The sequence below is a fragment of the Streptomyces mangrovi genome, assembly GCF_900114215.1.
GTDB classification, from domain to species: domain Bacteria; phylum Actinomycetota; class Actinomycetes; order Streptomycetales; family Streptomycetaceae; genus Streptomyces; species Streptomyces barkulensis.
On the sequence record NZ_FOSG01000025.1, the window covers coordinates 1 to 56,524 of the forward strand.

The 56,524-nt window shown below is 71.4% G+C and carries 55 protein-coding genes and 2 rRNA genes (1 of these 57 cut by a window edge); 38 read left to right on the plus strand and 19 right to left on the minus strand.

What is annotated here, in order from left to right; genetic code table 11:
- The 8 genes from BM237_RS25175 to BM237_RS25210 all read left to right on the plus strand — a co-directional run.
- Positions 1–103, plus strand: a 23S ribosomal RNA gene (locus tag BM237_RS25175); the annotation flags it as partial.
- A 70-nt stretch (positions 104–173) separates the two neighbouring features.
- Positions 174–290, plus strand: a 5S ribosomal RNA gene (rrf, locus tag BM237_RS25180).
- Positions 291–375: 85 nt separating this feature from the next.
- Positions 376–1,023, plus strand: coding sequence for an HAD family hydrolase (locus tag BM237_RS25185; RefSeq protein WP_093852032.1), 648 nt, complete (start codon positions 376–378; stop codon positions 1,021–1,023).
- Between the two features lie 61 nt (positions 1,024–1,084).
- Positions 1,085–2,260 (plus strand): acetoin utilization protein AcuC, encoded by a 1,176-nt coding sequence (locus tag BM237_RS25190; protein WP_093852033.1) that lies wholly within the window; start codon positions 1,085–1,087, stop codon positions 2,258–2,260.
- A gap of 688 nt (positions 2,261–2,948) precedes the next feature.
- Entirely contained in the window at positions 2,949–3,161 is a 213-nt protein-coding gene (locus tag BM237_RS25195) for a helix-turn-helix domain-containing protein (RefSeq protein ID WP_175541128.1), read from the plus strand.
- Between the two features lie 128 nt (positions 3,162–3,289).
- Positions 3,290–3,388 carry a 30S ribosomal protein bS22 gene (locus BM237_RS25200; protein WP_003948845.1) on the plus strand — a complete coding sequence of 33 codons (99 nt, stop codon included), beginning with the start codon at positions 3,290–3,292 and terminating at the stop codon, positions 3,386–3,388.
- A 233-nt stretch (positions 3,389–3,621) separates the two neighbouring features.
- Positions 3,622–4,653: an NAD-dependent epimerase/dehydratase family protein gene (locus BM237_RS25205; RefSeq protein WP_093852035.1), complete on the plus strand. Its 1,032-nt coding sequence runs from the start codon at positions 3,622–3,624 to the stop codon at positions 4,651–4,653.
- On the plus strand, positions 4,646–5,749 hold the full coding sequence (locus BM237_RS25210; RefSeq protein ID WP_093852036.1) for a lysophospholipid acyltransferase family protein: 1,104 nt from the start codon (positions 4,646–4,648) through the stop codon (positions 5,747–5,749). The genes BM237_RS25205 and BM237_RS25210 overlap by 8 nt, the downstream gene beginning before the upstream one ends.
- Before the next feature lie 237 nt (positions 5,750–5,986).
- Here the strand turns inward: BM237_RS25210 and BM237_RS25215 are convergent, their stop codons facing one another.
- The 3 genes from BM237_RS25215 to BM237_RS25225 all read right to left on the minus strand — a co-directional run bounded on the left by BM237_RS25215 (position 5,987) and on the right by BM237_RS25225 (position 9,566).
- Complete coding sequence (locus BM237_RS25215) at positions 5,987–7,273, minus strand: DUF5667 domain-containing protein (protein WP_093852037.1); 1,287 nt, start codon at positions 7,271–7,273, stop codon at positions 5,987–5,989.
- Between the two features lie 222 nt (positions 7,274–7,495).
- Complete coding sequence (locus tag BM237_RS25220; protein ID WP_093852038.1) at positions 7,496–8,275, minus strand: ECF subfamily RNA polymerase sigma factor, BldN family; 780 nt, start codon at positions 8,273–8,275, stop codon at positions 7,496–7,498.
- Between the two features lie 346 nt (positions 8,276–8,621).
- Complete coding sequence (locus BM237_RS25225; RefSeq protein ID WP_093852039.1) at positions 8,622–9,566, minus strand: HAD family hydrolase; 945 nt, start codon at positions 9,564–9,566, stop codon at positions 8,622–8,624.
- A gap of 163 nt (positions 9,567–9,729) precedes the next feature.
- On the opposite strand from BM237_RS25225, the gene BM237_RS25230 reads away from it, so the two are divergent.
- The 6 genes from BM237_RS25230 (at position 9,730) to hemB (ending at position 16,106) form a co-directional block, all read left to right on the plus strand.
- Positions 9,730–9,966: a glutaredoxin family protein gene (locus BM237_RS25230; protein WP_245794041.1), complete on the plus strand. Its 237-nt coding sequence runs from the start codon at positions 9,730–9,732 to the stop codon at positions 9,964–9,966.
- Between the two features lie 271 nt (positions 9,967–10,237).
- Positions 10,238–11,029 carry a redox-sensing transcriptional repressor Rex gene (locus BM237_RS25235; protein WP_093852041.1) on the plus strand — a complete coding sequence of 264 codons (792 nt, stop codon included), beginning with the start codon at positions 10,238–10,240 and terminating at the stop codon, positions 11,027–11,029.
- A gap of 73 nt (positions 11,030–11,102) precedes the next feature.
- Entirely contained in the window at positions 11,103–12,473 is a 1,371-nt protein-coding gene (locus tag BM237_RS25240; protein ID WP_093852042.1) for a glutamyl-tRNA reductase, read from the plus strand.
- Positions 12,470–13,450: a hydroxymethylbilane synthase gene (gene hemC / locus BM237_RS25245; RefSeq protein ID WP_093852043.1), complete on the plus strand. Its 981-nt coding sequence runs from the start codon at positions 12,470–12,472 to the stop codon at positions 13,448–13,450. Before BM237_RS25240 ends, hemC begins: the two co-directional genes overlap by 4 nt.
- Positions 13,447–15,093 (plus strand): bifunctional uroporphyrinogen-III C-methyltransferase/uroporphyrinogen-III synthase, encoded by a 1,647-nt coding sequence (locus tag BM237_RS25250; RefSeq protein WP_093852044.1) that lies wholly within the window; start codon positions 13,447–13,449, stop codon positions 15,091–15,093. The genes hemC and BM237_RS25250 overlap by 4 nt, the downstream gene beginning before the upstream one ends.
- Complete coding sequence (hemB, locus tag BM237_RS25255; RefSeq protein ID WP_412721444.1) at positions 15,090–16,106, plus strand: porphobilinogen synthase; 1,017 nt, start codon at positions 15,090–15,092, stop codon at positions 16,104–16,106. Before BM237_RS25250 ends, hemB begins: the two co-directional genes overlap by 4 nt.
- A gap of 42 nt (positions 16,107–16,148) precedes the next feature.
- Here the strand turns inward: hemB and BM237_RS25260 are convergent, their stop codons facing one another.
- Together BM237_RS25260 and BM237_RS25265 are read right to left on the minus strand one after the other, a co-directional pair.
- Positions 16,149–16,739, minus strand: coding sequence for a Uma2 family endonuclease (locus BM237_RS25260; RefSeq protein WP_093852045.1), 591 nt, complete (start codon positions 16,737–16,739; stop codon positions 16,149–16,151).
- Between the two features lie 128 nt (positions 16,740–16,867).
- A complete protein-coding gene (locus BM237_RS25265; RefSeq protein WP_093852046.1) occupies positions 16,868–18,061 on the minus strand; it encodes an RtcB family protein in 1,194 nt (397 codons plus the stop codon).
- A gap of 272 nt (positions 18,062–18,333) precedes the next feature.
- Between BM237_RS25265 and BM237_RS25270 the strand changes: the two genes are divergently transcribed.
- From BM237_RS25270 to BM237_RS25280, 3 genes are all read left to right on the plus strand, one after another.
- Positions 18,334–19,248 (plus strand): hypothetical protein, encoded by a 915-nt coding sequence (locus tag BM237_RS25270; RefSeq protein WP_245794042.1) that lies wholly within the window; start codon positions 18,334–18,336, stop codon positions 19,246–19,248.
- Positions 19,249–19,447: 199 nt separating this feature from the next.
- On the plus strand, positions 19,448–20,137 hold the full coding sequence (locus BM237_RS25275) for a DUF3558 family protein (RefSeq protein WP_093852048.1): 690 nt from the start codon (positions 19,448–19,450) through the stop codon (positions 20,135–20,137).
- 181 nt (positions 20,138–20,318) lie between these two features.
- Entirely contained in the window at positions 20,319–21,776 is a 1,458-nt protein-coding gene (locus BM237_RS25280; RefSeq protein ID WP_093852093.1) for a DUF2637 domain-containing protein, read from the plus strand.
- A gap of 84 nt (positions 21,777–21,860) precedes the next feature.
- On the opposite strand, the gene BM237_RS25285 is transcribed toward BM237_RS25280, so the two are convergent.
- Entirely contained in the window at positions 21,861–22,478 is a 618-nt protein-coding gene (locus BM237_RS25285) for a TetR/AcrR family transcriptional regulator (RefSeq protein WP_093852049.1), read from the minus strand.
- A 74-nt stretch (positions 22,479–22,552) separates the two neighbouring features.
- Between BM237_RS25285 and BM237_RS25290 the strand changes: the two genes are divergently transcribed.
- The gene (locus BM237_RS25290; RefSeq protein ID WP_093852050.1) at positions 22,553–23,320 is read left to right on the plus strand and encodes an SDR family oxidoreductase; all 768 of its coding nucleotides are present in this window, start codon (positions 22,553–22,555) and stop codon (positions 23,318–23,320) included.
- Positions 23,321–23,430: 110 nt separating this feature from the next.
- Here BM237_RS25290 and lysS read toward each other — a convergent pair whose 3' ends face one another.
- The gene (gene lysS, locus BM237_RS25295; RefSeq protein WP_093852094.1) at positions 23,431–25,179 is read right to left on the minus strand and encodes a lysine--tRNA ligase; all 1,749 of its coding nucleotides are present in this window, start codon (positions 25,177–25,179) and stop codon (positions 23,431–23,433) included.
- A gap of 178 nt (positions 25,180–25,357) precedes the next feature.
- Here lysS and argS point away from each other — a divergent pair, with 178 nt between their 5' ends.
- Positions 25,358–27,142, plus strand: a complete 1,785-nt coding sequence (gene argS, locus BM237_RS25300) for an arginine--tRNA ligase (protein WP_093852051.1) — start codon at positions 25,358–25,360, stop codon at positions 27,140–27,142.
- Between the two features lie 54 nt (positions 27,143–27,196).
- Here the strand turns inward: argS and BM237_RS25305 are convergent, their stop codons facing one another.
- The 3 genes from BM237_RS25305 to BM237_RS25315 all read right to left on the minus strand — a co-directional run bounded on the left by BM237_RS25305 (position 27,197) and on the right by BM237_RS25315 (position 29,144).
- Positions 27,197–27,976, minus strand: coding sequence for an SDR family NAD(P)-dependent oxidoreductase (locus tag BM237_RS25305; protein ID WP_093852052.1), 780 nt, complete (start codon positions 27,974–27,976; stop codon positions 27,197–27,199).
- Positions 27,977–28,107: 131 nt separating this feature from the next.
- On the minus strand, positions 28,108–28,443 hold the full coding sequence (locus tag BM237_RS25310; protein ID WP_093852053.1) for a YnfA family protein: 336 nt from the start codon (positions 28,441–28,443) through the stop codon (positions 28,108–28,110).
- An 80-nt stretch (positions 28,444–28,523) separates the two neighbouring features.
- The gene (locus BM237_RS25315) at positions 28,524–29,144 is read right to left on the minus strand and encodes a hypothetical protein (protein WP_093852054.1); all 621 of its coding nucleotides are present in this window, start codon (positions 29,142–29,144) and stop codon (positions 28,524–28,526) included.
- Between the two features lie 126 nt (positions 29,145–29,270).
- On the opposite strand from BM237_RS25315, the gene hemL reads away from it, so the two are divergent.
- The 6 genes from hemL (at position 29,271) to ccsB (ending at position 35,946) form a co-directional block, all read left to right on the plus strand.
- Positions 29,271–30,605: a glutamate-1-semialdehyde 2,1-aminomutase gene (gene hemL, locus BM237_RS25320; protein ID WP_093852055.1), complete on the plus strand. Its 1,335-nt coding sequence runs from the start codon at positions 29,271–29,273 to the stop codon at positions 30,603–30,605.
- A 146-nt stretch (positions 30,606–30,751) separates the two neighbouring features.
- Positions 30,752–31,411, plus strand: a complete 660-nt coding sequence (locus tag BM237_RS25325; protein WP_245794045.1) for a histidine phosphatase family protein — start codon at positions 30,752–30,754, stop codon at positions 31,409–31,411.
- Between the two features lie 168 nt (positions 31,412–31,579).
- Positions 31,580–32,197, plus strand: coding sequence for a TlpA family protein disulfide reductase (locus tag BM237_RS25330; RefSeq protein WP_093852056.1), 618 nt, complete (start codon positions 31,580–31,582; stop codon positions 32,195–32,197).
- A 5-nt stretch (positions 32,198–32,202) separates the two neighbouring features.
- The gene (locus BM237_RS25335) at positions 32,203–32,967 is read left to right on the plus strand and encodes a cytochrome c biogenesis CcdA family protein (protein ID WP_093852057.1); all 765 of its coding nucleotides are present in this window, start codon (positions 32,203–32,205) and stop codon (positions 32,965–32,967) included.
- A 1-nt stretch (position 32,968) separates the two neighbouring features.
- Positions 32,969–34,816: a cytochrome c biogenesis protein ResB gene (gene resB, locus BM237_RS25340; protein WP_093852058.1), complete on the plus strand. Its 1,848-nt coding sequence runs from the start codon at positions 32,969–32,971 to the stop codon at positions 34,814–34,816.
- Between the two features lie 5 nt (positions 34,817–34,821).
- Positions 34,822–35,946 carry a c-type cytochrome biogenesis protein CcsB gene (gene ccsB, locus BM237_RS25345; protein ID WP_093852059.1) on the plus strand — a complete coding sequence of 375 codons (1,125 nt, stop codon included), beginning with the start codon at positions 34,822–34,824 and terminating at the stop codon, positions 35,944–35,946.
- A 32-nt stretch (positions 35,947–35,978) separates the two neighbouring features.
- On the opposite strand, the gene BM237_RS25350 is transcribed toward ccsB, so the two are convergent.
- Complete coding sequence (locus BM237_RS25350) at positions 35,979–36,434, minus strand: PLD nuclease N-terminal domain-containing protein (protein WP_093852060.1); 456 nt, start codon at positions 36,432–36,434, stop codon at positions 35,979–35,981.
- Between the two features lie 135 nt (positions 36,435–36,569).
- Between BM237_RS25350 and BM237_RS25355 the strand changes: the two genes are divergently transcribed.
- A complete protein-coding gene (locus tag BM237_RS25355; protein ID WP_093852061.1) occupies positions 36,570–38,021 on the plus strand; it encodes a menaquinone biosynthesis decarboxylase in 1,452 nt (483 codons plus the stop codon).
- Complete coding sequence (gene mqnP, locus BM237_RS25360; RefSeq protein WP_093852062.1) at positions 38,018–38,938, plus strand: menaquinone biosynthesis prenyltransferase MqnP; 921 nt, start codon at positions 38,018–38,020, stop codon at positions 38,936–38,938. Before BM237_RS25355 ends, mqnP begins: the two co-directional genes overlap by 4 nt.
- 57 nt (positions 38,939–38,995) lie before the next feature.
- Here mqnP and BM237_RS25365 read toward each other — a convergent pair whose 3' ends face one another.
- The gene (locus BM237_RS25365; protein WP_093852063.1) at positions 38,996–39,616 is read right to left on the minus strand and encodes a rhomboid family intramembrane serine protease; all 621 of its coding nucleotides are present in this window, start codon (positions 39,614–39,616) and stop codon (positions 38,996–38,998) included.
- 184 nt (positions 39,617–39,800) lie between these two features.
- The gene (locus tag BM237_RS25370) at positions 39,801–40,991 is read right to left on the minus strand and encodes a hypothetical protein (protein WP_139238177.1); all 1,191 of its coding nucleotides are present in this window, start codon (positions 40,989–40,991) and stop codon (positions 39,801–39,803) included.
- A 169-nt stretch (positions 40,992–41,160) separates the two neighbouring features.
- On the opposite strand from BM237_RS25370, the gene BM237_RS25375 reads away from it, so the two are divergent.
- The 6 genes from BM237_RS25375 to BM237_RS25400 all read left to right on the plus strand — a co-directional run bounded on the left by BM237_RS25375 (position 41,161) and on the right by BM237_RS25400 (position 46,693).
- Positions 41,161–41,898, plus strand: coding sequence for a UbiX family flavin prenyltransferase (locus BM237_RS25375; RefSeq protein ID WP_093852065.1), 738 nt, complete (start codon positions 41,161–41,163; stop codon positions 41,896–41,898).
- Between the two features lie 104 nt (positions 41,899–42,002).
- Positions 42,003–42,461, plus strand: coding sequence for an Lrp/AsnC family transcriptional regulator (locus tag BM237_RS25380; protein WP_093852066.1), 459 nt, complete (start codon positions 42,003–42,005; stop codon positions 42,459–42,461).
- A 171-nt stretch (positions 42,462–42,632) separates the two neighbouring features.
- Positions 42,633–43,796, plus strand: a complete 1,164-nt coding sequence (mqnE, locus tag BM237_RS25385) for an aminofutalosine synthase MqnE (RefSeq protein WP_093852067.1) — start codon at positions 42,633–42,635, stop codon at positions 43,794–43,796.
- 63 nt (positions 43,797–43,859) lie between these two features.
- On the plus strand, positions 43,860–44,384 hold the full coding sequence (locus BM237_RS25390) for a GNAT family N-acetyltransferase (RefSeq protein ID WP_093852068.1): 525 nt from the start codon (positions 43,860–43,862) through the stop codon (positions 44,382–44,384).
- Positions 44,385–44,412: 28 nt separating this feature from the next.
- Positions 44,413–44,781 (plus strand): DUF4229 domain-containing protein, encoded by a 369-nt coding sequence (locus BM237_RS25395; protein WP_342746257.1) that lies wholly within the window; start codon positions 44,413–44,415, stop codon positions 44,779–44,781.
- Between the two features lie 460 nt (positions 44,782–45,241).
- Positions 45,242–46,693, plus strand: coding sequence for a dicarboxylate/amino acid:cation symporter (locus BM237_RS25400; protein WP_425443739.1), 1,452 nt, complete (start codon positions 45,242–45,244; stop codon positions 46,691–46,693).
- Between the two features lie 197 nt (positions 46,694–46,890).
- Here BM237_RS25400 and BM237_RS25405 read toward each other — a convergent pair whose 3' ends face one another.
- A complete protein-coding gene (locus BM237_RS25405) occupies positions 46,891–47,094 on the minus strand; it encodes a cold-shock protein (protein ID WP_093660436.1) in 204 nt (67 codons plus the stop codon).
- 241 nt (positions 47,095–47,335) lie between these two features.
- On the opposite strand from BM237_RS25405, the gene BM237_RS25410 reads away from it, so the two are divergent.
- The 4 genes from BM237_RS25410 to BM237_RS25425 all read left to right on the plus strand — a co-directional run bounded on the left by BM237_RS25410 (position 47,336) and on the right by BM237_RS25425 (position 51,192).
- A complete protein-coding gene (locus tag BM237_RS25410; protein ID WP_093852070.1) occupies positions 47,336–48,226 on the plus strand; it encodes a menaquinone biosynthetic enzyme MqnA/MqnD family protein in 891 nt (296 codons plus the stop codon).
- 196 nt (positions 48,227–48,422) lie between these two features.
- Complete coding sequence (mqnC, locus tag BM237_RS25415) at positions 48,423–49,622, plus strand: cyclic dehypoxanthinyl futalosine synthase (protein ID WP_093852071.1); 1,200 nt, start codon at positions 48,423–48,425, stop codon at positions 49,620–49,622.
- A gap of 21 nt (positions 49,623–49,643) precedes the next feature.
- The gene (locus BM237_RS25420) at positions 49,644–50,201 is read left to right on the plus strand and encodes an imidazolonepropionase-like domain-containing protein (protein ID WP_093852072.1); all 558 of its coding nucleotides are present in this window, start codon (positions 49,644–49,646) and stop codon (positions 50,199–50,201) included.
- A 184-nt stretch (positions 50,202–50,385) separates the two neighbouring features.
- Positions 50,386–51,192: a transposase family protein gene (locus BM237_RS25425; RefSeq protein ID WP_093852097.1), complete on the plus strand. Its 807-nt coding sequence runs from the start codon at positions 50,386–50,388 to the stop codon at positions 51,190–51,192.
- A gap of 170 nt (positions 51,193–51,362) precedes the next feature.
- Here the strand turns inward: BM237_RS25425 and BM237_RS29035 are convergent, their stop codons facing one another.
- From BM237_RS29035 to BM237_RS25440, 4 genes are all read right to left on the minus strand, one after another.
- Entirely contained in the window at positions 51,363–51,974 is a 612-nt protein-coding gene (locus BM237_RS29035; protein ID WP_139238178.1) for a hypothetical protein, read from the minus strand.
- Positions 51,975–52,137: 163 nt separating this feature from the next.
- Positions 52,138–54,408: a WXG100 family type VII secretion target gene (locus BM237_RS25430; protein ID WP_093852073.1), complete on the minus strand. Its 2,271-nt coding sequence runs from the start codon at positions 54,406–54,408 to the stop codon at positions 52,138–52,140.
- Positions 54,405–54,842, minus strand: a complete 438-nt coding sequence (locus BM237_RS25435; protein ID WP_093852074.1) for a WXG100 family type VII secretion target — start codon at positions 54,840–54,842, stop codon at positions 54,405–54,407. The genes BM237_RS25430 and BM237_RS25435 overlap by 4 nt, the downstream gene beginning before the upstream one ends.
- Before the next feature lie 588 nt (positions 54,843–55,430).
- Positions 55,431–55,850 carry a hypothetical protein gene (locus BM237_RS25440; RefSeq protein WP_093852075.1) on the minus strand — a complete coding sequence of 140 codons (420 nt, stop codon included), beginning with the start codon at positions 55,848–55,850 and terminating at the stop codon, positions 55,431–55,433.
- A gap of 105 nt (positions 55,851–55,955) precedes the next feature.
- Between BM237_RS25440 and BM237_RS25445 the strand changes: the two genes are divergently transcribed.
- Positions 55,956–56,288 carry a PadR family transcriptional regulator gene (locus BM237_RS25445; protein ID WP_093852076.1) on the plus strand — a complete coding sequence of 111 codons (333 nt, stop codon included), beginning with the start codon at positions 55,956–55,958 and terminating at the stop codon, positions 56,286–56,288.
- Positions 56,289–56,301: 13 nt separating this feature from the next.
- Here the strand turns inward: BM237_RS25445 and BM237_RS25450 are convergent, their stop codons facing one another.
- A protein-coding gene (locus BM237_RS25450) for a permease prefix domain 1-containing protein (RefSeq protein WP_093852077.1) crosses the window boundary here: on the minus strand, positions 56,302–56,524 show its 3' end. 419 nt of this gene lie beyond the right edge of the window; 223 of the gene's 642 nt are visible here — the last part of the coding sequence; the start codon falls outside the window, past its right edge; it ends in the stop codon at positions 56,302–56,304.

Below are 56,524 nucleotides of genomic sequence, written 5' to 3' on the forward strand. Positions count from 1 at the left end.
GAGGGGGTAAGGCTCCCGGGAGACGACCGGGTTGATAGGCCGGAGATGGAAGCTCCGTGAGGGGTGGAGTTGACCGGTACTAATAGGCCGAGGGCTTGACCGTAGATGTTCGCGTCCACTGTGTGGGTTCTGAGACCACGACCCGCCGGCCGGCGGTTGTTGTTTCATCGTGTTTCGGTGGTCACAGCGAGAGGGAAACGCCCGGTTACATTCCGAACCCGGAAGCTAAGCCTTTCAGCGCCGATGGTACTGCATGGGGGACCGTGTGGGAGAGTAGGACACCGCCGAACAATTGTTGAGAGAATGCCCTGCCGGGTTCCCGGCGGGGCATTCTCTCGTTTACGGGACCTTTCGTGTGCTCGGGGTGGATGGCCTATGCGTTATGACCTGGTGATCTTCGACAACGACGGTGTCCTGGTGGACAGCGAGCCGATATCCAACCGGATTCTCGCGGCCTGTCTGACGGAACTGGGGCATCCGACCACCTACGAGGAATCCATCCGGGACTACATGGGCTCCGCCATGCACCGGGTCCACGATCTGATCCTGGAGCGTTCGGGACAGCGGCTGCCCCACGACTTCGACGCCGTCTTCCACGCCCGGGTCTTCGACGCCTTCCGGCGTGATCTGCGGCCCGTGGCCGGTGCCGGCGAGGTGCTGCGGACCCTCGACGCCGAAGGCATGCCGTACTGCGTGGCCTCGTCCGGCAGCCATGAACGAATAAGAGTGGCGTTGGGAAGGACGGGGCTGTACGAGCGATTCGGGGAGAGGCGGGTCTTCAGCGCGCAGGACGTGGGACGGGGGAAGCCCGCACCGGATCTCTTCCTCCACGCGGCAGAGGCGTTGGGGGTGCCGCCCGAGCGCTGTGCCGTGGTCGAGGACAGTCCTCTGGGGGTACGGGCGGCCGTCGCGGCGGGGATGGACGTGTACGGGTTCACCGCCATGACGCCGGGAGAGAGGCTGTCGGGGGCGAAGGCACTGTTCTCCACGATGGACGAACTGCCCGCACTCCTGCTGGCCTGAGCCGGCCGGGGCGGTACGGGTGGCCGTGTGGTCTCCCGGGCCGCCCGATACGGTGACGGGTATGAGCGGCGGCGCACAGTTGATGTGGGACGAGGCGGTCACCGGATACGACTTCGGGCCCGGGCACCCGATGGATCCGGTGCGCCTGAAGCTGACCATGGAACTCGTCGAGGCGTTCGGGCTGCCCGGCGCCTCCGGGCTGAAGGTGGTCGCCGCGGCGTCCGCGGGCGACTCCACGCTCAGGCTCGTGCACCGCTCCGACTACATCGACACCGTGCGCCGGATCTCCGCGGACCCCCGGGCGGCGGACGGATCGTACGGGATCGGGACCGAGGACGACCCGGCCTTCGAGAGGATGCACGAGGTCTCGGCGCTGATCGCCGGGCAGTCGGTCGGGGCCGCCGAGGCGGTGTGGCGCGGGGACGTCCTCCACGGGGTGAACTTCGCCGGCGGACTGCACCACGCGATGCCGGGTGGGGCGGCGGGTTTCTGCGTCTACAACGACGCCTCCCTGGCCATCGCCCGGCTGCTGGAGCTGGGTGCCGAACGGGTCGCCTACGTGGACATCGACGTCCACCACGGGGACGGTGTCCAGGCGGCCTTCTGGGACGATCCGCGGGTGATGACGGTGTCGTTGCACGAGCATCCCCGCATGCTCTTCCCCGGCACCGGCTGGCCGGAGGAGACCGGCGGGGAGAAGGCGGAGGGAAGCGCGGTCAACATCGCCGTCCCGCCCGGCACGTCCGACGGCGGATGGCTGAGGGCGCTGCACGCGGTGGTGCCGGAGCTGCTGCGCTCCTTCCGGCCGCAGGTGCTGGTGACCCAGCACGGCGCCGACACGCACATCGAGGACCCCCTGGCACACCTGGCGGTGACCGTCGACGCGCAGCGGGTGGCCGCCGAGGCCTGCCATGACTGGGCGCACGAGTACGCGGAGGGGCGCTGGGTCGCGCTCGGCGGGGGCGGCTACGCGGTGGTCGACGTCGTACCGCGCACCTGGACGCATCTGGTGGCGATCGCGGCGGGCGAGCCGATCGCGCCGAAGACCGTGATCCCGGAGGACTGGCGGCGGCAGGTGTACGCGCGCACCCGGCAGGACGCGCCGCGGCGGATGACGGACGGGCGCGAGCCGGTGTGGTCGGACTGGGAGGCGGGTTACGACCCGGCGAGCGCCCTGGACCAGGCGGTGCTGGCCGCGCGGCGCTCGGTGTATCCGGCGCACGGGCTGCTGCCCTGAGCCACCGCGGGACGCGGTCGCGGGCCGGGCTCCGAGCCGTGTTCGGGCACCGCCGGACCGAGCAGCCGGACCGGCCGGGCGCACCTGGCCTGCTCCCGGGGTCCTACGCTCCCCGTCCGGTGCCCTGTCGGCGGATGGACCTCCCCTGCTCGCACCGGCGCAGGGGGGATGTGTCGACAAGACGACCCGGTTCGGGGTACGCCTCCCGCCTCCTCGGTGCTTACGGGGAGTCGCGCCGATCCGGATGAAGGGAGTGCACCTGCCGACCGGTGCGCCGGGCGTACGCTCCCACTCGCCCCTTCCCGGGCATGCGGTTCCCGCCGCCGCGGCGGCGGCCGGGACCGCCGTGGGGGCGGCGGCCGGGGGCCGCGAACGGGCGGCGGGGCAGGTCAGCCGGGTGCCGGGGAGCGGACCCGGCCGCCGGGGACGGGCCCGCGGCGGCCGTCGTCCCGCTGGGCGGGCGGATGCGGCCGACCGTCCGTCCGGATGACTCCGTGACGTCACACGGTCACCGTCCGTCTGCGCGCTATGTGTCCAATCGTTCCGGTCTGTCACATTAGGAGACCGATGGCTACTCCTCTTCCCCACTTGCATCACCCGCCCCTAATCTGGGGAGGAGCGCGCATGCGAGCAGGAGACACCGGAGGGGAAGCCGGTGCCCGACATGTGCGGAAGGTTCAGGTGTGACATGGCTGCTGTCGAGAGGCCTCTGAACGAGGTCGTGTTCCTGACCGTGGCGGAAGTCGCCTCGGTGATGCGAGTGTCCAAGATGACCGTGTACCGCCTGGTGCACAGCGGCCATCTGCCGGCGATCCGGGTGGGCAGGTCCTTCCGGGTGCCGGAGCAGGCCGTCCACGAGTACCTCCGCGAGTCGTACGTGGAGGCGGAGAAGAGCGCGTAACCGCGGAACGACGGGCTTGTGGCCCCCTCGTGTCACGAGCACTACCCGGCGCCGGGTAGGCTGGGCCGACGTAGGTCGTGTGGGCTCGGACGCCCCGCACCGAGTGACGAAGTGAGCGAGGGTAAGTCGTGGGCTCTGTTATCAAGAAGCGGCGCAAGCGGATGGCCAAGAAGAAGCACCGCAAGCTGCTCAAGCGCACGCGCGTTCAGCGCCGCAACAAGAAGTGAGCGGGCGCGCCGCACACTGACCACCGCCCTCCCACCGCCGTGTCGGTGGGAGGGCGGTGGCGTTCCGCCGTGGAACGGCGGCCGACCGATACGGTGGCCGCGGACCCGTCCGTAACCGGTTCGGGGACCAGGCCGTGAGGAACGGTGGGGGACGGCGAGGAACAAGGAGGGCCGCCGGGGCCCGTGGCAGGGTTTCCCGGAGGCGGCCCACCGCACGCTGAGAGGGAGCAACGTTGGGCAAGGTCGTGCTCGTCACTGGCGTCGCCCGCCGGCTCGGCGGGCGCTTCGTACGGCGGATCCTGCGGGAGCCCGACGTCGACCGGGTCGTCGGGGTGGACGCCGTGCCGCCCGGACACCACCTCGGCGGGGCGGAGTTCGTCCGCGCCGACATCCGGCAGCCCTCGGTCGCCGGGGTGCTGGCCGAGCACGGCGTGGACACCGTCGTGCACCTGGACGTCAGCGGGGTGCAGCTCCTGCCCGGCACCCGCGCGTCGGTCAAGGAGACCAACGTCATCGGCACCATGCAGCTCCTGGGCGCCTGCCAGAAGGCGCCGTCCGTGCGGCGGGTGGTGGTGAAGTCCAGCACGAACGTCTACGGCTCCTCGTCCCGCGATCCGGCGGTGTTCACCGAGACCACGCCGGCCAAGGCGCTGCCCGGCGGCGGCTTCACCAAGGACATCGTGGAGGTCGAGGAGTACGTGCGCGGGTTCGCCCGCCGCCGTCCCGACGTGGCGGTGACGATGCTGCGCTTCGCCAACATCCTCGGCCCCGGCGCGGACACGCCGCTGGCGGAGTACTTCCGGCTGCCGGTGCTGCCGACCGTCCTCGGATACGACCCGCGGCTGCAGTTCGTCCACGAGGACGACGTCGTCGAGGTGCTGCGGCTGGCGGCCGGGGAACCACGGCGCGGAACGCTCAACGCGGGGACGTTCAACATCGCGGGCGACGGGGTACTGCTGCTGTCCCAGGCCGCGCGGCGGCTGGGACGGCCCACGCTGCCCCTGCTGCTGCCGGCGATCCGGTGGACGGGGACGGCGCTGCGCACGGTCGGTGTCACGGACTTCTCGGCCGAGCAGATCCGGCTGCTGACACACGGCAGGGTCGTGGAGACCACGCAGATGCGCGAGGTGCTGGGCTTCGAGCCGCGGTACACCACGGCCGGCGCCTTCGCCGACTTCGCGCGCGCAGGGGGGCCGGGGCTGCTGCCGCCGGAGAGACTCGCACACGCGGTGGACCGCATCGAGGAGGTCGTCCGCCATGGCTGACGCCAAGGTCATTCCATTCGACGACGACCGGTCGCGCGGCGCCCCGGGGCGGTCCGGCCCGGGCCGGACCGCCCCGGACCGGCCCGCCCGGGGACGGGCGGCGGGCGGCGGGCGCCGTACGGGGGGCGACGACGGCCGTACCGGCCAGGAGGAGCGGGGCGGTACGCGGAAGCCGCTCACGGCCGTATCCGGGGCCGGTTCGCGCGCCGGCTCGGGGAGCGGTCCGGGGACTCGGCGGGAGGACCGGGGCGACCGGGGCGACTGGGACCGCAGGATCGCCGAGGGGCTGGCCTTCCTGCGGCGGCGGGTCACCGGGGAGTACGAGGTCGACGAGTTCGGCTACGACGCCGACCTCACCGACCATGTGCTGATGTCGATGCTTCGGCCGGTGTACGAGAAGTACTTCCGGGTCGAGGTGCTCGGCATCGAGAACATCCCCTCCGAGGGTGGCGCGCTGGTGGTCGCCAACCACTCCGGGACCCTGCCGCTGGACGCGCTGATGCTCCAGGTCGCCGTGCACGACCACCATCCGGCGGGGCGGGCCCTGCGGCTGCTGGCGGCCGATCTGGTCTTCATGCTGCCGGTCGTCAACGAGCTGGCCCGGAAGGCCGGGCACACCCTGGCGTGCGCGGAGGACGCCCAGCGGCTGCTGGAGCGGGGCGAGGTCGTCGGCGTGATGCCGGAGGGCTTCAAGGGGCTGGGGAAACCGTTCTCCGAGCGCTACAAGCTCCAGCGGTTCGGGCGCGGCGGTTTCGTCTCCACGGCGCTGCGGGCCGGGGTGCCGATCGTGCCGTGCTCGATCGTCGGGGCGGAGGAGATCTACCCGATGGTGGGCGACTTCAGGACGCTGGCACGGCTGCTGGGCATCCCGTACTTCCCCGTCACGCCCACCTTCCCCTGGCTGGGGCCGCTGGGGATGGTGCCGCTGCCGACGAAGTGGACGGTCCAGTTCGGCGAGCCGGTCCCGATGGACGACTATCCGCCGGAGGCGGTCGACGATCCGATGCTGATGTTCAACCTCACCGACCAGGTGCGCGAGACGATCCAGCACACCCTCTACCGGCTGCTGGTGAGGCGGCGTTCGGTGTTCTTCTGAGCGGTGCCCCGTAGGCACGCGCTCCGGGCGGCCGGTGTCCTCACGGACACCGGCCGCCCGTCCGCTAGGCCCTGTCTGACAAATCCCGCCTGCTCCGCGGCGTCCGGCACGCCCGCTCGCTGCGTTGTCGATCGTCGGCGCAGCACGCTGCGCTCTCCTCCTCCGCCTTGCGATCGCACGCACCGGACGCCGCGGAGCCCGCCCTTCGGGCGGACAGCGCTATTTGTCAGACAGGGCCTAGTCGGAGTCGTCGCCCGTCTCGATCCCCAGCCCCGGCAGGAGGTTCGGGAGGAGCGGCGGGATGGTGATGTCCGGCTCGGGGAGCCGGGGGGCGCCGTCCGGCGACTTTGAGGCGCCGCCCTCGCCGGGGGAGGGCTCCAGCAGGTCGCCGGGGTCGGGCAGGAGCCTCTCCCCGTCCGGGCCGGTGGAGCCTGACGAGCCGGAGGGGCTGGGCTGCCGCTCGCCGTCCCGGTCGTCTTCCTCCGCGCCGTCCGCACCGCTCCCGCCGGGCACGGGCGACGGCGGCCGGTCCGTACGGCCGGTGCCCGGCCGGTCGTCGCGGTCGGTGCCGGCGGCGGAGTCCGTGTCCTCCTGCCCGGAGTCCAGCAGGGGCCTGAGCGGGCCGACCTCGTCCTCTATGGCGTCGAAGAGCGAACTGACCTCGTCGCCCACGTCGGTGAGCTGGACGGGAAGGCCCGCGCGCACCTCGTCCCACTTGGTGCGGTGGGACCGGGAGAAGGAGGACAGCGAGCGGATCGGCGCGATCTCGCCCTCGCGCTCGTACGCCTGGCTGAGCAGCCGGTGGCCCTCAAAGACGTCGTCGCGCATGTGGGAGAGCGTCCTGCGGATGTCGCCGAGCGACTCGTGGTCCAGCGGGCCCGACCGGCCGCGCTCCAGCAGGCGCCGGGCCTCGTTCAGCCGTGTGGACGCGTGGTCCAGATGGACCACGCCGCGGTCGGCCTCGTCGCCCGCCAGGCCGAGTTTGAGGTCCTCCATGCCCAGCTTGAGGCCGTAGAGGGTGTCACCGGGCAGGGCGTCGGTGCTGGCCACGGCGGCTCCGCTGAGGGCGCCCGCCGCGACGCCGAAGCTCAGGCCGCCCGCCGCCAGCCCCCTGGTGAGCCTCGTCCTGGGGCGCAGCCTGCTCAACGGACGCAGCGGGGAGGCCCGGTGGGCTCCGCCGCGCTCCGTGCGGGCGGAGCGCGGGCCGGGGACCGAGGCGCCCTCGCCGCTCCCGGCGAAGGCGTTCTCCACGGCGGCGAGGAGCTGTGCCCGCTGGGCCGCCTTGACGTCGGGGTCCATCGCCGGTTTCGGCAGGGCGTCGAGCCTGTCGGCCAGTGACAGCAGCGCCGTGCGCTCGTCGGACGGCCCGTCCGTCAGCCCGGCCCTCGTCTTCTCCGCCGCCCCGGCCGGGACTTCGGGGGCCGCGCCCCCGGACCGGTCGGCCGCCGCACCCTCGGACTCGCGTTCGTCGAGGGCCTGGGCGAAGGCGTTTGCCCGTCGGCTCGGCGATACGGCTCCCATCACGGGCGGCACCTCCTCTCGTCAGCACAGTCGACTCCCTGCCCCACAGGAGGGTTGCACGGCCGTACGGGAGCGGCGGCTCGGGCGCCGCAGTCCGGACGCGACGGGCCGCGGGGAGTCTGCAAACCGCACAACGACCACCGGCCGACGGGGTTACGCCCCGAAGGGGGCGCGATCGCCCTGCCGCCCGCCGCGAAACGGAACGTCACCGCACGTCACCACATGTCATCGGCTGTCCTCCGGCAGCAGCCGGGCCAGGGTCCGCACCGCCCGGTACTGGAGGGTTTTGATCGCGCCCTCGTTCTTCCCCATGACCCGCGCGGTCTCGGCGACCGACAGGCCCTGCAGGAAGCGGAGCGTCACGCACTCCTGCTGCTGCGGGTTGAGCCGGCGGACGGCGTCCAGCAGGGCGGCGTTGGAGAGGGACTCCAGGACCGAGTCCTCCGGGCTGCGCTCCACCTCGTTGGCGTCGAGCATCTCGCCGGTGGTCACCTCCAGGCGGAAGCGGCTCGACTTGAAGTGGTCCGCCACCAGGTTGCGCGCGATGGTGACCAGCCAGGCGCCGAAGTCCCGGCCCTGCCAGGTGAAGGTGCCGATCCGGCGCAGGGCGCGCAGGAACGTCTCGCTGGTGAGGTCCTCGGCCGTGGCCCGGCCGCCGACGCGGTAGTAGATGTAGCGGTAGACGGTGTCGGAGTACTGGTCGTAGAGGCGCCCGAAGGCCTCGGCCTCGCCGCCCTGGGCGCGCTCGACGAGATCCATCATGCGGCGGCTGTCGCCGTCGACCGGGCGCCGGGCGGCGCCCGGGGCGGCCGCGGCGCGGGTGCGCCGGCCCACCGCGGCGGTGCCGGCGGCTCCCTCGGCCAGGGCGTAGACGGGGCCTGCGGGGACAGGTGCGGCGAGGGCGGGGACGGCGTGCGCGGGGGGGACGAGGACGCGCAGCTGGTCGATGACCAGCGTGCGCAGCGCAGCCAGGCCCGAGGCGTCAACCCCGACGTGTGGGTACACGGGACTCCCAGAGGCAGAGCTTCCATCACGTGCAGTGCGGGACCGTCCGCCCGTCACAAGGGCGTGTGGACACCGGATTGCGTCTGAGGAGAATAACGCTTCGTACAGGCCGTGCTACACCTAGTTGCCGAAATCGCCGGTTAGGTTTGCTCTGTTATGTGTTTGCGGCCGCTCGGGCGGCGAACCGGGGTGCCGATCCGATCGGTTCGTGTCGCTTTCCGATCGGTCGGCGGTCCGCTTGTGGCCGGAGAGTGGCCTCCGTCCGAACTGGCGGTCGGTGCGGCGGTTCCGGCGCGGCTCGGGCGCGGTTTCGGCGGTGGGCTCGGTGGCTGCTTCGGCGGTTGCCTCAGCGGCGGCGGCGCTGGATCGCCATGGCCGCGGCGGCGCCTCCGGCCACCGCGCCCACCCCGGCCGCGGCCGGGATGCCCACCTTCGCCGCCTTCCGGCCGGTCCGGTAGTCGCGCAGCCGCCAGCCCCGCTCGCGTGCGTGGGCCCGCAGCCTGCTGTCGGGGTTGATGGCGTACGGGTGCCCGACCAGCGAGAGCATCGGGATGTCGTTGGCCGAGTCGCTGTAGGCGGCGCAGCGGGAGAGGTCCAGGTCCTCGGCGGCGGCCAGTGCGCGCACCGCCTCCGCCTTCGCCGGGCCGTGCAGCGGCTCGCCGACCAGGCGCCCGGTGTAGACGCCGTCGACGGACTCGGCGACCGTGCCCAGGGCGCCGGTCAGCCCCAGCCGGCGGGCGATGATCGTGGCGGTCTCCACGGGGGCCGCGGTGACCAGCCACACCTTCTGGCCCGCGTCCAGGTGCGCCTGGGCCAGCGCGCGGGTGCCCGGCCAGATCCGGCCGGCCATGTACTCGTCGTAGATCTCCTCGCCGATCTCCGTCAGCTCCGAGACGCGGTGACCCTTGACGATGGACAGCGCACTGTCGCGGGCGTCCTGCATGTGCTCGGCGTTCTCCGAGCCCGCGAGCCGGAACCAGGCCTGCTGCCAGGCGAAGCGGAACAGTTCGCGCTTGTGGAAGAACTTCCGCTTGTACAGGCCGCGGCCGAAGTGGAACAGGGCCGCGCCCTGCATGATCGTGTTGTCGAGGTCGAAGAAGGCCGCGGCCCCGACGTCCCCGTGGACCGGGAACTCCGGCTCCGCCGGTTTCCCCGTCTCGGTCTCGCCGGGGGCGAGTGCGCCGACCTCCCGCGAGGTCCTGCGCGCCGCCTCGGCGGCGGCCTCGCCTGCGAGAACGCTGCGAGCCGTCGCCGAACGCCTGCGGGGAACGAGCCATCCAAGTGCGGCCATGCCGCGAGCATAGCCAGTGTCCGATGGGGTTCCGGTGACGGAGGGGTGTCGGCAGGGCGGGGACTGCGCCAACCGGGGAAAGCGCGTTCCGGAACGGGCCGGGGCGGGCCGGGGGAGGGGAGCGGCCGCGGCGGGCACCGGGCGCGGCGGCACAATGGCGGTCATGAAGACCGTCACTCTCATCGGCAGGCCCGGGTGCCATCTGTGCGACGACGCCCGCGCGGTGGTCAGCGAGGTGTGCGCGCAACTGGGCGCGCGCTGGGAGGAGAAGGACATCACCGAGGACGAGGAGCTGTACCGCCGTTACTGGGAGCAGATCCCGGTGGTGCTCGTGGACGGCGCGCAGCACGACTTCTGGCGGGTGGACCCGCGGCGGCTGCGCGCGGCCCTGGAGAGGTGACCGCGGGGGCCGCCACCTGCGGACCGGCCGCGTCTCGACCGCCCCTCGAGGCGTTCCACGGCCGACGGGCGTATATGTGGGAGGTGTTCCGGGCGGGATCCGGTTCCGTCCGGCGCGTGTGGCACCGGTCACTTTGGCCGGACAAAGCGGACACCGTCTTTGTGCACACGTTCACAAAGACATAGCCTGGTCGGGACGGAGCGGTCCGGACGCATGTCCAGCGGGTGTCCAGCGGGGCCGCTCACCGTTTCGTTCAGACGGCAGGAGCACCGTGGCAACTGGCCGAACACACCGACCGGCGACCCGTAGCCGAGGAATCCCCGAGGCCACCGTCGCCCGGCTTCCGCTGTACCTGCGGGCGCTCACCGCGCTCTCCGAGCGCTCGGTGCCCACGGTCTCCTCGGAGGAGCTGGCGGCCGCCGCCGGCGTCAACTCCGCCAAGCTGCGCAAGGACTTCTCCTACCTCGGCTCGTACGGCACGCGCGGTGTGGGCTACGACGTCGAGTACCTCGTCTACCAGATCTCCCGCGAGCTGGGCCTGACACAGGACTGGCCCGTCGTGATCGTCGGCATCGGAAACCTGGGCGCCGCGCTCGCCAACTACGGCGGCTTCGCCTCCAGGGGCTTCAGAGTCGCCGCGCTGATCGACGCGGACCCCTCGATGGCCGGGAAGCCGGTCGCGGGCATACCGGTGCAGCACACCGACGACCTCGAGGCGATCATCGAGGAGAACGGCGTCTCCATCGGCGTCATCGCCACCCCCGCCGGAGCCGCGCAGCAGGTCTGCGACCGGCTCGTGGCCGCCGGGGTGACCTCCATCCTGAACTTCGCGCCGACCGTGCTGTCCGTGCCCGAGGGTGTGGACGTGCGCAAGGTCGACCTCTCCATAGAACTGCAGATCCTCGCCTTCCACGAGCAGCGCAAGGCCGGTGAGGAGGCGCCCGGTGAGGGCGGCGCCGACACCACCCCGCCCGCGGCGCCGCCCGCCGCGGCCGTGCGCCGCCGCGGCGAGGGAAGCGAACAGGGACCTGACGGGGACGTGCCCGCCGTGATGCCCGCATGAACGAACGAGCGACCGTGAGACGCGTCACGCGCGCACCGCACGCCGTACGGTCCGAGCGGAGCGGGGGAGGCGCATGAGTCTGCTGGTAGTGGGGCTGAGTCACCGCAGCGCACCGGTGAGCGTCCTGGAGCGGGCCTCGCTGGCGCCCGAGGTGCGCGGCAAGCTCCTGCAGGACGCGGTCGGCGCCGAGCCCGCCTCCGAGGCCGCGGTGCTCTCCACCTGCAACCGCACCGAGCTCTACGCCGACGTCGACAAGTTCCACGCCGGTGTCGCCGAGCTGTCCTCCCTGCTGGCCCGCTACAGCGACGTCGGTCTGGAGGAGCTGACCCCTTACCTGTACGTCCACTACGAGGACCGGGCCGTCCACCATCTGTTCTCGGTGGCCTGCGGGCTGGACTCGATGGTCGTCGGCGAGGGGCAGATCCTCGGCCAGATCAAGGACGCGCTGGCCGTGGCGCAGGACCAGCACACCGCCGGGCGGCTGATGAACGACCTGTTCCAGCAGGCGCTGCGGGTCGGCAAGCGGGCGCACAGCGAGACCGGCATCGACCGGGCCGGGCAGTCCCTGGTCACCTTCGGCCTGGAGCAGCTCGCCGGCGGGCGCCCGGTCGCCGAGTGGGTGCGCGGCCGGCGGGCCCTGGTGATCGGCGCCGGCTCGATGTCCTCCCTGGCCGCCACGGTGCTCGCGCGCGCCGGCGTCACCGAACTGGTGATCGCCAACAGGACGCTGGAGCGCGCCCGGCGCCTGGCCGCCGGACTCCACGGCGGCGGGCTCACCGCGCGCGCCGTGCCCGCCCACGAGATGCCCGCCGAGCTCCCGCACGCGGACGTCGCCGTCTCCTGCACCGGCGCCACCGGGCTGGTGCTGACGGCCGGCGACCTGTCGGCCGCGCTCGCCGCGCGTGCCGGATCCGACGGCTCCCGCGGCTCCCGCGACCCCAGCGGCTCCCGCGAGGAGCCGATGGCGCTGCTCGACCTGGCCATGCCCCGTGACATCGACGCCGCCGCGCACCGCCTGGAAGGCGTACGGTTGGTGGACATCGAGTCGCTGGCCGAGGCCTCCGCCGACGCGCCCATGGCCGCGGACGTCGACAAGGTGCGCGGCATCGTCGCCGACGAGGTCGCGGCCTTCGGCGCGGCCCAGCGGGCCGCGACGATCACGCCCACCGTGGTCGCGCTGCGCGCCATGGCCGCCGACGTCGTCTCGGCCGAGATGGCGCGCCTGGACGGGCGCCTCCCCGGACTCGACGCCAAACAGCGCGCCGAGATCACCCAGACCGTGCGCCGGGTCGTCGACAAGCTGCTGCACGCGCCGACCGTGCGCGTCAAGCAGCTCGCCGGCGAACCGGGCGGCGCCGGATACGCCGACGCGCTGCGAGAGCTCTTCGACCTCGACCCGCAGACCGTGGCGGCCGTCAGTAACCCCGAACAGGAGCGGCAATGAGCACCAACGCACCCCAGCCGCTGAAGCTGGGCACCCGCCGCAGCCGACTCGCCATGGCCCAGTCCGGGCAGGTGGCCGAGCGCGTCCGGCGGCTCACCGGCAGGCCCGTCGAGCTGGTGGAGATCACCACCTTCGGCGACGTCTCCCGTGAGCACCTCGCCCGGATCGGCGGCACAGGGGTCTTCGTCTCCGCGCTGCGCGACGCGCTGCTCGGCGGCGAGATCGACTTCGCCGTTCACTCGCTGAAGGACCTCCCCACCGACCAGCCGGAGCAGCTCGCGCTGGCGGCCGTGCCCGTCCGGGAGGACCCCCGTGACGCGCTGGTCGCCCGCGACGGCCTCACCTTCGAGGAGCTGCCCGACGGGGCGCGGGTCGGCACCGGCTCGCCGCGCCGCATGGCGCAGCTGGCCGCCTGGGCCCGGTCGCTGGGCCGGGACGTGGAGATCGTGCCGATCCGGGGCAACGTCGACACCCGCATCGGGTACGTGCGCTCCGGCGAACTGGACGCGGTCGTCCTCGCGACCGCCGGTCTCAGGCGCGTCGGCCTGATCGGCGAGGCCACCGAACTGCTCGACCCCGGCGCGGTGCTGCCCGCACCCGGCCAGGGAGCGCTGGCCGTCGAGTGCGCGGCCGCGCGCCCCGACCTCGCAGCCCTGCTCGCCGGGCTCGACGACCCGCGCACGCGGGTCGCCGTGACCGCCGAGCGAACCCTGCTCTCCGCTCTGGAAGCCGGTTGCAGCGCGCCCGTCGGCGCACTGGCCGATTTCCCGGCGGAAGGGCAGGATGTCACCGAACTGCGCCTGCGCGGTGTCGTCGGCACGACCGACGGCACCACACTGGTGCAGTTGTCCACCACCGGTCGCGTACCGGCGTCCGACGGCGAGCTGCTCTCCCTGGCCCAGGCCATGGGGCGCGAACTCGCCGACGAGATGCTCGCCAAGGGCGCGGCCGGTCTGATGGGGGAGCGAGCACATTGAACCCCACCACCGATCACTCGTACGGCGCCCATGGGCACGTCACCTTCCTCGGTGCCGGGCCCGGGGACCCGGGACTGCTGACGCTTCGCGCCGTCGAGGCGCTGGCGCAGGCCGATGTACTGGTCGCCGACCCGCAGGTGTACGACGTCGTGCGGGCGCACGTGCGGGCAGGTGTCGACACCCCGCTCCAGACAGCAGGTGACGACACGTCAACAGCATCCGCGGGTGCCGACGATGCCGTAAATCTTGTCATGCGGGCCGTGCGCGGCGGCAAGCGGGTCGTCCGTGCGGTCGCCGGCGACCCCGGCCTCGACGCGGACGCGGCGAGCGAGATGCTGGCCTGCGCCTCCGAGGGCGTCACCTTCGAGGTCGTGCCGGGCATCGCCAACGCCGTCGGGGTTCCCGCCTACGCGGGTGTGCCGCTGCGCAACGGCCACGGCGCGGACGTACGGTTCCTGGACGCGCGGACCGCCGACGCCCAGGCGTGGAACGAGGTCGGCGCCAGCGACGCCACCCTCGTGGTCTCCACCACCCTGGAGACGGTCGCCGCCACCGCCGCCGAACTGGTCACCGCGGGCCGCAAGCCCGACACCCCGCTGACCGTCACCGTCGACGGCACCACCACCCGGCAGCGCACCTGGACGGCGACGCTGGGCTCCATCGCCCAGACCCTCAAGGCCGCCAAGGTGCTGCCCGCGGCGAACGGCTCCCGGCCGGCGATAGCCGTGGTCGGCGAGCTCAGCGCCGCCGCGCAGCGCGACCGGCTCGCGTGGTTCGAGTCCAAGCCGCTGTTCGGCTGGCAGGTGCTGGTGCCCCGCACCAAGGAGCAGGCGGCCTCGCTCTCCGACCAGCTGCGCTCCTACGGCGCGGTGCCCAGCGAGGTGCCCACCATCGCGGTGGAGCCCCCGCGCACCCCGCAGCAGATGGAGCGCGCGGTCAAGGGCCTGGTCACCGGCCGCTACGAGTGGATCGCCTTCACCTCGGTGAACGCGGTCAGGGCGGTGCGCGAGAAGTTCGAGGAGTACGGCCTGGACGCCCGCGCCTTCGCCGGGATCAAGGTCGCGGCCGTCGGCGACCAGACCGCGAAGGCCCTGGTCGACTTCGGCGTCAAGCCCGACCTGGTGCCCAGCGGCGAGCAGTCCGCGGCCGGGCTGCTGGAGGACTGGCCGCCCTACGATCCGGTCTTCGACCCGATCGACCGGGTCTTCCTGCCGCGCGCCGACATCGCCACCGAGACGCTGGTGGCGGGGCTGATCGAGCTGGGCTGGGAGGTCGACGACGTCACCGCCTACCGGACGGTGCGCGCCTCGCCGCCACCGGCCGAGACCCGGGAGGCGATCAAGGGCGGCGGGTTCGACGCCGTGCTGTTCACCTCCTCCTCCACCGTCCGCAACCTCGTCGGGATCGCGGGCAAGCCGCACAACGTGACGGTCATCGCGTGCATCGGCCCGGCGACGGCGAAGACCGCCGAGGAGCACGGGCTGCGCGTGGACGTCATGGCGCCGGAGCCGTCGGTGCACAGGCTGGCCGAGGCGCTGGCGGAGTTCGGCGCCAGGCGCCGGGACGCGATGACCGAGGCCGGCGAGGCGGTGCAGCGGCCCAGCGAGAAGCGCCCGGCCAGGAGGAGGGCACGGACATCGTGACGATCGGCGAGAGCACCTACGGCAGCGGCTACGGGGACTTCCCCGTGGTGCGCCCCCGGCGGCTGCGCACCACCCCGGCGATGCGCCGGATGGTGGCCGAGCACCGGCTCCACCCGGCCGATCTGATCCTGCCCGTCTTCCTGCGGGAGGGCATCGCCGAGCCGGTGGAGATCTCCTCGATGCCGGGCGTGTACCAGCACACCCGCGAGACCCTGCGCAAGGCGGCGGCCGAGGCCGTGGCCGCGGGCGTGGGCGGAATCATGATCTTCGGCGTGCCCGAGGAGGGGAGGAAGGACGCCACCGGGTCCTGCGGCACGGACCCGGACGGCATCCTCCAGGTGGCGCTGCGCGATGTGCGCGCGGAGGTCGGGGACGACCTGGTCGTCATGTCCGACCTGTGCCTGGACGAGTTCACCGACCACGGCCACTGCGGCGTGCTGGACGAGCGCGGCCGGGTGGACAACGACGCCACGCTGGAGCGGTACGCCGAGATGGCGTGCGTCCAGGCCGAGGCGGGTGCGCATGTGCTGGGGCCCAGCGGGATGATGGACGGCCAGGTCGCCTTCGTCCGCCGCGCCCTGGACGAGGCCGGCCACCAGGACGTGGCGATGCTGGCGTACACGGCCAAGTACGCCTCCGCGTTCTACGGCCCGTTCCGCGAGGCGGTGGACTCCTCGCTGACGGGCGACCGCAAGGCCTACCAGCAGGACCCGGCCAACGCGCGGGAGTCGATGCGCGAGCTGGCGCTCGACCTCGCCGAGGGCGCGGACATGGTGATGGTCAAGCCCGCGCTGCCCTATCTGGACGTGCTGCGCCGGGTGGCGGACGCGGTGGACGTGCCCGTGGCCGCCTACCAGGTCTCCGGCGAGTACGCGATGGTCGAGGCCGCCGCGCAGCGCGGCTGGATCGAGCGGGACCGGGCGATCATGGAGACGCTCACCGGCGCCAGGCGGGCCGGCGCGGACATGATCCTGACCTACTGGGCCACGGAGGCGGCCCGGCGGCTGCGCTGAGCCGCCGGCCCGCCCGCCCGGGCCGGGCCCGTGGGGCCGGGCTCAGTCGCGGGGGAAGCCGTCCGTGGTGATGGTGAGCTCCACGGACGTCTCGGTGATCTTCACGGGCTCGCCGAAGTCGACGGTCAGCTCGCTGCCGTAGCCGCCGTCCTTGGGGTGGGTGTGGAGGTGGCAGCGGGCGCCGTACGGGTCGATGATCAAGTAGGCGGGGACGCCGGCGGCGGCGTACGCCTTCAGCTTGGGGCCGTGGTCGTTGGCCGCCGTGGAGCGGGAGAGGACCTCCACGACCAGCTCGACGTCGTCCGGGGAGTAGCGGTCCTGCGCGTCGGGGACCGCGCCCTCGGTGATCTTCACCAGATCGGGGGCGAAGCCGTTGAGATGGCCGGGGAAGTCGATCCGGACGTCGGAGCCGATCTCCGCGTCCAGACCGAACTGGTCCTCCAACTGCCGCAGGACCCTCCGGATGATCTTCCAGTGCGTCCAGCGCTGCGGTGTCATGTAGACCGACCCCTCGACGATCTCGACCTTGTATCCCTCGGGGACGGGCATCCGCTCCAGACGCTCGAAGAGTTCGTCCAAGGTGGTCTCGTCGGACTCGGCCATCTCGATCCTGTCGGTCAGCTCGACGGTCACGGTGACGCTCCTCCCCGCCGCGCCGGGATGCGCGGCCGCGCGGTACAACGATACGTCCGGGCCACCGGTTACGCCCGGGACCGGACGAGGACCGGCGCCGTACCGCACGGCCGCACCGCGCGGCCGCGTCAGCCCTTGACGCAGACGACCTGCCGCAGCTTCGCGACCACCTCGACCAGATCGCGCTGACGGTCGATGACCTGCTCGATCGGCTTGTACGCGGCCGGGATCTCGTCGACGACGCCGGAGTCCTTGCGGCACTCCACGCCGCGCGTCTGCTCCTCCAGGTCCCGCGCGGTGAACCGCTTCTTCGCCGCGTTGCGGCTCATCCGCCGCCCCGCGCCGTGGGAGGCGGAGTTGAAGGAGGCGGCGTTGCCCAGGCCGCGCACGATGTAGGAGCCGGTGCCCATCGAGCCGGGGATGATGCCGTACTCGCCGCCGCCCGCGCGGATGGCGCCCTTCCGGGTGACCAGCAGGTCCATGCCGTCGTAGTGCTCCTCGGCCACGTAGTTGTGGTGGCAGGAGATGACCTGCTCGAAAGAGGGGGACGCCTTCCGGAACTCCTTGCGGATCACGCCCTTGAGCAGGCTCATCATGACCGCGCGGTTGCGCTTGGCGTACTCCTGCGCCCAGAACAGGTCGTTGCGGTACGCCTCCATCTGGGGGGTGTCCGCGACGAACACGGCCAGGTCGCGGTCGATCAGGTCCTGGTTGTGGGGGAGCCTGCGGGCCACGCCGATGTGGTACTCGGCCAGTTCGTTGCCGATGTTGCGGGAGCCGGAGTGGAGCATCAGCCAGACGGCGCCGTCCTCGTCCAGGCAGACCTCGACGAAGTGGTTGCCGCCGCCGAGCGTCCCCATCTGGCGGGTGGCCCGCTCCCGGCGGAAGTGGACGGCCTCGGTGACACCGTCGAAGCGGGACCAGAAGCCGTCCCAGCCGGAGGCGGGGGAGTCGGGCAGGCGGCCCGGGTCGACGGGGTCGTCGTGCATGCCGAAGCCGACCGGGATGGCCTGCTCGATGCGCGAGCGCAGCCGGGAGAGGTCGCCGGGCAGGTCGTTCGCGGTCAGGGAGGTCCGGACCGCCGACATGCCGCAGCCGATGTCCACACCGACCGCCGCCGGGCAGACCGCGCCCTCCATGGCGATGACCGAGCCGACGGTGGCGCCCTTGCCGTAGTGGACGTCGGGCATGACCGCCAGACCCCTGATCCACGGAAGCGTCGCGGTGTTGCGCAGCTGCCGCATCGCGCCGTCCTCGACGCCGGACGGGTCGGCCCACATCCGGATCGGCACCCGGGCCCCGGGAACCTCGGTGTACGACATGTTCGTTCATCCCCCTGGCTGAGAAGTGCCTGAGAAGTGCGAGCACGCTCTGCCACATGCGTGCGAATCGCGCACGGATCGCGTGCGAACCGCGTACGTCCCTACACACAGGACGGACGTATTACTGCATATGCACCGATGAGCGGAGGTCCCGCGGCGCGCGTGACGGACGTCGTGCGATAGACATTGTGTTCTGTTGTGGTCGTACGGCGGCAACGTGTTTTCGAGTTCTCGGGTTTTCGGGCGTTCACGCGGACATGAGGAGTTGGGCAGTGCAGCGGAAGGCATACGCCACCGGCGCGGCGCTCGCAGCCGTGCTGGCCGTCGGGACCGTCGGCTGCACCGGCGGCTCCGGCGCGGGCGGCGCCGCGTCCGACAGCAAGCCCGGCACGGTCGGCACCGCCGCCGTCACGGCTCCGCCCGGCACCTACCGCGATCTGCCCGAGCCCTGCGACGCGGTCGACACCGGTCTTCTGAAGGCGATGCTGCCGGGGGCCGCGAGCGCCTCCCCGGCGGACGGCGCGGAGGGCGGCGACGGGACCCCGGCGGCGTACGAGGGCGAGCAGACCGTCACCTACGACGACGACCGCCGGGTCGGCTGCCGCTGGAAGAGTTCCACCGGCATGGGCAGCCGCCATCTCCTGGTGGACTTCGAGCGGGTCGTGTCGTACGACCCCGCCGTCAGCGACGACGAGCGGGCGGTGCGCCTGTACGAGGACATGGTGCTGGAGGCGGGCATCCCCAGCTCGTCGCCCGCGGACGGGGAGTCCCCCGGCTCCGGGGAGAAGAAGGACGAGGCCGGCGCGGATAAGGCCGGGGACGGCGGGGACGCCGACGAGACCCCGGAGGGGAGCGGAGAGCCCGCCGAAAGCGGCGGCGATGACGGGGACGGCGGCAGCGGCGAGCCGGAGACGGCCGTCCCGCAGCCCGCTCCCGGCGCGGCAGCGGCACTGGCCCCGCGCCCCCTGGAGGACCTCGGGGACGCCGCGTACATCGACGACGAGCTGGTCACCGCGGACTCGGGCGTCCACCGCGACATCACCCTGGTCTTCCGCACCGGGAACGTCATCGTCACCGTCGAGTACGAGCAGTGGGTGACGGACAAGCGCAGGCTGCCCGACAGCGCCGAACTGCAGGAGAAGGCACTGGAACTGGCCGGCCGGCTCGCCCGGGGGTTCCGGGACTGACGCCCCCTCGCGGGCCCGCTCCCGTGCCCGCCCCGCGCCCTCACCGGGACTGAGACGACGGACACACCCGGTCCCGGCGCCGCCCGGCAGGGCCTGAGGCCGTTCTAGGCTGCTGCGGTGTCATCGCCCGAGTTGGCGTACCGTCGTGCCGTCCGACAGGGCGTGCCCGGCGCCCAGCACATCCGGAAGCGAAGGAACCATGCACCGTAACGCCACGCGCACCGCCGTCCGCACCCTCGCCTGCGCCGCCGTGCCCATGCTGCTGGTCGCGGGCTGCTCCTCCGACTCCGGTGGCGACGACTCCGCCGGGCCCTCGCCCAGCGCCTCCGCCTCCAGCGCGTCCCCGACCCCGGCGCCGGTGAAGTTCACCACCCTGCCCGACCCCTGCAAGACCCTCTCGGGGGACACGGTCGGCGATGTGGTGCCCGAGGCGAAGAAGAAGGGCAAGAACCTCGGCTCCAAGGACGCCGACGGCTACGGCACCTGCCTGTGGAGCGGCCTGGACGACTACCAGTACCGGGCGCTCACCGTCTCCCTCAAGCGGTTCGACTCCGACGTGACGCTCGGCAGCGGCAGCGAGCGGGCCGCCGAGTACGCCGGCCAGCAGGTGGCCGCCGTCTCGCAGGACGAGGAGAACAAGAAGGTCAAGGACACCCCGCTCGACGGGGTCGGCGACCAGGCGACGTCCATAGCCTTCGAGACCGAGCGCAAGGACGGCAAGAAGACCGAGGAGTACCGCGAGCAGCGGGTCGTCGCCATCACCGGCAACGTCGTGGTGACCGTGGACTACGAGGGCGCCGGCTTCGAGACCGGAAAGACGCCGAAGGCCGAGGACATCCGCGAGAACGCGGAGAAGGCGGCGAAGGAGGCCGTCAAGGCCGTCAAGTAGGTGACCGGGCCGGACCCCTCGGCCCCGTCACCCGCCGCGCGTACCCTGTCTTCCCCTCGGGGACCTTCCGTTCCCCGTCCCCCCGCCGTTTCTCCCGCCGCCCCTCCCGCCGACCCGGCCGGGCGGCGGGCGGGGCGGCGCCGACGACCGACGACGATCTCGCGAGGACGCAGCAGTGGACCTGACACGCACTCACCGAATACTCATCGGCGTGGTCGTCGCCGGGGCGGTGGTGATCGCGGCGATCGGCTTCGCCGGATCGTACGCCGCCGTCCGCGACCTCGCCGAACAGAAGGGGTTCGGCGGCTTCGCGCCGTTCTTCCCCATCGGCATCGACGCCGGGATCGTGGTGCTGCTCGCCCTGGACCTGCTGCTGACCTGGATCCGCATCCCCTTCCCGATGCTGCGGCAGACCGCCTGGCTGCTGACGGCCGCCACCATCGCCTTCAACGGCGCCGCCGCCTGGCCCGACCCGCTGGGAGTCGGGATGCACGCGGTGATCCCGGTGCTGTTCGTCGTCGCGGTCGAGGCCGCGCGGCACGCGGTCGGCCGGATCGCCGACATCACCGCCGACAAGCACATGGAGGGCGTGCGGATCTCGCGCTGGCTGCTGGCCTTCCCCTCCACCTTCCGGCTGTGGCGCCGGATGAAGCTGTGGGAGCTGCGCTCCTACGACCAGGTGATCCGCATGGAGCAGGACCGCCTCATCTACGAGGCGCGGCTGCGGGCGCGCTACGGGCGCACCTGGAAGCGGCGGGCGCCGGTGGAGGCGCTGATGCCGCTGCGGCTGGCCCGGTACGGGGTGCCGCTGGCGGAGACCGGCCCGGCCGGCCTGGCCGCCGCCGGCATCGACCCGCAGGCACTGCCCGCCGTGGGCGGGAAGGCCGCGCCGGCCGAGGCGCTCCCCGCGGGGACGTCCGCGGAGCGGACGCCCGCGCCCGGCGGGGCGCCCGGGAGCGATGAGGTGACCGGTGGGGTGACCGGTGAGGGGACCGTGCCGGGTACGGCGGCCCCGGCGGAGGCGGCCGTGCGGGACGGGCACGAGATCCTGCCCCCGTCCTGGAGGTCGGTCGAGGAGGAGGCGGAGGCCGTGCGGGAGGCGGCCGCGGTGCCGTTCTCCGAGCCCGCGCCGTGGGAGACCGCGCGGCGGGAGGCCGTACAGGACGTGCGGTCCGCACCGGCGGAGGTGCCGGTGGAGGCGCCGGTAGAGGTATCGGCGGAAATGCCGGTGGAGGCGGCCGCACCCGTGTACGCGGCCGGGGCCGCGGCGGCCCGCACCGAGGTGACGGTGCCGGTCAACGAGGGGGGCCGCCGACGCCCGATGGGCCGTCCCGGCTCCGGCGCCGGGGCGCCTGCCGCCGTCCCCGGGCCGCGCCGGGAGGCGGTGCCGGAGCCGGACGCCACCAGGCCGACCGGCATGCCCAGCGGCACCCAGTACACGGAGGTGTACTACCTCGCGTTCCGGGAGTTCATGGCCGAGCACGGCCGGCGCCCCAACGCCCGGGAGCTGGCCCGCGCCCTCCACGAGCGCCACAACGTCACCGACGCCGACGGCAGTCTGCTCAGCGAGGGCCACCTCCGCCCGTATCTGCGGGAGTTCCGGGAGCGGTACAACGACGAGATGGGCACGGGGGGCTGACCGCCCGCCGGATCTCCACCTCCGCCCGGCGGGCGGTCCCCGGGGCGTGAGGCCGGGGGTGAGGCCGGGGCGGAGGAAGGCGGCTCAGGCCCTCTCGCGGGCCGGGGCGGGCCACACCGACATGGCCAGTTCGGCCACCCGCTCCAGCTCCCCGGCGGTCGCTCCGTCCCGGGCCTGCTGGGACAGTCCCTGGACGACCGCGGCGAAGTAGTGGGCGAGCGTGTGCGCGTCGACCCCGGCGGGCAGCTCGCCCCGTCTTCCGGCGTCGGCCAGCCGTTCCTCGAAGACGCGGACGTTCGTCACCCGCCGGTCGCGCAGGTCCCGTTCGACGTCTGCGGTCTGCGACGAGTAGTTGACGGCCGCCGAGATGATCAGGCAGCCGGCCGGGTGCGCGGGGTCGGTGTAGGACACCGCCGCCTCGAGGAGCATCCGCGCGAACGCGGCGCGAGTGTCGTCCTCCTCGTCCAGGGCCCTGCCCATGAAGGCCCCGAAGGTCTCCCCGTACCGCTCGACGACCTCGGTGAAGAGCGTGCGCTTGTCGCCGAAGGCCGCGTACAGACTCGGCGGCGAGATGCCCAGCTCCCTGGTCAGGTCGGAGATGGAGGTCCCCTCGTAGCCGTGCTCCCAGAAGAGCAGGGTGGCCCGGACGAGTGCGGCGTCCCGGTCGAAGCTCCTGGGGCGTCCTCTCCCTCGTGGTGTCATGGCGTTAATTCTACAGCGATCGCTATGTAATCACTGTACTATTCACTAGCCATCGCTACGGAATAGGAGTGGTCATGGGCTCGCTGAACGGAAAGACGGCTCTGGTGACCGGTGGCAGCCGCGGGATCGGCCGGGCGACGGCCGAGCGGCTCGCCCGGGAGGGCGCCCTGGTGGCCGTGCACTACGGACGGAACGGGACCGCGGCACAGGAGACCGTGGCTGCCGTCCGCGCGGCGGGGGGCGCGGCGTTCGCGGTGCGCGCCGAACTGGGTGTGCGCGGAGACGTGGAGACCCTGTGGTCGGAGTTCGACCGCCTGGTCCTCGACCACGACGACCGCAGTGGTCTGGACATCCTCGTGAACAACGCGGGCATCACCCCGCGGGGACAGATCGAGGAGACCACGCCCGAGTCGTTCGAGGAGGCCTTCGCCGTCAACGTCCGTGCCCCGTTCTTCCTGGTCCAGCAGGGGCTCAAGCGGCTGCGGGACGGCGGCCGGATCATCAACGTCTCGTCCGGGGCGACGCGCATCGCGCTGACCGACATCATCGCCTACAGCATGACCAAGGGGGCGGTCGACACCTTCACCCTCACCCTCGCCAAGGCCCTCGGCAGCCGGGGCATCACCGTCAACTCCGTGGCGCCGGGCATCGTCGACACCGACATGAACGCCGCCTGGCTGCGGGGCAACGAGGAAGCCGAGCGTTCCGCGGCGGAGCTCTCGGCGCTCGGCAGGGTGGGCCGCCCCGAGGACGTGGCGGACGTGGTGGCCTTCCTGGCGTCGGACGACGCCCGCTGGGTCACCGGCCAGGTCGTCGACGCGACCGGAGGATCCCAGCTCTGATCGACCCCGCCGGACCGGGGCCGGGGGTTCCGTGAACCGTCCGTGCCCCGTGCCGCGGCTCCGGCACTCCTTCAGGAGCGCCGGAGCCGCGGCACGGGCGGGCGTCGGTGTTACGCGCCCAGCAGCTTGCGGACCCGGTCCGCGCCGACGGCCAGCAGCAGCGTGGGCAGCCGCGGGCCGGTGTCGCGGCCCACCAGCAGCCTGTACAGCAGGGCGAAGAAGGCGCGCTGGGCCACCTTCAGCTCCGGGGTCGGCCTGGCGTCCGGCGACAGGCCCGCCCGCACCTTGGGCACGCCGTAGACCAGGGTGGTCAGACCGTCCAGCGACCAGTGGTCGTCCAGACCGTCCAGCAGCAGTCGCAGCGACTCGCGCGCGTCGTCGTCGAGCGAGGCCAGCAGTTCGGTGTCCGCTTCCTCGCGCACCCGGGTGCGCTGCTCGGCCGGCACGTGGGTGCTGATCCACCGCTGCGCGCAGTCCAGGCGCGGACGCGTCTCGTCCAGGGAGCCCACCGGGTTGTCCGGGTCCAGCTCGCTCAGGATGCGCAGCGTCTGCGCCTCGTCCCCGGTGGTGATGTCCGCCACCGACGCCAGTGTGCGGTACGGCAGCGGGCGCGGGGTGCGGGGCAGTTCGCCGCCGGCGGTGGTGGTGGCACGGCGGTACGCGGCGGCGTCCGCGGGCTGCGCGGCGCCGTCGGCGACCTTGCGTTCCAGGGCGTCCCACTCGTCGTAGAGCCGCTGGATCTCCTGGTCGAAGGCGATCTTGAAGGACTGGTTCGGGCGGCGGCGGGCGTACAGCCAGCGCAGCAGCGGAGCCTCCATGATCTCCAGCGCGTCGAGCGGGGTGGGAACCCCGCCCTTGGAACTGGACATCTTCGCCATGCCGCTGATGCCGACGAAGGCGTACATCGGACCGATCGGCTGCTCGCCGCCGAAGATCTCCCGCACCAGCTGCCCGCCGACGACGTAGGAGGAGCCGGGGGACTGGTGGTCCACGCCGGAGGGCTCGAAGACCACGCCCTCGTACGCCCAGCGCATCGGCCAGTCGACCTTCCAGACCAGCTTGCCGCGGCGGTGCTCCGACAGCAGCACCGTCTCCTCGTGGCCGCACCGGCACACGTACGTCAGCCGCGTGCTCTCGTCGTCGTACGCGGTGATCGTCGTCAGGTCGCGGTCGCAGACGGAGCAGTACGGCTTGTACGGGAAGTACCCGGCGTCGCCCGCGCTGCCGTCGTCCTCGCCCGCGGCGCCCGAGCCCTCGGCGGCCTCGATCTCCGCCGCGGACATCTCGGCGTCCTTCGGCCCGCCCTGCTTCTTCGAGGCATTGCCGGCGCTCTCGGGCGTGACCTTGGTGCGGTAGCGGTCCAGGACGGCGTCGATGCGGGCGCGCTCGCGCATGGCGAAGAGGATCTGCTCGCTGTACGCGCCGGAGGTGTACATCTCCGTCTGGCTGATGCCGCGCACCTCGACGCCCAGCTCGTCCAGCGCCCGCACCATGGCGGCCCTGAAGTGCTCGGCCCAGCTGGAGTGCTCACTGCCGGGAGGCGCGGGCACCGCGGTGAGCGGCTTGCCGATGTGCTCCGACCACGAGGCGTCGACGCCCTCGATGCCCGCCGGGACCTTGCGGAAGCGGTCGTAGTCGTCCCAGGACAGGATGTGCTCGCAGGGCACGCCGCGCCGCTTGATCTCGTCGGCGACGAGGTGCGGCACCATGACCTCGCGGAGGTTGCCCAGGTGGATGGGGCCGGAGGGGCTCAGACCCGAGGCGCAGACGACCGGTTTGCCGGGGGCGCGGCGCTCCGCCTCGGCGATGACCTCGTCCGCGATGCGGGAGACCCAGTCGGCCTCTGTGCTCTGAGCCACGGTCGGCACGTCCCTTTCCTGGCTGTGGTGTCCAAGCTGCGGTGTCCAAGATGACGGCTCCATTGTTTCAGACGCGGTACGGGCCGCGCGCCCGCGATGAACGCGCGCGCCCCGGCGGTGGGCCGCGTGGGATACTGGACCGATCCGAAAACCCCACTCAGAGGAACGGCACTCCTTCATGGCCTCGGTCCCCTCCCTTGCCGCAACCGTCCACCAGCGCGTCGCGGACGCCCTCTCGGCAGCCCTGCCGGAGGTCGCGTCGGCAGACCCGCTGCTGCGACGCAGCGACCGGGCGGACTTCCAGGCCAACGGGATGCTGGCGCTGGCCAAGAAGCTGGGGGGCAACCCGCGCGAGCTGGCCGGCAGGGTGGTCGCCGCGCTGCCGGAGACGGACGAGATCGCCGGCATCGAGGTCTCCGGGCCCGGCTTCCTCAACATCACCGTCTCCGACGCCGCGATCGTGCGGACGCTGGCGGCGCGGGCGGCCGACGAGCGGCTGGGCGTGCCGTACGCCGAGCGGCCGGGCACCACCGTCATCGACTACTCGCAGCCCAACGTGGCCAAGGAGATGCACGTCGGGCACCTGCGCTCGACGGTGATCGGCGACGCGATCGTGCAGATCCTGGAGCACCGGGGCGAGAAGGTCGTCCGGCGGCACCACATCGGGGACTGGGGCACGCAGTTCGGCATGCTCATCCAGTACCTGGTCGAGCACCCGCACGAGCTGGACCATGCCTCCGGCGAGGAGGCCGGCGGCTCCGGCGCGTCCGGCGAGGCCGCGATGTCCCGGCTGAACCGGCTCTACAAGGCGGCCCGGGCGCTGTTCGACTCCGACGAGGAGTTCAAGGCGCGCGCCCGCGACCGGGTGGTGCTCCTGCAGAGCGGCGACCGGGCCACGCTGGAGATGTGGCGGAGGATCGTCGGCGAGTCGATGATCTACTTCCACGCGGTCTACGACCAGCTCGACGTGGAGATCCGCGACGCGGACGTGGTCGGCGAGAGCGCCTACAACGACGACCTCCAGCAGGTCGTGAAGGAACTGGAGGACAGCGGCGTCGCGGTGCGCTCCGAGGGCGCGCTGTGCGTGTTCTTCGACGACGTCAAGGGCCCCGACGGCAAGCCCGTCCCGCTGATCGTGCAGAAGTCCAACGGCGGTTTCGGCTACGCCGCCACCGACCTGGCCGCCATCCGCGACCGGGTCGGGAAGCTGGGCGCCGACACCCTGCTGTACGTGGTGGACGCCCGGCAGGCGCTGCACTTCAAGATGGTCTTCGAGACCGCGCGCCGGGCCGGCTGGCTGCCCGGGGACGCCGCGCGGCAGCTCGCCTTCGGCACGGTGCTGGGCAAGGACGGCAAGCCGTTCAAGACCCGTGAGGGCGAGACGGTCCGGCTGGTGGACCTGCTGGACGAGGCCGTCGAGCGGGCCACGGCCGTGGTGCGGGAGAAGGCGGAGCAGGGCGGTCTGGAGCTGACGGAGGAGGAGATCGCCGAGCGCGGCGCCCAGGTGGGCATCGGCGCGGTGAAGTACGCCGACCTGTCGACGTCCATGTCGCGCGACTACGTCTTCGACCTGGACCGGATGGTCTCGCTCAACGGCGACACCAGCGTCTACCTCCAGTACGCCTACGCCCGGATCCAGTCGATCCTGCGCAAGGCCGGCGACGCGCGGCCCGCCGCGCACCCGGAGGTCGAACTGGCCCCGGCCGAGCGGGCGCTGGGCCTGCACCTGGACGAGTTCGCCGAGACGCTGGCGGGCGTGGCCGAGACGTACGAGCCGCACAAGCTGGCCGCGTACCTCTACCAGCTCGCCTCGCTCTACACGACGTTCTACGACCAGTGCCCGGTGATCCGGGCGGAGTCGGAGGCGGTCAGGGAGAACAGGCTCTTCCTGTGCGACCTGACGGCCCGCACCCTGCGGCAGGGCATGGCGCTGCTGGGCATCCGCACCCCCGAGCGGCTCTGAGGTCCGCGGGCCCGTGCCGCACCGGGCGTTCCCGGTGCGGCACGGGCCCGCCGTTCAGCGTTCGCGGTGCACCTTGGTGTTGGACGCCTGGGCGCGGGGGCGGACGACCAGCAGGTCGACGTTGACGTGCGGGGGCCGGGTGACGGCCCAGACGACGGTGTCGGCCACGTCCTCGGCGGTCAGCGGCTCGGCGACGCCCTCGTAGACCTTCGCCGCCTTCTCGGCGTCGCCGCGGAAGCGGGTGAGGGAGAACTCCTCGGTGCGCACCATGCCGGGCGCGATCTCGATGACGCGCACCGGCTGCCCGCACAGCTCCAGGCGGAGGGTTTCGGCCAGGACGTGGGCGCCGTGCTTGGAGGCGACATAGCCGGCGCCGCCCTCGTAGGTGCCGTGGCCCGCGGTGGAGGAGAGCACGAGCACGGTGCCGTCGCCCGAGGCGGTCAGGGCCGGGAGCAGGGCCTGCGTCATGTGGAGCGTACCCAGCACGTTGACCTCGTACATCGACTGCCAGTCGGCGGGGTCGGCGGTGGCCACGGGCTCCAGGCCCAGGGCGCCGCCGGCGTTGTTGACCAGCACGCTGCCGGGGGCGAGGGGGCCGAGCCGGGAGGCGAAGGCGTCCACGGCGGCGCGGTCGGTGACGTCCAGGGGGTGCGCCTCGGCCCGGTGCCCGTCGGCGTTCAGCCCGGCGGCGAGCTCCTCCACACGGTCGGCGCGGCGGGCGGTGAGCACGGTGCGGTACCCGGCGGCGGCCAGCCGGCGCGCGGCGGCGGCGCCGATACCGCTGCTCGCGCCGGTGATGACGGCGGTGGGCTGTTGCTCGGCGGGCGGGGTCATGGAGGGCTCCTCGCGGGGTGGTGGACGTTTCCGGGGCGGACCGCCTCGAAGGATAGGCGGCCGGTTTCACCCGCCCCGCGGCGCGTACATGCTGTGCTGCCCGGGGGCGTCCCCCGGACCCCCGGCCGGTTTCACCCGCCCCGCGGCGCATACATGATCAGCGCGACCCCGGCCAGGCAGACCAGCGCTCCCGCGACGTCCCAGCGGTCCGGCCGGAAACCGTCCACGACCATGCCCCAGGTCAGGGAGCCCGCGACGAAGACCCCGCCGTACGCCGCCAGCACACGGCCGAAGTTCGCGTCCGGCTGGAAGGTGGCGACGAAGCCGTATGCGCCCAGTGCGATCACCCCGGCGCCGATCCACGTCCAGCCGCGGTGCTCGCGCACTCCCTGCCACACCAGCCAGGCGCCGCCGATCTCCAGGAGGGCGGCCAGGGCGAACAGCAGGACGGAGCGCGCGACGGACATACCGGGAGCGTAGAGGGCAGGCGCCGGCGCCTGCCCCCGGGGATCGTCCAGGGATCGTCCGGGGACCGTTCAGGGTGTGCTCAGGGCCAGACCAGGCAGTACGGCTGGTGGCCGGCCTCGTGGAGCCGGTGGCTGAAGTCCTGCCACTCGTGCAGGAGCCGGTAGACGTCGAAGGCGTCGCGCGGGCCGCCCCGGTCGGGGACGGTGGACCAGATGAAGGCGGCGGCGCCCACCGACTCCTCCCCGATGCCGCGCAGCGGGTCGACGACCGTCATGGGGAGCCTGACCACCGCGTAGTCGGAGTGGAGGACGACCAGTTCCAGCGGAGGCACCCTGTGCAGCGGGACGCCCTCGATGCCGGTGAGGACCATGGCGGCCATCGTCTCCGGCTTGATGCTGGTGAACATGCCGTGGCCCAGTTCGTCCCCGCCGAGCTCGTCCGGGCGCATCGCGATGGGCACTCGGGCGGCTGTGGCGCCGTCCGGCGCGCCGAAGTACTTGTAGGTCACCCCCACCCGGCCACCCTTGCTGCTCCTCGTCTCCGTGCCCTCGGCCCCGGCCGCCCCGGTCTCGCCGGCCCCGACCTCGGCGGTCTCGCTGACCGCTCTCGCGTCGCGGTCCCGCCGGTGGCGCCCCCGCGCCCGTCTGGGGCCCCGGCCCAGGTCCCCCGTGCCCTCGCCCAGTCCGCCACCGCGCTGCATGTCACCACCCGACCACTTGCGGCCCCCGCCGCGCAACCAGATCATCGTCTCAGAGACTTCCAGAGACCTCCCCTTCTGGCGGGCTGTGAAACGCCCGGCCGCACATGCGCGCGAGGCTCTGAGACCATGGCTTGCGTGAGCTATCCGTACGATGCCCCAGTATCGCAGTCGCTGTACGACCGTGCCGCCGTCGTGACGCCCGGAGGCGTGAATTCTCCGGTGCGCGCTTTCCGCGCCGTGGGCGGTACGCCCCGCTTCATGGTGTCCGGTACCGGTCCGTACCTCACCGACGCCGACGGCCGTGAGTACGTGGACCTCGTGTGTTCCTGGGGCCCGATGGTCCTCGGGCACGCCCACCCCGCCGTGGTCGAGGCGGTGCGGCGGGCGGTCGCGCACGGCACGTCCTTCGGCACGCCCGGTGAGGGCGAGGTCGAGCTGGCCGAGGAGATCGTCGCCCGCGTCGCCCCCGTCGACCAGGTGCGGCTGGTCTCCTCCGGCACCGAGGCCACGATGTCCGCGATCCGCCTGGCGCGCGGTTTCACCGGGCGGGCCAAGGTGGTCAAGTTCGCCGGCTGCTACCACGGACACGTCGACGCGCTGCTGGCCGCGGCCGGCTCGGGCGTGGCCACCTTCGCCCTGCCCGACACCCCCGGTGTGACGGGCGCGCAGGCCGGGGACACCCTGGTGCTGCCGTACAACGATCTGGACTCGGTCGCCGCCGCCTTCGCCGCGCACCCCGGCGAGATCGCGTGCGTGATCACCGAGGCGTCGCCGGGCAACATGGGCGTCGTGCCGCCGCGCGACGGCTTCAACGCCGGGCTCAAGCGCCTGTGCGAGGAGAACGGGGCGCTGTACGTCTCGGACGAGGTGATGACCGGATTCCGCGTCTCGAAGGCCGGCTGGTACGGCCTGGACGGCGTCGTGCCGGACCTGATGACCTTCGGCAAGGTGATGGGCGGCGGCTTCCCGGCCGCGGCCTTCGGCGGCCGGGCCGACGTGATGGCCCACCTCGCCCCCGCCGGACCCGTCTACCAGGCCGGCACCCTCTCCGGGAACCCGGTCGCCACCGCCGCCGGCCTCGCCCAGCTCCGCCTGCTGGACGACGCGGCGTACGAGCGGCTGGACGCCGTCTCCGCCGAGATCCGCGCGCTGGTCACCGAGGCGCTGGCCGAGGAGGGCGTGGCGCACCGGCTGCAGAGTGCGGGCAACATGTTCTCGGTCTTCTTCACCGACGAGGACGTGGCGGACTACGACGCGGCCAGGCGCCAGGAGTCGTTCCGCTTCACCGCCTTCTTCCACGAGATGCTGGCCCGGGGCGTCTATCTGCCGCCCTCGGCCTTCGAGTCCTGGTTCGTCTCCACCGCCCACGACGACCGGGCCGTCGAGCGGATCGCCGCCGCCCTGCCGCCGGCCGCGCGCGCCGCCGCGCGGGCCGGCGCCGCCGGGGAGGAGGGGGCATGACGGGCGTGCCGAACGGGGGCGCCCCGAACCCGGCGGAGTCGGCGGACCCCGCGGGAATGACGGACCCGGCGGATGTGGCGCTCTCCTCCGGAACGGCGGGGGAGCGCGAGCAGCACGGCGGCGGGAAGCGCACCGTCGTCCATCTGATGCGGCACGGCGAGGTGGAGAACCCCAAGGGGATCCTCTACGGGCGCCTGCCCGGCTACCACCTCTCCGACCTGGGGCGCCGTATGGCCGAGCGGGTCGCCGAGCATCTGGCCGGACGTGACATCGCCCATGTCGTCGCCTCCCCGCTGGAGCGCGCCCAGGAGACCGCCTCGCCGATCGCCAAGGCGCACGGCCTGGACGTGGTCGGCGACGAGCGGCTGATCGAGGCGGAGAACATCTTCCAGGGCAAGACCTTCGGCGTCGGGGACGGGGCGCTGCGGCGGGTCGCGAACTGGCCGCACCTGCGCAACCCCTTCCGCCCGTCGTGGGGCGAGCCGTACATCGACCAGGTGGTGCGGATGATGGCGGCGCTGGAGGCCGCCCGGGACGCCGCCCGCGGTCACGAGGCGCTGTGCGTCAGCCACCAGCTGCCGATCTGGACGGTGCGCAGCTTCGTCGAACGCCGCCGGCTGTGGCACGACCCGCGCAGGCGGCAGTGCACCCTGGCGTCGCTGACCACCTTCACCTTCGTCGGCGACCGGATCGTCTCGGTCGGCTACAGCGAGCCGGCCCGCGATCTGGTGCCGCCGCACCTGAGGGCCGGGGCGAAGCCGGTCAAGGGGCAGGCGGGGGGCAGGGGCCCCGGGTTCGGAGCCTGAACGGCCCGACCGGCCGCGGCGCCGCGGCCGGTCGGCGACTACCCGGCGACCGCCATCCGGAGTGACCCAAGTCACAATCGGGTGGGGGAGTTGTCGGGGTATCGCCCGGTGGGGCCTTTTGGTGGGGGCGGGGGAACGCCTGCGCGAGGCGCATGGGAAACTTTTCACATGTTTCTTCGCGCTACCGGCTCCCCGGGCCGCTCCCGGCTGTCCGCGGCCGTCACCGCCGCGGCGGCCTGCGCACTGATCCTGTCGGGCTGCGGCGCCGGCGGCGGCCAGGAGCAGAGCGGCGGATCCGGCAAGAACTACGTGGACGGAACGGGCGCGGTCACCGAGGTGAAGCCGGCCGATCGCAAGCCCGCCCCCGAGCTCTCCGGCGAGACGGTGGACGGGAAGCGGCTGGACGTCGCCGACTACCGGGGCGATGTCGTGGTCCTCAACGTCTGGGGCTCGTGGTGCCCGCCCTGCCGCGCCGAGATGCCGCACCTGGTGAAGGTGGCGGGCGACACCGAGGACCGGGGAGTGCGGTTCGTCGGGATCAACACCCGGGACCTCGACCGGGTCCCGGCCCAGCGCTTCGAGGAGGAGTACGAGGTGCCCTACCCCAGCCTCTACGACCCCTCCGGCAAGCTCCTGCTGCGCTTCCCCAAGGGCAGCCTCAACCCGCAGGCCATCCCCTCCACCCTCGTCCTCGACCGGGAGGGGAGGATCGCCGCCCGGGCCCTGAAGCCGCTCGGCGAGGAGGAACTCCGCTCCATGATCGAGCCCCTGATCAAGGAGAAGTGAGGCGGATGCTCCACCTCGCCTCCGGGACGGGGATCTACGAGACCGTCCTGACCGGCGGTCTGCTCCTGGCGATCCCCATCGCCCTGCTGGGTGGGCTGGTGTCGTTCTTCTCCCCCTGCGTTCTGCCGCTCGTCCCCGGCTACCTCTCCTACGTCACGGGCATCGGCGGCGCCGACCTGGCCGAGGCGCGCAGAGGGCGGATGGTGCTCGGCGCCTCCCTGTTCGTCGCGGGCTTCACGGCGGTCTTCGTCTCGGGCGGCGCCCTCTTCGGCTACTTCGGCCAGACGCTCCTGGAGCACCAGGAGACGATCACCCGGATCCTGGGCGTGTTCCTGATCGCGATGGGCCTGCTCTTCGCCGGACTGCTCAAGGGGGTCGGGCAGCGCGAGTTCCGCTTCCACCGCAGACCGGCCGTGGGCCTGGCCGGCGCCCCCGTGCTGGGTGTGCTCTTCGGCGTCGGCTGGACGCCGTGCCTGGGGCCCACGCTGGCCGCGGTCAACACACTGGCGCTCAGCGAGGCGAGCGCGGGGCGGGGAGCGCTGCTGACGGTCGCCTACTGCCTGGGCCTGGGCCTGCCGCTGATACTGACGGCGGTGGCCTTCCGGCGGGCGATCGGCGCCTTCGCCGTGGTCAAGCGGCACTACGTGTGGGTCATGCGGATCGGCGGGGGGATGCTGGTCGCGCTGGGGGTCTTGATGCTCACCGGGGCGTGGGACCTGCTGCTGACCGAAATGCGCACCTGGACCAACAGCTTCACCGTAGGGATCTGAGATGCCCACAGCCGATGTCGGGAAAGCTCCCGAGAACACCCGGGCCGACGCCGAGGAGCAGGAGGCCGGCGGCCGGATCTCCACGGCCCCCCGCGAGGACCCGTCGGTCGACGTCCCCGCCCTGGGGCCGGTGGGCTGGGCCCGCTGGTTCTGGCGGCAGCTCACCTCGATGCGGGTCGCGCTGATCCTGCTCTTCCTGCTCTCGCTCGCCGCCGTCCCCGGCTCGCTGATCCCGCAGAACGGCGCGGACGCCTTCGCCGTGCGCGACTTCAAGGAGCGCAACGGGACGCTGGCGGAGGTCTACGACAGACTCCAGCTCTTCGACGTCTACAGCTCGGTGTGGTTCTCCGCGATCTACATCCTGCTGTTCGTCTCGCTCATCGGCTGCATCCTTCCGCGCAGCTGGCAGTTCGTCGGCCAGCTGCGCTCCCGTCCGCCGCGCGCGCCGCGCCGGCTGACCGGGATGCCCGCCCACACCACCTGGCGCACCGACACCGAGCCGGAGCAGGTGCTCCGGGCGGCGCGGACGCTGCTGCGGGGGCGCCGCTTCCGCACCTGTCCGACCGAGGAGACCGGCGGCCCGGACGGCTCCGGCGGATCCGTCTCCGGAGGCTCGGTCGCCGCCGAGAAGGGCTATCTGCGAGAGGCCGGCAACCTCGTCTTCCACGTCTCGCTGATCGTGATGCTGCTCGCCTTCGCGGCCGGGCAGCTGTGGAACTCCGAGGGCGGCAAGCTCATCGTGGAGGGCGACGGGTTCTCCAACACGCTCGTCCACTACGACGACTTCACCTCCGGGTCGCTGTACGACACCGACGACCTGGACGTCTTCGGCTTCACGCTGGAGGAGTTCCACGCCTCCTTCGAGCGCACCGGCCCGCAGCGCGGCACCGCGCGCACCTTCCGCGCCGACGTCTCGTACTGGGAGGGCGCGGACGGCCCCGAGAAGAAGACCTCCATCGAGGTCAACCACCCGCTGAAGGTCGGCGACTCCAAGGTCTTCCTGGTCGGCCACGGCTACGCGCCGGTCGTCACCGTCACCGACGGGCAGGGGAAGATGGCGTACCGGGGCCCGGTGCCGTTCCTGCCGCAGGAGAGCCTGGGGCTGACCTCCACGGGCGTCATCAAGGTCAACGACTACCGGAACAAGGACGGCGAGAAGGAGCAGCTCGGCTTCCAGGGCATCTTCACGCCCACCTACGGGATCGACGCCGAGCGCGGGCCGCACTCGACCTTCCCCGAGCTGGACTACCCGGTGCTCTCCCTCAACGCCTTCCACGGCGATCTGGGCGTCAACGCGGGACTCCCGCAGAACGTCTACCAGCTCGACACCGACAAGATGGAGCAGTTCAAGGCCGAGGACGGCGACCTGTTCCGGGCCGATCTGCGCCCCGGCGAGTCGGTGGAGCTGCCGGACGGCGCGGGCACGCTGACGTTCGACCGCGTCGAGCAGTGGGCCAGCTTCCAGGTCTCCCAGGAGCCCGGGGAGGGCTGGGCGCTGGCCGGGGCCACCGCCGCCGTGCTCGGCCTGGCCGGCTCGCTGTTCGTCCGGCGCCGCAGGGTGTGGGTCCGCGCCCGGCGCGGCGCGGACGGCGTCACCGTGGTGGAGATGGCCGGGCTGGGCCGCAGCGAGTCCGCACGGCTCCCCGAGGAGCTGGGCGACCTGGCCTTCGCCCTCCAGGACGACGCCCCGCCCGCGGCGGACCCGGACGGGGAGGACCCGGACGGGGAGGACTCGGCCCCCGGTCAGGACGCCGGCCGGGACGCCGGGGAGAGCACGGGGGGGACCACAGAAGACGTACCGGCTGCCACCGAGGACGCCGGCCCCTCGTCACGAGGAGAGAACGAGTGAACCCAGTGGACATCGCCGTCGCAGCGAACGAGAGCCTCGCCGAGTTCAGCAACCTGCTGATCAAGTCGGCGATGGCCGTGTACGCCCTGGCCTTCGTCGCGCACATCGTGGAGTGGGTGTTCGGCAGCCGCAGCAAGGTGGCCCGCACCGCCGCCGCGCTGACCGCCGAGGGCGCCGGGAAGTCCGGGGGCGCCCGGACGACCGCCGCGGGGAAGGGCGCCGACAAGGTCTCCGTCACCGTGCGGACCTCCGGCGGCGGTACGGAGGTGCTGGAGCGACCCAAGGTCGTCACCCGCTCCGCCCCGGGCCGCCGGACCGGTGTGCCGGACGGCCCCGGCGCGGCCGGCGGGGACGAGCAGGGCGACCTGTACGGCCGGATCGCCGTCTCGCTCACCGTGCTGGCCTTCCTGCTGCACTTCGCCGCGGTGCTCACCCGCGCCCTGTCGGTGCAGCGCGCCCCCTGGGGCAACATGTACGAGTTCTCGACGGCCTTCTCGATGGTCGCCGTCGGTGCCTACCTGGCCTTCCTGGTGGCGAAGAAGGACATCCGCTGGATCGGGCTGCCGCTGGTCACCACCGTGCTGCTCGACCTGGGCCTGGCCATCGTGGTCTTCTACACCGAGAGCGACCAGCTCGTCCCGGCGCTCGACTCGTACTGGATGTGGATCCACGTCTCGCTGGCCATCGTGTGCGGCGCGCTGTTCTACCTCGGCGCGGTCTCCACGCTGCTGTACCTGTTCCGGGACCGCTACGAGGCCAAGCTGGAGGCCGGCGGCAGGCCGGGCGCCTTCGCCGGCTCCGTACTGGAGCGGCTGCCCAGCTCCGCGTCGCTGGACGGCTTCGCCTACCGCATCAACGCCGCCGTCTTCCCGTTCTGGACCTTCACCATCATCGCGGGCGCCATCTGGGCCGAGAACGCCTGGGGCCGCTACTGGGGCTGGGACCCCAAGGAGACCTGGTCCTTCATCACCTGGGTCGGCTACGCGGCGTACCTGCACGCCCGTGCCACGGCGGGCTGGAAGGGGCGCAAGGCGGCGTACCTGGCGCTGATCGCCTTCCTGTGCTTCCTGTTCAACTACTACGGCGTCAACGTCTTCTTCGACGGCCTGCACTCCTACGGCGGGGTGTGACCGTCCCGAGGTGATGTGACGCGGGCGCGCTCTCAGGAGGCGGCGGGCGGGGTGGTGTCCTCCGGCCCGCCGTTATCCTTGTCGGCCTCCCTGCCGGCGCCGCCGTCCCTCCTGTCGTTCTTCCGGCCCCGCTCCTCACCGGACTCCTGCCCCCGCTCCTGCTCCCGCTTCCGCTCCTGCTCCGGCTCGGGCGTCCCCGGGCGCTGCCGCCCGCGCTCGTTGATCGACTTCAGGAAGTCGGGGTTGTCGTCCGGCGCCACCCACCGGCGCTCGGTGGGGCGGGTGGCGCCGTAGGGCGCGTTCCTGCGCGGCCGTCCGGCCAGGAACCAGGCGATGGGCCCGAACAGCACCGATCCGAAGAGCACGATGATGAAGACCCATGCCGGCTTCGGCAGCTTGCGGACCTCGTTCTCGGGGGTGTTCAGGCAGTCGATGAAGGCGTAGATCCACACCGCCAGGATCAGAACGGTCGGAAGAAGCCTGAGCATTGGGCAACGCCCCCTGGAAGCGTGTAGTGCGGCAGGTGCCGGGCCCTGCGCGGGCCCGTGGTCCGGGGTGCCTGGCCGGAGCCGGAGGAGGCCCCGTGACACGCCCAGGGTAATCGGTGTCGGATACTTGCCCGTATGGCATACGACGATCTCCGCTCGCTGCTGCGGGCCCTGGAGCGCGACGGCGACCTCGTACGGATCAAGGCCGAGGTCGATCCCCATCTGGAGGTCGGGGAGATCGTCGACCGGGTCCAGAAGTCCGGCGGCCCGGCGCTGCTCTTCGAGAACGTCAGGGGCTCCGACATGCCGCTGGCGATGAACGTCTTCGGCACCGACCGCCGCACGCTCAAGTCGCTGGGCCTGTCCTCCTACGACGACATCAGCGAGAAGATCGGCGGACTGCTGCGGCCCGAGCTGCCGCAGGGCTTCGTCGGGATGCGCGAGGCGTTCGGCAAGCTCGGCGCGATGGCGCACGTACCGCCGAGGAAGGTCAAGGAGGCGCCCGTCCAGGAGGTCGTCCTCACCGGCGACGACGTGGACCTGGAGAAGCTGCCCGCGCTGTTCACCTGGCCCAAGGACGGCGGCTCCTTCTTCAACCTGGGCCTGACCCACACCAAGGACCCCGAGACCGGCATCCGCAACCTGGGCCTGTACCGCCTCCAGCGGCACGACCGGCGCACCATCGGGATGCACTGGCAGATCCACAAGGACAGCCGCAACCACTACCAGACGGCCGCACGGCGCGGCGAGCGGCTGCCGGTCGCCATCGCCTTCGGCTGCCCGCCCGCCGTCACCTACGCCTCCACCGCGCCGCTGCCGGGCGACATCGACGAGTACCTGTTCGCCGGCTTCCTCCAGGGAAAGCGGGTGGAGATGGTGGACTGCAAGGCGGTGCCGCTCCAGGTCCCCGCCCGCGCCGAGGTGGTGCTGGAGGGCTGGCTGGAGCCGGGAAGGATGCTCCCGGAGGGGCCGTTCGGCGACCACACCGGCTTCTACACGCCGCAGGAGGACTTCCCGGCCCTGACCGTCGACTGCGTGACGATGCGCAGACGGCCGGTCTTCCAGTCCATCGTGGTGGGCCGCCCGCCGACGGAGGACGGGCCGCTGGGCCGGGCGACGGAACGCTTCTTCCTGCCGCTGCTGAAGATCATCGTCCCGGACATCGTGGACTACCACCTCCCCGAGGCGGGAGGCTTCCACAACTGCGCGATCATCTCGATCGACAAGAAGTACCCCAAGCACGCGCAGAAGGTGATGTCCGCCATCTGGGGCGCGCACATGATGTCGCTGACCAAGCTGATCGTGGTGGTCGACTCCGACTGCGACGTCCACGATCTGCACGAGGTCGCCTGGCGCGCCCTGGGCAACACCGACTACGCCCGCGACCTCCTCCTCACCGAGGGGCCGGTGGACCATCTCGACCACGCCTCCTACCAGCAGTTCTGGGGCGGCAAGGCGGGCATCGACGCCACCGCCAAGTGGCCCGAGGAGGGCTACACGCGCGACGGGGGCTGGCCGGACATGGTCCTGTCCGACCCCGACACGGCCGAGAAGGTCAGCCGCCGCTGGCGGGAGTACGGGCTGTGAGTTCCGTCACCGAGGGCGTCGCCGGCCCCCAGCCCGCCCGGCCCGCCGGCCGGGTCAGGGCGTTCCTGCGGCTGGTGATGATCGAGCACTCGGTCTTCGCGCTGCCCTTCGCGTACATCGCCTCGCTCACCGCGATGTTCCTGGACGACGGCACCGTCCACTGGTGGGAGCTGCTCCTGGTCACGGTCGCGATGGTGGGGCTGCGGACCTTCGCGATGGCCGCCAACCGGATCATCGACCGGGAGATCGACGCCCGCAACCCGCGCACCGCGGGGCGCGAGCTGGTCACCGGGGCGCTGTCGGTGCGCACCGCGTGGGCCGGGGCGCTGGTCGCGCTCGCCGTCTTCCTCGGGGCCGCCGCGCTGCTGAACCCGCTGTGCCTGGCGCTCGCGCCCGTCGCCGTGGTGCCGATGGTGGTCTACCCGTACGGGAAGCGGTTCACCGACTTCCCGCACGCCATACTCGGGCTCGCACAGGCCATGGGGCCCGTGGGCGCCTGGATCGCGGTCACCGGCGCCTGGTCGTGGGAGGCGGTGGTCCTCGGGCTGGCGGTGGGCGTGTGGATCGGCGGCTTCGACCTGATCTTCGGCTGCCAGGACGTGGCCGCCGACCGGGCCCACGGGGTGCGGTCCGTCCCCGCGCGCTTCGGCATAGCCGCCGCGCTGTACGGGGCCCGCGGCTCCCATGTCGTCACCGTGGCGCTGCTGGCCTGGTACGGCGCGCTGACCGGGGCCGGCGCGCCGTACTGGGCGGGGCTGGCGGTCGTGGTGGCGGCGTTCGTCTACGAGCACTCCATCGTGCGGCCCGGCGACCTGTCCCGGCTGAACCGGGCGTTCTTCACCGTCAACGGCTTCATCGGAATCGTGCTGTTCGGCTGCGCCCTGCTCGATCTGGCGCTGCGCGGTCTGACGGTGTGACGGTGCGGTCACGGGCCGGCTCGGGGCGGCGGTGCGCCGGCCGCCCGGCCGGGCGGGTCAGGGTATCCGCCGCCGGGCCCGCGCGGCGGGCGCCGAGCGGCGGAACCAGAACGCCGCCAGCACCCCGCCGATCAGCCCGAACAGATGCCCCTGCCAGGAGACGCCCTGGGCGGTGGGCAGCACGCCCCACAGGATCGAGCCGTAGAGCAGCACGACCGTGATGCCCACGGTGATGTCGAGTGCGTCCCGGTCGACGAAGCCGCGCACCAGCAGATAGCCGAAGAGGCCGAAGACCACACCCGAGGCGCCCGCCGTCAGGGAGTTCTCCGGCGCGGTGAGCCAGACGCCCAGGCCGCTGACGACGATGATCGTCAGGCAGACGGCCAGGAACCGGCCTATCCCGCGCACGGCCGCCAGGAAGCCCAGCACCAGCAGCGGCAGGCTGTTGGCCGCCACGTGGTCCCAGCCGAAGTGCAGGAACGCCGCCGGCACCACGTCGGCCAGCTCGTCCGTCTCGCGCGGCGAGATGCCGTAGGGGTCGAGGGAGTTGCCGGTGGCCACGTCGACGGCCTCCAGCAGCCACAGCAGGGCCACCCAGGACGCCATCAGCACGCCCGCCGACATCGCCCTGGAGGCGCGTGGGGAGCGGGAAGCCCCGGCCACCGGTCCGTACACCATCCGGTCCCTCTCTCCCGTTCGATACCGCTGATCAGTCCCGGCGCCGCCGCCGGTGCCGCTGCCGGCGTCCGGCATCGCCGCCGGTCACGCCGCCGTCCCGGTCTGCCCGTTTCCCTGCCCGTTTCGCCGCCGCGTACGTCCTGAGAACGTCACGGAACGTGCCGGGAGTTCCGGCCGGGGCGTCTCAGGGCCGGGACGAGCCCAGCTCCTCGTAGAGCACCGCGGCCATCACGTCCTGCGGGTCCAGCCACCTGGCGCCCCTGGGCGCCTTCACCGAGACCGCCGAACCGGGCGCGAAGGAGAGGGTGAGCGGTATCTCCTCCGTCTCCCCGGCGTCCGTCTGTCCGGTGAACTGCGCCAGGTCCACCGTCATTCCCGACAGTACGCCGCCGCGCAGTGCCAGCTCCGCGGTGATCCGCCGGTCCGGTGCCCGCTCCAGCCAGGTGAACCCGATCCCGTCGAAGCGGTCCTCCAACGGGGCCAGCGCCCGTGCGAGGCCGTCGGCGGTCTCGCGGGCCGGGAGGGTCACCCTGACGCGTTCGGCGCCGTCCGCCCGCCCGGACTCCCGCAGGACGGCGTGGTCGTCCAGGGCCCGGCGCACCGCGCCGATCACACGGTGCTGGGCCCGGGCGCTCTGCAGGATGTCCACGCTGTTGGCCAGCCGCTGGGCGCGCTCGCCGTACTTGCCGCCCACCGCCCGCGCGAAGTGGTCGAACTCCTCGGGGTCCATCTGCACCCACCGGCCTTCGAGCATGTCCCGGGCGGCGGCCATGGAGGGCGGCAGGGAGTCGGCCGAGCGGGCCAGCTCGGCCGCCCGCACCACCGTCTCGCGGCTCCGGCCCGTCTCGTGCGCCAGCCGCGTCCAGTTGGCGCGCACGTAGAAGTCGGCGCCGACCGACTTGTAGGCGGCCACGTCCCGGTTGCCGAAGTTCACGGCCGCGGCCGTGTCGATCCGGTCCTTCCCGCCGAGGTCCTTCAGCGGCCTGTCCGCGCCGAACACGAACGCCGTCTCCATCCGGGACAGCAGCAGCGCGTCGGTGCGGGAGACCGCCGGGCCCATGCCCCGCTCGTGGTTGTGCCGCAGGAAGGCGTGTATCTCGTCGGCCGGGGCGTCGACGCGCGCGGCGACCGACACCGTCTCCCACTCGCCGAGCCTGTCGACGGCCTGGCGGACCCTGGCCTCGGCGTCGGTCCTCCCGGGGGCCTGGCAGGCGGTGGAGGCGGCGATCAGGAGGGCGCAGCCGACCGCCGCCAGGCGCGTGCGGCCGGTGCGCCCGCCGGCCGGGGCGTGCCCGGAGCGCTCGGTGTGCGTGACGGGTGTGCGGGATGTGCGGGGTGTACGGGATGCGCGGCGGGCGCGGGGCATACGGGGCATGCGTCGATCCAACTACCTCGGGGACGGAGACGGCCAGGGGCCAGGGTGCCCCGGCCGGCGCGGGAGGGCGGCGCGGCGGCCTTGGGACGTGTTCCGAGAGTCCCGCCCGCGGGGCGCCGCCCCGCGGGCGGCCGACGCTGCTCTCGGAACACGCCTTAGGCTCGGTGCCGTGAGTGACAGTGTGCGACGGCCGTGGATCGTCGGAGTGTCCGGGGCGTCCGGGACGCCGTACGCCGCGTCGGTGATCCGCGCGCTGCTCGCGGCGGGCGAGGACGTGGACCTGGTGGTCAGCCGGGCCTCCCGGCTGACCCTGCTGGACGAGACCGGCCACCCCTTCCGCGACGCCCACTGGCGCGAGGACCTGCGCCGCTGGCTGGCCCGGGGGGCGGACGGCACCCCGGACGCGTACGACGTGGCGGTCCCCGAGCCCGGGGGTCCGGAGGCGGCCGCGGAGAGGGCCGCGGAGAGGGCGGCGGGGAAGGCGGCGGGCGGCACCGTGCGGTACTGGCCCGCCGGCGACCTGGCCGCGGGACCGTCGTCGGGCTCGTACCCGGCCAGGGGGATGATCGTCGTACCGGCCTCCACCGCGTCCGTGGCGGGCATCGCCCTGGGACTGTCCAAGGACCTGCTCCAGCGCACGGCGAGCGTCACGCTCAAGGAGCGCCGCCCGCTGGTCGTCGCCGTGCGCGAGACGCCGCTGGGCGGCCAGACGCTCAGGCACATGGTCACCCTGGACGATGCGGGAGCCGTGGTGCTGCCGGCCTCGCCCGCCTTCTACGCGGGGGCGGCCCACATCCAGGAACTGGTCGACTTCGTCGCCGGCCGCGCGCTGGACGCACTGGGCGTTCCGCACGATCTCTACCGCCGATGGGAAGGCGAGCTGGGGGGCGCACAGAGGCAGTCTTAGGGCAGTGGGCACGGATGCCTTAGATTCGATTACGGAAAGCTCTTGCGGTATCCGACAGCCGGACAGCCCGGACGACGGCCGAACGACGGAAGGCACCAGGACGCATGGACGCGGTGGACAGACAGCTCATCCAGGCGCTGCGCGAGAACGGCAGGGCCTCGTACGCGGAGCTGGGCCGGCTCGTCGGCCTCTCCGGCCCCAGCGTGACCGACCGCATCAACCGGCTGGAGGCGGCCGGCGTCATCACCGGCTACCGCGCGACCGTGGACGCCCCCTCCCTGGGCCTGGGCGTCACCGCCCTGATCGGCATCCAGCTCTCGGACTCCGTCGACCACGAGGACGTGGTGGAGCGGCTGCGGGACCAGGCGGAGATCGAGGACTGCTGGTTCATCGCCGGGGACGACTCCTTCATGCTCAAGGTGCGCGCCACCGACGTGGACGGCCTGGAGCGGACGATCCGCAGGCTCTCGGGCACCAAGGGCGTCTCGCGGACCCGCACCACCATCGTGCTCTCCACCAAGTGGGAGAACCGGGTGGGCGTACTGCCCACCGAGGAGGAGTGACCGCGGCCGCCGCGCGTCCGGGCGGACCCGGCCGTCCCCGCCGGCACCCCCGGGGGCCGGGGCCCCGCCCGGGCGCGCGGCGGGGACGGCGTAGGCTCAATGGGTCGCCCGCAACGGACGGCCCCGCAGGACCCGCAACCCCGTACACACCGAACAAGGAGGCGGCGACGCATGGACGCTGGGCTCAAGCGCGAGCTGGAGGAGAAGGTCCGCGCCGGTGAGCGGCTGAGCCGTGAGGACGGCATCGCCCTGTACGAGTCCGACGACCTGGCCTGGCTGGGCGGCCTCGCCCACGAGGTGCGCGTCCGCAAGAACGGCGACGTCGTCCACTTCAACGTCAACCGCCACCTGAACATGACCAACGTGTGCACGGCCTCGTGCGCCTACTGCTCCTTCCAGCGCAAGCCGGGGGAGAAGGACGCGTACACCATGCGCATCGAGGAGGCCGTGCGGCTGGCCAGGGCGATGGAGGGCGACAACCTCACCGAGCTGCACATCGTCAACGGCCTCCACCCCACCCTCCCCTGGCGCTATTACCCGCGCTCGCTGCGGGAGCTGAAGAAGGCCCTGCCGGACGTCTCCCTGAAGGCGTTCACCGCCACCGAGATCCACCACTTCGAGACGATCTCGGGCCTGACGGCCTCCGAGATCCTCGACGAGCTGATCGACGCCGGCCTGGAGTCGCTCACCGGCGGCGGCGCGGAGATCTTCGACTGGGAGGTGCGGCAGCACATCGTCGACCACCGCACCCACTGGGAGGACTGGTCGCGCATCCACCGCCTGGCGCACTCCAAGGGCCTCAAGACGCCCTGCACCATGCTGTACGGGCACATCGAGGAGCCCCGCCACCGGGTCGACCACGTGCTGCGGCTGCGCGAGCTGCAGGACGAGACCGGCGGTTTCCAGGTCTTCATCCCGCTGCGCTACCAGCACGACTTCGTGGACATGAAGGACGGCAAGGTCCGCAACCGGCTCCAGGCCCGCACCACCATGGCCACCGGGGCGGAGGCGCTCAAGACGTTCGCGGTCTCGCGGCTGCTGTTCGACAACGTGCCGCATGTGAAGGTGTTCTGGGTGATGCACGGCGTGCAGACCGCCCAGCTCGCCCTCCAGCACGGCGCGGACGACATGGACGGCTCGGTGGTCGAGTACAAGATCACCCATGACGCGGACAACTACGGCACCCCCGACAAGCTCACCCGCGAGGACCTGCTGGAGCTGATCCGCGACGCCGGCTTCCGCCCCATCGAGCGCAACACCCGCTACGAGATCGTCCGCGAGTACGACGGCCCGGACCCGGCGCGGCGCGAGTCGCCGCAGCCGATGAGGCTGTGACCCGGCGGCGGGCGTGAGGCGGAACACATCGGTGAGGCGGAACACATCGGTGAGGACGGCTCGATGACGCTGCGGTACGTACTCGACCCTCCCGTCGACCGGAGGCTGGCCGACGGGGTCTGCGACCTGTGGGCGCGGGTGACCAACGCGGGCGGCGCCGTCGGTTTCGTACCGCCGGTGACCGCCGAGGAGGTGCGGCCCGAGCTGACCCGGCACCTCGCGGCGATGGCCGAGGGGCGGGCCCGGCTGCTGGCGGCGTACGACGAGGAGGACCGGGTCGCTGGCACCGCCTTCCTGACGCCGAACACACACCGGCTGATGCGACACTGGGTGTGGCTGTACACCGTGATGCTGAGCCCCGACCGCCAGGGCCGGGGCGAGGGACGGGCCCTGATGGCCGCCGTGGAGGAGGCCGCCCGGGGCATGGACGGCGTCCGCGGCATCCGGCTCACCTGCCGCGGCGGGCTCGGGCTGGAGCACTTCTACGGCTCGTGCGGCTACAAGGAGGTCGGACGCGTGCCCGACGCCATCCGCGTCGCGGACGACGACCTCCGGGACGACATCACCATGTGGCTCCGGCTCAGCTGACCCGGCCACGCCGAAAGGATCCACCACCGTGACCAGCACTTCGGAGACCGGCAACACGAACAGGGCACCGCACACCGCGTCCGACGCCGCGTCCGGCGCCGCGTCCGGCACGGTGCCGGGCCGCACGCCGCGCGCGACGCTCCGCTACACGGCCATGCGACTGGGCGTCTTCCTCGCCTGCTTCGTGGTCGTCGCGGTGCTCGCCTACGTCGGCGTACTGCCCGAGGCCATCGGCAGGGCCAACCCGCTGTGGCTGCTGATGCTCGCCATGGTCGTCTCCGCGCCGCTCAGCCTGGTGCTGCTGCGCCGACAGCGCGACGAGATGTCCGCGCAGATCGCCGAGCGCGTGGACCGGGCCAAGCGGAAGCTGGCCGCCAACCAGAGCCAGGAGGACTGAGCCGGCGGGACCGGACCGGCCTCCCGCCCGTCACGCCGCCCTCCGTACCGCGTAACCCTCGTCACACTCCCTCACGACGCCCCGCCGGGAATGCCTTTCCCCGCCGGGGCGTTGTGCGTCGGCGGAAACCGTTCCGCCCAGGCGGCGCCCGGGAGGCCCCGGGGCCCGGTGTTAGCGTGAGGACCATGACGACCGCAGCCCGCACCACCCCCCAGGCCAGGAGCACGATGCTCGTGGCCCGGCTGCACGTCGACCTCTGCCGCTGCCTGTCCGCGGCCTGTCGCATCGGCTGAGTCCCGCGCGGCCCGAGGCGGCCGGATCCCTCCGGCGCCCTCTTCCTTCTTCCCGAGTTCTCCGGGACCGTCGAGTCCTCGACGCACGCATGGAACGCGCGGAAAGCACAGAACGCGCAGAACCCCGAGAACCCTGTCCCCGCCACATGTCCCACCGGAGTGTGTCCGTGTCCTCCAACACGTCATCCAGCGCGCCCGACGAGTCCTCCTCGCCCGAAGAGTCCTCCTCGACCGCCGAGGCCGCCGCAGCCGGCGAGGCCGCCGCGCCGAAGCGCCGCACAGGCCTTGCCGGAGTCCCCTTCTGGGCCCAGATCCTCCTCGGCCTGGTCCTGGGAGCCCTGCTGGGCTGGATCGCCCGCAGCGGCGACGTCGCCTGGCTCAGCACCGCCCTCGACAAGATCGGCGGCACCTTCGTCCAGCTGCTGAAGCTGGCCGTCGGCCCGCTGGTCTTCTTCGCCATCACCGTCTCGATCACCAATCTGCGGAACGTCTCGGGCGCCGCCCGGCTGGCCGGCCGCACCCTGCTGTGGTTCATGGCCACCTCGCTGATCGCCGTCGGGATCGGCCTGACCATCGGTCTGCTCACCAACCCGGGCGCGGGCACCGGACTGTCCCCGAAGGACGGCGCCCGGCCCGAACAGGCGGGTTCCTGGCTGGACTTCCTCACCGGGATCATCCCCACCGACGTGATCACGCCGTTCACCGAGCTGAACGTCCTGCAGATCGTCTTCATGGCCGCCGTCGCCGGCGTCGCCGCCCTGCGGATCGGGGAGCGGGCCGCACCGCTGCTCTCCTTCTCCGAGTCGGCCCTCACCCTGCTGCAGAAGGCCCTGTGGTGGGTCATCCGCCTGGCCCCGCTGGGCACCCTCGGCCTGATCGGCCGCGCCATCGACCAGTACGGCTGGGACCTGATCGGCCAGTACGCCACCTTCACCGCCGACGTCTACATCGGCTCCCTGCTGGTGATGTTCGGCGTCTACCCGCTGCTGCTGGCGCTGGCGGCCCGGGTCAGCCCGCTGCAGTTCTTCCGCGGGGCCTGGCCCGCCATCCAGCTGGGCTTCGTCTCCCGTTCCTCGGTCGGCACGATGCCGGTGACCCAGAAGGCCATCGAACGGCTCGGGGTGCCCAGGGAGTACGCCTCCTTCGCCGCGCCGTTCGGGGCCACCACCAAGATGGACGGCTGCGCCGCGGTCTACCCGGCGCTCGCCGCGATCTTCGTCGCGGAGATCTTCGGCATCTCCCTCGGCATCGGCGACTACGTGCTGATCGCCTTCGTCTCGGTCATCGGCTCGGCCGCCACCGCCGGCCTCACCGGCGCCACCGTGATGACCACGCTGACCCTGTCCACCCTCGGCCTGCCGCTGGAGGGCGTGGGTCTGCTGCTGGCGATCGACCCGGTCCTGGACATGATCCGGACGGCCACCAACGTCGCCGGCCAGGCGGCTGTCCCGGTCGTGGTCGCGGCCCGGGAGAGGATCCTCGACCTGGACGCCTTCCGCCGCGCCCGGAGCTTCGACATTGATGCCCTCGACGACACCGAGGGCGAGGGCATCGGCACCGTCCCCGCCGGGGGCGCGGGAGGCCGCCAAAGCGGCGAGCCGGCCCCCGCCACCGCCTGACCGGCCCCGCACGGCGGCCGCGGGCCCGGGCCGGCTCCCGGGGTCGCGGGAGCTGGCCCGGGCCCGGGAAAGGCAGGAGCCCCCGCCGTGGCGGGGGCTCCTTGGGTACTGCTTATCCGGTCGTCTGCCGGCGCCGTACCGCCCTCATGGGCGGGCGTACGCCGTCACGGCCAGGGCGTCTGGCCGAGCCGGGCAACTCAGGCCGCGGTGACGTTCTCCGCCTGCGGACCCTTCGGGCCCTGCGTCACGTCGAAGGTGACCGCCTGGTTCTCCTCCAGGGAACGGAAACCGTTGGCGTTGATCGCGGAGTAGTGAACGAACACATCGGGACCGCCGCCGTCCTGGGCGATGAAGCCAAAGCCCTTTTCGGCGTTGAACCACTTGACGGTTCCGGTAGCCATAAGCCCTCCTTGGGCCTATAAGGGTTGCCCTGCTCCAGAAGCCAATGAAGAACTCTGAAAACGACGAGAGCCCGCGGTCACATGCTCCGCAGGCTCTGTACTGCAAGGGAAACCAAACTGCAACTTGCTGTGAGCGTAGCACGGTGCCCACCGGAGGGGAAGGGTGATCATGCTCCGGCGCGCCCGTCCGGGTGAGCACCCCCGAGGAGGGGGACCGGACCTGCGGGGATAGCCTCGCAAGGTGGACACCAATGACGCTGACCAGCCCGTCGCCGAGCCCCAGCGGAGGCGGCCCCGCGTCGGGCACATCCAGTTCCTCAACTGCCTGCCCCTCTACTGGGGACTCGCCCGCACCGGCACCCTGCTGGACCTGGAGCTCACCAAGGACACCCCCGAGAAACTGAGTGAACAGCTGGTGAACGGGGATCTCGATATCGGCCCGATCACCCTCGTGGAATTCCTCCGCAACGCCGGCCGGCTGGTCGCGCTGCCGGATATCGCGGTGGGCTGCGACGGCCCGGTGATGTCCTGCGTGATCGTCTCCAAGGTGCCGCTGGCCGCCCTCGACGGTGAGCGCGTCGCCCTCGGTTCCACGTCCCGCACCTCGGTGCGGCTGGCTCAGCTGCTGCTCGCCGAGCGCCACGGCATCGCCCCCGACTACTACACCTGCCCGCCCGACCTCGGCCTGATGATGCAGGAGGCCCAGGCCGCCGTGCTGATCGGCGACGCCGCGCTGCGCGCCTCCCTGCACGACGCGCCTCGGCTCGGCCTCCAGGTCCACGATCTCGGGCTGATGTGGAAGGAGTGGACGGGCCTGCCGTTCGTCTTCGCCGTCTTCGCCGCCCGCCGCGACTACCTGGAGCGCGAACCGGAGACCGTGCGGGAGGTCCACCGGGCCTTCCTCGACTCCCGTGACCTGTCCCTGGAGGAGGTCGCCAAGGTGGCCGAGCAGGCGGCCCGCTGGGAGGCCTTCGACGCCGAGCTGCTGGAGCGCTACTTCACCACCCTGGACTTCCGGCTCGGCCCCGGACAGCTCACCGGCATCGCCGAGTTCGCCCGCCGGACCGGGCCCACCACCGGATTCCCGGCGGATGTGCGGGTGGAACTCCTGAGCCGAGGCCGTACCCCCTGAGCCGAGGCTGTACCCCGTAGCCGCATCATCCCGGCCCCGGCCCCGGCCCCGGCCCCGCCCGGCCGGAGCGAACTGACCTGCCGAAAGGCCGCCGGGGCGCTGGCGTACGCTGGATCGGACGCCGTGCCGCCGCGCACCGGCCGGCCCGGCCGCCAGGCCCGACCGACCCGACCGCCAAGCCCGAGAGGACCGCCCGGTGACCGATAACGCCGACCTCCAGTCCGTACTCGACCGCGCCGCCGGGGGCGGGCGGATCAGCGCGGAGGAGGCGTTGGAGCTCTACCGGCACGCCCCGCTGCACGCGCTGGGGCAGGCCGCCGACGCGGCGCGCCGCCGCCGGTACGCGGGCACCGAGCACATCGCCACGTACATCATCGAGCGGAACATCAACTACACCAACGTCTGTGTGACCGCCTGCCGGTTCTGCGCCTTCTACGCCGCCCCCAAGGACACGGACAAGGGCTGGACCCGGGACCTGGACGACATCCTGCGCCGCTGCGAGGAGACCGTGGCGCTGGGCGGCACCCAGATCATGTTCCAGGGCGGCCACCACCCCGACTTCGGCGTGGAGTACTACGAGGAGCACTTCTCGGCGATCAAGAAGCGCTTCCCCGAGCTGGTGATCCACTCCCTGGGCGCCTCCGAGGTCGAGCACATGGCCCGCATCTCGGGCGTGACGGTGGAGGACGCGATCCGCCGCATCCACGAGGCCGGCCTGGACTCCTTCGCCGGAGCCGGCGCCGAACTGCTCCCCGAGCGCCCGCGCAGGGCGATCGCGCCGCTGAAGGAGTCCGGCGAGCGCTGGCTGGAGATCATGGAGACCGCCCACCGGATGGGCGTGGAGTCCACCTCCACCATGCTGATGGGCACCGGCGAGACCAACGCCGAGCGCATCGAGCACCTTCGGATGATCCGCGACGTGCAGGACCGCACCGGCGGCTTCCGCGCCTTCATCCCGTACACCTACCAGCCGGAGAACAACCACCTCAAGGGCCGCACCCAGGCCACGATCTTCGAGTACCTGCGCATCCTGGCCGTCGCCCGGCTCTTCCTGGACAACGTCGCCCACATCCAGGGCTCCTGGCTGACGACGGGCAAGGAGATCGGCCAGCTCTCCCTGCACTACGGCGCGGACGACCTGGGCTCGGTGATGCTGGAGGAGAACGTCGTCTCCTCGGCCGGAGCGAAGCACCGCTCCAACCGCATGGAGCTGATCGACCTCATCCGCAAGGCCGGACGCGTCCCGGCGCAGCGCTCGACGACGTACGAGCACCTGGTCGTCCACGAGGACCCGGCCAAGGACCCGGCGGACGACCGCGTCGTCTCCCATCTGTCCTCGACCGCGATCGAGGGCGGCACCGCGCACCCCGAGCTGAAGCTCATCGACGCCGGCTGACCACCCTCACCCCGCGATCCCGTGCTGACGATCCACGCCCCGCTCGCCGTCCGCCTCACCGGGGACGGCGAGCGGCTGGACGGGCACGCGGTGGCGGTCTCCGGCGACCGGATCGCGGCGATCGGCCCCGCGGACTCCCTCACCGAGGCGTACCCGGCCGCCCGCGTCCGCCACTGGCCCGGCGAACTGGCCCCCGGCCGCTGCGCGGTGGACGCGGCGGCGTGGCTGGAGGCCGCCTACCACCCGGACCCGCGTGAAGTGGGCCTGCCCGGCATCCCCGACACCGAACCGCTCACGGGCTCCGCCCTGGCGGCCCTCCCCATGGAAGAGGTGCGCTGGGGCCACAGCGCCCGTCGCGGCCTGCAGCGCCTCCTGCGCGAGGGCTTCACCTCCGTCGTCGGCCCCTTCGCCCGCCCTTCGGTGCGCACCGCCGTCCAGCGCTCGGGCCTGACCGTCCTGCCCGCCCCCCGACCCGTCACCCTCTCCGCGGGCGCCCGCGCGGACTTCGCCGTCCACGCCGCCGACGGCCACTGCCTCGCCACCGTCCTCGCCGGCCGTCTCCTCCACCGCCGCACCTGACTCCCCGGGTTTCCGAGGTGCCGCCGAGTGAGGTTTTCTCAGCGAAATGATCTCCGCGAAGTGGGCTGATCGGTGCAGGTCCGGGTGGATCGGGCCGGGCGGCCCCGGCTCTGGACAGACGTAAAGCCCCTGGTAGGACAGGTCTCACCACAAGATCATGTCCGTAACCACCAGAGGCTTCACGTTGGTCACCTATGTTGCCACGCTCGACGTCCCACGCCATGTCGTGGAGTACCTGTCCCGCCTGCTGGCCGCACACCGACGACGCATCGGCACGCCGAAGGGCTCGCGGGCGCTGGGCCCGTTCCGCCAGGCCGTACTGGTTCTGCGCTGGTTCCGCGAGCGCGGCTGCGTGCACTGCCTGGCCCGTGACGCCGGAATCTCCCAGGCCACCGGCTACCGCTACCTGCACGAAGGCATCGACGTCCTCTCCGCCCAGGCCCCGGACCTGCACGAGGTCCTCTCCCGCTGCCGAGGTGAAGGCATGACACACGTGATCCTCGACGGCACACTGATCGAGTCCGACCGCCTCGCCGGCCTCCGGGACAACGGTAACGACCTGTGGTTCAGCCAGAAGCACAAGGCGTTCGGCGGCAACATCCAGTTCCTGTCCGCTCCGGACAGCACCCCCCTGTGGGTCTCCGACGTCGAGCCCGGCAGCGTCCCCGACATCACCGCCGCCCGCCTGCACGCCTTGCCCGCCCTTTACAAGGCCGCCGAGGGCCTTCCGACCCTGGCGGACAAGGGCTACATCGGCGCGGGCATCGGCATCCGCATCCCGGTCCGCCGCCCAAAGGGCCAGTCCGAACAGGCACTTCACGCCGATACCCGCATGCTCAACATGCTGCTGCGGCATGTCCGGGCCCTGGGCGAGCGCACTGCCGCCGAACTCAAGCAGCGATGGCGGGCCCTGCAGCACGTCACGCTCAGCCCCAACCGGATCGGCGACATCGCCAGAGCAGCTCTCGTTCTCAACGGGATCTGGAAGTGATCACCGATGAGAAAACCTCACTTACCGTAGTAAAGTTCTATGGACCTTCTGCGCTCTGCAAACCATGGATCGTCGCTGGGGATGTCATGAGCCTTTGCGTAGGCGGAGAGAGGGGATGCAGCGCGAGACTTCCCGATAGCCTTGAACTTGTCTTTCTCTATTTTCGCCTTTTACTCCCTAGGCCCATCCGACTCCGGGATGCCCCCGTGACCACCGCATCCCAATTCCCTCGCGACATTGCGGGCCACATGCTGAAGTATGTCCATGTGCAATTGGATTGATTTCAAACCACCCTCGCCCCCAACGAGTCGAGGGCCGTAGGAAAGTTTTCCGTGCACTACAGGGCGTTCTCTGCTGTTTCTTCTTGTGCTACTTGAGTGGCACTCAAAATATATTTCAGCGGAGGTGTAAGTCGAAGTCGCCCGTAGAGCGAACGGGAAATCCTTCTCGCCGACGACTGCCGTTTTTCTGTCAGGAGGGATGTTGTCTCGACTGATTATTTCGAAATGAATGCGTGGAACAGGTGCTCCTTTCCCCTCTACGGGGTGGACTCGGCAGAACTCTCTTCTCTTCCCTGTTCTTTCTTCCTTCAGGTCGGACAAGAGGAGGTCCGTGAACTTACCGCCGTCGCCGACGGAGTCTTTTCTGAACTTCTCTGCCGCTGTAATTTCCTTCACGGCTGAGGCGGCTTTCTCTGCCAGCCCGCCGCACACATCCTGTGCGGAAACTGAATTTCCCCGGTCTCCGCTAGAGCAAGATGACGCCATCAGAATGATGCCCACCAAGGAGAAGGTGATGCGCAATCGAAAAATTTTCTTCCTCACCAGATAATCTCTCTAAGGGTTTCATCTTCGAGGTGACGGGTGTTCAACTTTCGGGATCTGGCCGAGTGCTTTCGACTGGGGTTGCTTCGCCCATTTCTAAGTGCTTCGCTGGCGGCTCGTATTATTTTCGAAATAGAGGTGCAATGTCGTTCCTTCCAGTGTCGTACCTGTCCTCAAGGTTGATCTCCTGAAGCCAAGAGCTGCCTGGTGGAATTTCATGAGCGACAACGAAGGCGTCGAGCGGGTCCACGGACCGGACTTTCCCGCGATCGTAGAACTCCATAGCATCGACCCTGTTTTCTTCCTCGAATTTTTCCATCCTTTCCTCTATCTGGCGATTCAGGGACACCTCGTATTGGGTTTCCGTAGCGCTCGCCACCCCTTCCACCACAGCGGGAACCGCGAAAGCAACCGCTGCAGAAGTGGTAGGGCCTCCAAAAGGAAGAGTCAGAAGTCCGGCACCCAAGCCGATTCCCTGGCTGACGGCAAATTTTTCCCACTCCGCAGCCTCGGTCAATTTGCGCTCCGCCTCCTCCTTGTTGTCCTCATATGTGTTCAGGATGTCCAAGGTTCGCGCACCGTCAATCACTCCGTTGAACTTGGATCCTGATTCGAGGATAAGTTTCGCCTCATCATTGGGCCCGGGTTGCACTCTCATCAGGGATGCGACGTACTCCTGTTGAGCTGATGCAAGTATTTCGTATCCACCTTCGACTCTTCCGGCAGAAGCGAGGAACCTTTCGGCAGTGCTGGCATTTACACTGAAGTGGCCGCCCCCTTCTTTATGGCGGAAGGCGGAGTTCCTTGCCTCTTCTGTGTAATCCGCTTCCCCGAAATCAGAGACTGCCCAATTCAGGTCGTCGATGTAGCCAGCCCCCATCCTTGCCAAACTGTCTCCCACTCCGGGCCTGTCGGAGGCGAAACTCACGTCCGTGCTGACAAGTGCGACAACTTGACTCATGACGTTTGCCGTCGCCTCGTCGCGCTTCAGGCCAAGATCGGGGCGATCGTACGGGAAACCGAGGGTCGCTGACTCCAGGGCGTGCCCAAGTTCATCGTACCCGTACCCTTTTTGGGCTTCTTCGCCCGTAGTCGGGTCTTGGAGCCATTCACGTTCACGCATCAGGTAATCGAGGAACGGGCTGAGGTTGTTCTCATGGTTCCCGTTTACAGCCCAGGGCACTGAGTTGAACATCGCCTTGGAAGCTTCCGGGTTGTGGCCGAGGGCCTCCAGGTAACCGGACATGGGGTCGTTTCCTTCATCGGACCCAAAATTGAGGCGGGCTTTGTGGTCATCGACATGCCAAAGATCTTCGAGGTCGCCCTTGTGCTCCTTCTCGAAGTAGTAGAGCTCAGTGCCGTACTCTTTGAGAAATTCTGTTTCGTACTCGCCGTGGCGCATCAAGCTGCTCATGATGGAAAAACCGTAGGACCCCTGGCTCGGGAGGTTCGCCGTCGCGCCCGAGTGGGTGAAATAGATGCGTTCTTTCCCGAGTTCGACCATTTTCTCCTTCCACTCCTGCATGGCTTCGCTCTGGGAATGCGAGGCGGTGGCGAGAGTGTGGGAAAGAGATTTTTGGATGCCCGCCAGGGTTTTTTCTGCTGCGCTGCTGGACGGACGGGCGTCGGCGATGCCCTGCCAGAAGCGCAGAGTGCCCTCGGGGCCCGTTTTGACGGCGAACCGTTCGGCGAAGTAGGGGTCGCCTTCGTGCTTCCGGGCCAGGCGGTTGAACTGTTCGAGCTGTTCGTCGGTGATGCCGGGACCGAGAGAGGTGAGCTTGACGAGTGTGTCGGCGTCCTTGCGGGCCCGGCCCTGTCCCTGCTGGGCCTCCCGGATGCTGCGGAACATGTCGGGGTGGAAGCCGGGGGAGCGTCCGTTGGGGTCCTGGGAGAGCGCCCAGTGAAGTGCGGTGTCCGCCTCGGTGGCGTCATCGAGGGCCGCTTTGATGCGGTCGTTGTACCCGCGGATCACGTCCTCGTAGGCCTGCTTGAGGACGGCGAGCCGCTCGGGCTTCTTCTTGTCGTCCGGGTCCAGGTATACGAGCCCGGCGGAGGAGAGCTTGAGGTTCCTGTCCTCGGAGACCTCGTCGGTGACGTTCCGGAGTCGTTTCTGGGCGGAGCGGAAGCTTTCCAGAGCGCTGTCGAGCAGCCGGTGGACGTCACCGGCCTCCTCCGCGGCGTTCCCCATCTGCTTCTGCACTTGATCGAACTTCTTGAACGCGGCCTTCGCCGCCTCCCCCTCCCAGTCGGAAGCGAGTAGGGCACCGGACACCTCGGTCTTGAAGGATGTGGCGATGGTGGTGAACTTGCCAGGCAGGTTCCGCCACTTGGCCACAGCCTCCGACAGCGGTGTGAGGTCAGCCTCCTTGACCGTGCTGTAGCTCAGTGTCACTTGTCCGAACCCTTCCCGTCCTCCATCTTGAGACCGTCGATCACCTTGGCCCGGTCGCCGTCCTCCTGCTGGAGTTCGCCGGCCGCGGCGCGCAGGGGCTTGGCCACTCCGCTGTCCAGCAGTCCCTGGAGATACTTCATCTGTTCCTCCCAGCGTTCCTGGAAGGTGGTGAACGCGGTGGCGGACTTGAAGCCCTTGAGCCCGCCGGGAACTTCCTTGGTCTTCTCGATGACTGCGTTGTCCGCGTCGGCGAAGTTGCCGCGGATGGTGTCGGTCCTGCCCGCGCGTTTGGTGAGCTCGTTCGGGGTGACGTGGAGGAGCTTGGTCGTGCCGCCACCGCCCTCGTCCCCGTCGAGTGTGTTGAGGCGGGTGCGGGTCGCCTGCTCGCGCGTGGCCTTGGCCACGAGCTGGTCCCACTCTTCGTCGAACGACATGGTGCTTCCTCTGGTCACAGTGCGGACACTTGTGAGTGCCCTGTGTACCGGTCCTGCTGATGGTGAGGCAAAGGATTCGGACACAGCCTGTGTCGAGGAGGGGGCCCAGAAGGCATGTTCGCCCCGTGATGTGCCTCGTCGCGTGACCTGACGGTGCGGCCGGCACCACCGGGGCCGGGGCGGGGGGAATGCCTGGGGTTTCAGGGCGCCGTCTGTCGGTTCCGACGGCGTGTCCCGGGACGGCAGTGTGCTGTGGGGTGCGTGGGGGCACAGGCGTCGCCCGTTCCGGGAACGGTATGGGGGCGTTGTTCGTCCTGCGGCCGGAAGACCGAGCCCTGTGCGGCAGGAGGGAAGTGGGGCCGCGAAGGCGGGGTTGGACAATCGGCCCCCGGCAGCCTGTGCGCAGGGCGGGTGCGGTGTCTGCCGAGTGCCTCGGCGGTCACTTCGGCGGGGAAGCGGGCCAGGGTGGGCGTCGGCTCACGGCGTGGTTCCGGGGAGGGCCCGGTCGACGGGAATGACGGTCGGCCACGGCCGGGTGGTTTTCCGAGGCGCCGGAATGGAGCCGATGCGTACACGGGTGGTGCCGTGTCAGCCGCCGGTGCGGTGCAGGACGCGCTGGAGGCCCGCGGCAATCAGTCCCAGCGCCGCACCCAGCAGGGAGTTGAAGAACAGTATGCCGATCATCCCGGGCACCGGGGGGACTTCGGCGTCCTCCAGGAACGGCTGCAGCGCCAGGTTCAGGAGGAGTGCGAGCACTCCGTAGGCCACTCCGGCGAACAGGAGGGTCGGTACCGGCCGGGGGACGCGCAGCGCCGCCGCGGCGCCCACCCAGATCACGGCGATCAGCACCGTGAGCAGGACGGGACCCACCGGTTTCTCCAACGGCCCGGAATCGTAGGCACCGGCGATGCTGAGTACCGGCCGGATGAGCGCGAAGGCGCCCAGGGCGACGATCAGCACCCAGGGTAACTGCCGCAGGGAACCTCGGCGCGTGTCCGTCGTGGACATCGGATGCTCCTTCCCGGTGCTCGGTCGTGTGCCGCTGGACCGTCATACAAATCAGGCTGTCTACATGTAGGAAGCCTACGCTAGCACATTATGTAGATTGGCTACATGAAGCCTGATGCGGTGAGAGGGCATCTCGATGCCCTGATCCTGGCGACGCTGGAGAAGGGAGCCCTGCACGGCTACGCCGTGATGCAGGCGCTCCGGGAGAGCAGCGGGGGAGCGCTGGAACTGCCCACCGGGTCGCTCTATCCCGCACTGCGCCGGCTGGAGCGGGCCGGATACGTGCGGAGTGAGTGGCGAATGGTCGGCGGACGCCGACGTCGCACCTACGAGCTGACCGCGGCGGGCAGGCGCGCTCTGGACACCGAGCGCTCGGAATGGCGGGACTTCGCCGCCGTGGTCGAGGGCGTGTTGCGCCCCGGTACGGCCTCCAGCTGACCCGGCCGGCTGGTCAGGCCGCGCTCAGGCAGCGGCGGCCGGCCACCCCGATACCGGCCAGTGGAATGCCCAGCACCACCAGGGTGCTCGGCAGCCCGGTGGGGCTCAGCGGTGAGTGCGTGGCCGGGTCGGACAGGGTGAGCAGCAGCCCCAGCACCGCGAAGACGGCGCAGACGGTGAAGGCGAAGATCCCGGTGACGCGGGCGACCAGGCGCGGGGAGCCCAGACGGCGCACT

Coding starts and splice junctions, on each gene's coding strand:
- BM237_RS25185 (WP_093852032.1), top strand. CDS start 376: ATGCGTTATGACCTGGTGATCTTCGACAACGACGGTGTCCTGGTGGAC.
- BM237_RS25190 (WP_093852033.1), top strand. CDS start 1,085: ATGAGCGGCGGCGCACAGTTGATGTGGGACGAGGCGGTCACCGGATAC.
- BM237_RS25195 (WP_175541128.1), top strand. CDS start 2,949: ATGGCTGCTGTCGAGAGGCCTCTGAACGAGGTCGTGTTCCTGACCGTG.
- BM237_RS25210 (WP_093852036.1), top strand. CDS start 4,646: ATGGCTGACGCCAAGGTCATTCCATTCGACGACGACCGGTCGCGCGGC.
- BM237_RS25225 (WP_093852039.1), bottom strand. CDS start 9,566: ATGGCCGCACTTGGATGGCTCGTTCCCCGCAGGCGTTCGGCGACGGCT.
- BM237_RS25230 (WP_245794041.1), top strand. CDS start 9,730: ATGAAGACCGTCACTCTCATCGGCAGGCCCGGGTGCCATCTGTGCGAC.
- BM237_RS25240 (WP_093852042.1), top strand. CDS start 11,103: ATGAGTCTGCTGGTAGTGGGGCTGAGTCACCGCAGCGCACCGGTGAGC.
- hemC (WP_093852043.1), top strand. CDS start 12,470: ATGAGCACCAACGCACCCCAGCCGCTGAAGCTGGGCACCCGCCGCAGC.
- BM237_RS25265 (WP_093852046.1), bottom strand. CDS start 18,061: ATGTCGTACACCGAGGTTCCCGGGGCCCGGGTGCCGATCCGGATGTGG.
- BM237_RS25275 (WP_093852048.1), top strand. CDS start 19,448: ATGCACCGTAACGCCACGCGCACCGCCGTCCGCACCCTCGCCTGCGCC.
- BM237_RS25285 (WP_093852049.1), bottom strand. CDS start 22,478: ATGACACCACGAGGGAGAGGACGCCCCAGGAGCTTCGACCGGGACGCC.
- BM237_RS25290 (WP_093852050.1), top strand. CDS start 22,553: ATGGGCTCGCTGAACGGAAAGACGGCTCTGGTGACCGGTGGCAGCCGC.
- argS (WP_093852051.1), top strand. CDS start 25,358: ATGGCCTCGGTCCCCTCCCTTGCCGCAACCGTCCACCAGCGCGTCGCG.
- BM237_RS25305 (WP_093852052.1), bottom strand. CDS start 27,976: ATGACCCCGCCCGCCGAGCAACAGCCCACCGCCGTCATCACCGGCGCG.
- BM237_RS25310 (WP_093852053.1), bottom strand. CDS start 28,443: ATGTCCGTCGCGCGCTCCGTCCTGCTGTTCGCCCTGGCCGCCCTCCTG.
- BM237_RS25315 (WP_093852054.1), bottom strand. CDS start 29,144: ATGCAGCGCGGTGGCGGACTGGGCGAGGGCACGGGGGACCTGGGCCGG.
- hemL (WP_093852055.1), top strand. CDS start 29,271: ATGGCTTGCGTGAGCTATCCGTACGATGCCCCAGTATCGCAGTCGCTG.
- BM237_RS25325 (WP_245794045.1), top strand. CDS start 30,752: ATGCGGCACGGCGAGGTGGAGAACCCCAAGGGGATCCTCTACGGGCGC.
- BM237_RS25330 (WP_093852056.1), top strand. CDS start 31,580: ATGTTTCTTCGCGCTACCGGCTCCCCGGGCCGCTCCCGGCTGTCCGCG.
- BM237_RS25335 (WP_093852057.1), top strand. CDS start 32,203: ATGCTCCACCTCGCCTCCGGGACGGGGATCTACGAGACCGTCCTGACC.
- resB (WP_093852058.1), top strand. CDS start 32,969: ATGCCCACAGCCGATGTCGGGAAAGCTCCCGAGAACACCCGGGCCGAC.
- BM237_RS25350 (WP_093852060.1), bottom strand. CDS start 36,434: ATGCTCAGGCTTCTTCCGACCGTTCTGATCCTGGCGGTGTGGATCTAC.
- BM237_RS25355 (WP_093852061.1), top strand. CDS start 36,570: ATGGCATACGACGATCTCCGCTCGCTGCTGCGGGCCCTGGAGCGCGAC.
- BM237_RS25365 (WP_093852063.1), bottom strand. CDS start 39,616: ATGGTGTACGGACCGGTGGCCGGGGCTTCCCGCTCCCCACGCGCCTCC.
- BM237_RS25370 (WP_139238177.1), bottom strand. CDS start 40,991: ATGCCCCGTATGCCCCGCGCCCGCCGCGCATCCCGTACACCCCGCACA.
- BM237_RS25380 (WP_093852066.1), top strand. CDS start 42,003: ATGGACGCGGTGGACAGACAGCTCATCCAGGCGCTGCGCGAGAACGGC.
- mqnE (WP_093852067.1), top strand. CDS start 42,633: ATGGACGCTGGGCTCAAGCGCGAGCTGGAGGAGAAGGTCCGCGCCGGT.
- BM237_RS25390 (WP_093852068.1), top strand. CDS start 43,860: ATGACGCTGCGGTACGTACTCGACCCTCCCGTCGACCGGAGGCTGGCC.
- BM237_RS25405 (WP_093660436.1), bottom strand. CDS start 47,094: ATGGCTACCGGAACCGTCAAGTGGTTCAACGCCGAAAAGGGCTTTGGC.
- BM237_RS25435 (WP_093852074.1), bottom strand. CDS start 54,842: ATGTCGTTCGACGAAGAGTGGGACCAGCTCGTGGCCAAGGCCACGCGC.
- BM237_RS25440 (WP_093852075.1), bottom strand. CDS start 55,850: ATGTCCACGACGGACACGCGCCGAGGTTCCCTGCGGCAGTTACCCTGG.
- BM237_RS25445 (WP_093852076.1), top strand. CDS start 55,956: ATGAAGCCTGATGCGGTGAGAGGGCATCTCGATGCCCTGATCCTGGCG.